General features: G+C 72.1%; 51 protein-coding genes and 1 tRNA gene (2 of these 52 running past the window's edge). 18 read left to right on the top strand and 34 right to left on the bottom strand.

Annotated features, from left to right (window positions below):
- The 3 genes from ACQ5BE_RS16210 to ACQ5BE_RS16220 all read left to right on the top strand — a co-directional run.
- Window positions 1-500: the 3' portion of an Lrp/AsnC family transcriptional regulator gene (locus ACQ5BE_RS16210; RefSeq protein ID WP_430298025.1), read on the top strand. Its footprint begins 16 nt before the window's first position; the window shows 500 of its 516 coding nt (coding positions 17-516); its start codon lies off the left edge, out of view; it ends in the stop codon at window positions 498-500.
- Between the two features lie 21 nt (window positions 501-521).
- Window positions 522-1,520 carry a magnesium/cobalt transporter CorA gene (gene corA / locus ACQ5BE_RS16215; protein ID WP_430298026.1) on the top strand — a complete coding sequence of 333 codons (999 nt, stop codon included), beginning with the start codon at window positions 522-524 and terminating at the stop codon, window positions 1,518-1,520.
- Window positions 1,521-1,615: 95 nt separating this feature from the next.
- Window positions 1,616-2,617 (top strand): malate dehydrogenase, encoded by a 1,002-nt coding sequence (locus tag ACQ5BE_RS16220; RefSeq protein ID WP_430298027.1) that lies wholly within the window; start codon window positions 1,616-1,618, stop codon window positions 2,615-2,617.
- 95 nt (window positions 2,618-2,712) lie between these two features.
- On the opposite strand, the gene ACQ5BE_RS16225 is transcribed toward ACQ5BE_RS16220, so the two are convergent.
- From ACQ5BE_RS16225 to galU, 5 genes are all read right to left on the bottom strand, one after another.
- Window positions 2,713-2,785, bottom strand: a tRNA-Ala gene (locus tag ACQ5BE_RS16225).
- A gap of 81 nt (window positions 2,786-2,866) precedes the next feature.
- Window positions 2,867-3,670: an SDR family oxidoreductase gene (locus ACQ5BE_RS16230; protein ID WP_430298028.1), complete on the bottom strand. Its 804-nt coding sequence runs from the start codon at window positions 3,668-3,670 to the stop codon at window positions 2,867-2,869.
- 105 nt (window positions 3,671-3,775) lie between these two features.
- On the bottom strand, window positions 3,776-4,732 hold the full coding sequence (locus tag ACQ5BE_RS16235; protein ID WP_430298029.1) for a hypothetical protein: 957 nt from the start codon (window positions 4,730-4,732) through the stop codon (window positions 3,776-3,778).
- A 140-nt stretch (window positions 4,733-4,872) separates the two neighbouring features.
- Window positions 4,873-5,493: a GNAT family N-acetyltransferase gene (locus ACQ5BE_RS16240; protein ID WP_430298030.1), complete on the bottom strand. Its 621-nt coding sequence runs from the start codon at window positions 5,491-5,493 to the stop codon at window positions 4,873-4,875.
- Between the two features lie 7 nt (window positions 5,494-5,500).
- On the bottom strand, window positions 5,501-6,421 hold the full coding sequence (gene galU / locus ACQ5BE_RS16245) for a UTP--glucose-1-phosphate uridylyltransferase GalU (RefSeq protein ID WP_430298031.1): 921 nt from the start codon (window positions 6,419-6,421) through the stop codon (window positions 5,501-5,503).
- A 40-nt stretch (window positions 6,422-6,461) separates the two neighbouring features.
- Here galU and ACQ5BE_RS16250 point away from each other — a divergent pair, with 40 nt between their 5' ends.
- The 3 genes from ACQ5BE_RS16250 to cpaB all read left to right on the top strand — a co-directional run bounded on the left by ACQ5BE_RS16250 (window position 6,462) and on the right by cpaB (window position 8,360).
- The gene (locus tag ACQ5BE_RS16250; RefSeq protein WP_430298032.1) at window positions 6,462-7,097 is read left to right on the top strand and encodes a 5-formyltetrahydrofolate cyclo-ligase; all 636 of its coding nucleotides are present in this window, start codon (window positions 6,462-6,464) and stop codon (window positions 7,095-7,097) included.
- A gap of 139 nt (window positions 7,098-7,236) precedes the next feature.
- A complete protein-coding gene (locus ACQ5BE_RS16255) occupies window positions 7,237-7,500 on the top strand; it encodes an FmdB family zinc ribbon protein (RefSeq protein ID WP_430298033.1) in 264 nt (87 codons plus the stop codon).
- Window positions 7,501-7,595: 95 nt separating this feature from the next.
- Window positions 7,596-8,360, top strand: coding sequence for a Flp pilus assembly protein CpaB (gene cpaB / locus ACQ5BE_RS16260; RefSeq protein WP_430298034.1), 765 nt, complete (start codon window positions 7,596-7,598; stop codon window positions 8,358-8,360).
- Window positions 8,361-8,404: 44 nt separating this feature from the next.
- Here cpaB and ACQ5BE_RS16265 read toward each other — a convergent pair whose 3' ends face one another.
- The 7 genes from ACQ5BE_RS16265 to ACQ5BE_RS16295 form a co-directional block, all read right to left on the bottom strand.
- A complete protein-coding gene (locus ACQ5BE_RS16265; RefSeq protein WP_430298035.1) occupies window positions 8,405-12,763 on the bottom strand; it encodes a DUF4011 domain-containing protein in 4,359 nt (1,452 codons plus the stop codon).
- A 162-nt stretch (window positions 12,764-12,925) separates the two neighbouring features.
- Window positions 12,926-14,476, bottom strand: coding sequence for a glutamine-hydrolyzing GMP synthase (gene guaA / locus ACQ5BE_RS16270; RefSeq protein ID WP_413251018.1), 1,551 nt, complete (start codon window positions 14,474-14,476; stop codon window positions 12,926-12,928).
- Between the two features lie 148 nt (window positions 14,477-14,624).
- The gene (locus tag ACQ5BE_RS16275; protein ID WP_430298036.1) at window positions 14,625-15,110 is read right to left on the bottom strand and encodes a DUF3817 domain-containing protein; all 486 of its coding nucleotides are present in this window, start codon (window positions 15,108-15,110) and stop codon (window positions 14,625-14,627) included.
- On the bottom strand, window positions 15,107-15,937 hold the full coding sequence (locus tag ACQ5BE_RS16280; protein ID WP_430298037.1) for an SURF1 family protein: 831 nt from the start codon (window positions 15,935-15,937) through the stop codon (window positions 15,107-15,109). The genes ACQ5BE_RS16275 and ACQ5BE_RS16280 overlap by 4 nt, the downstream gene beginning before the upstream one ends.
- Window positions 15,938-15,997: 60 nt before the next feature.
- A complete protein-coding gene (locus ACQ5BE_RS16285) occupies window positions 15,998-16,489 on the bottom strand; it encodes a PTS sugar transporter subunit IIA (protein ID WP_430298038.1) in 492 nt (163 codons plus the stop codon).
- A gap of 4 nt (window positions 16,490-16,493) precedes the next feature.
- Complete coding sequence (locus ACQ5BE_RS16290; RefSeq protein WP_208709661.1) at window positions 16,494-18,215, bottom strand: glycerol-3-phosphate dehydrogenase/oxidase; 1,722 nt, start codon at window positions 18,213-18,215, stop codon at window positions 16,494-16,496.
- 34 nt (window positions 18,216-18,249) lie between these two features.
- The gene (locus ACQ5BE_RS16295) at window positions 18,250-19,386 is read right to left on the bottom strand and encodes a GuaB3 family IMP dehydrogenase-related protein (protein WP_413248248.1); all 1,137 of its coding nucleotides are present in this window, start codon (window positions 19,384-19,386) and stop codon (window positions 18,250-18,252) included.
- Window positions 19,387-19,553: 167 nt separating this feature from the next.
- Between ACQ5BE_RS16295 and ACQ5BE_RS16300 the strand changes: the two genes are divergently transcribed.
- Window positions 19,554-21,770 carry a S8 family serine peptidase gene (locus ACQ5BE_RS16300; protein ID WP_430298039.1) on the top strand — a complete coding sequence of 739 codons (2,217 nt, stop codon included), beginning with the start codon at window positions 19,554-19,556 and terminating at the stop codon, window positions 21,768-21,770.
- Between the two features lie 81 nt (window positions 21,771-21,851).
- Here the strand turns inward: ACQ5BE_RS16300 and guaB are convergent, their stop codons facing one another.
- Entirely contained in the window at window positions 21,852-23,363 is a 1,512-nt protein-coding gene (gene guaB, locus ACQ5BE_RS16305) for an IMP dehydrogenase (protein ID WP_430298040.1), read from the bottom strand.
- Window positions 23,364-23,535: 172 nt separating this feature from the next.
- On the bottom strand, window positions 23,536-25,632 hold the full coding sequence (locus ACQ5BE_RS16310) for an acyltransferase family protein (protein WP_430298041.1): 2,097 nt from the start codon (window positions 25,630-25,632) through the stop codon (window positions 23,536-23,538).
- Between the two features lie 170 nt (window positions 25,633-25,802).
- Between ACQ5BE_RS16310 and ACQ5BE_RS16315 the strand changes: the two genes are divergently transcribed.
- Entirely contained in the window at window positions 25,803-26,786 is a 984-nt protein-coding gene (locus tag ACQ5BE_RS16315) for a DUF389 domain-containing protein (protein WP_430298042.1), read from the top strand.
- Window positions 26,787-26,881: 95 nt separating this feature from the next.
- Here the strand turns inward: ACQ5BE_RS16315 and groL are convergent, their stop codons facing one another.
- The 3 genes from groL to ACQ5BE_RS16330 form a co-directional block, all read right to left on the bottom strand.
- Window positions 26,882-28,495 carry a chaperonin GroEL gene (gene groL, locus ACQ5BE_RS16320; RefSeq protein ID WP_430298043.1) on the bottom strand — a complete coding sequence of 538 codons (1,614 nt, stop codon included), beginning with the start codon at window positions 28,493-28,495 and terminating at the stop codon, window positions 26,882-26,884.
- A gap of 78 nt (window positions 28,496-28,573) precedes the next feature.
- A complete protein-coding gene (gene groES / locus ACQ5BE_RS16325) occupies window positions 28,574-28,870 on the bottom strand; it encodes a co-chaperone GroES (RefSeq protein WP_208709675.1) in 297 nt (98 codons plus the stop codon).
- 205 nt (window positions 28,871-29,075) lie between these two features.
- Window positions 29,076-29,462, bottom strand: coding sequence for a hypothetical protein (locus ACQ5BE_RS16330; RefSeq protein ID WP_430298044.1), 387 nt, complete (start codon window positions 29,460-29,462; stop codon window positions 29,076-29,078).
- A gap of 54 nt (window positions 29,463-29,516) precedes the next feature.
- Here ACQ5BE_RS16330 and ACQ5BE_RS16335 point away from each other — a divergent pair, with 54 nt between their 5' ends.
- Window positions 29,517-30,740, top strand: coding sequence for a class I SAM-dependent methyltransferase (locus ACQ5BE_RS16335; RefSeq protein ID WP_430298045.1), 1,224 nt, complete (start codon window positions 29,517-29,519; stop codon window positions 30,738-30,740).
- A 45-nt stretch (window positions 30,741-30,785) separates the two neighbouring features.
- On the opposite strand, the gene ACQ5BE_RS16340 is transcribed toward ACQ5BE_RS16335, so the two are convergent.
- Both ACQ5BE_RS16340 and ykgO read right to left on the bottom strand, forming a co-directional pair.
- Window positions 30,786-31,631, bottom strand: a complete 846-nt coding sequence (locus tag ACQ5BE_RS16340; protein WP_430298046.1) for a shikimate 5-dehydrogenase — start codon at window positions 31,629-31,631, stop codon at window positions 30,786-30,788.
- Window positions 31,632-31,666: 35 nt separating this feature from the next.
- Window positions 31,667-31,789 carry a type B 50S ribosomal protein L36 gene (gene ykgO, locus ACQ5BE_RS16345; protein WP_208709681.1) on the bottom strand — a complete coding sequence of 41 codons (123 nt, stop codon included), beginning with the start codon at window positions 31,787-31,789 and terminating at the stop codon, window positions 31,667-31,669.
- 116 nt (window positions 31,790-31,905) lie between these two features.
- On the opposite strand from ykgO, the gene ACQ5BE_RS16350 reads away from it, so the two are divergent.
- The 3 genes from ACQ5BE_RS16350 (at window position 31,906) to ACQ5BE_RS16360 (ending at window position 35,089) form a co-directional block, all read left to right on the top strand.
- Entirely contained in the window at window positions 31,906-33,660 is a 1,755-nt protein-coding gene (locus ACQ5BE_RS16350; protein WP_430298047.1) for an acyl-CoA dehydrogenase family protein, read from the top strand.
- A gap of 95 nt (window positions 33,661-33,755) precedes the next feature.
- A complete protein-coding gene (locus ACQ5BE_RS16355; RefSeq protein WP_344299058.1) occupies window positions 33,756-34,904 on the top strand; it encodes a glutamate--cysteine ligase in 1,149 nt (382 codons plus the stop codon).
- Complete coding sequence (locus ACQ5BE_RS16360; protein WP_344298708.1) at window positions 34,901-35,089, top strand: hypothetical protein; 189 nt, start codon at window positions 34,901-34,903, stop codon at window positions 35,087-35,089. The genes ACQ5BE_RS16355 and ACQ5BE_RS16360 overlap by 4 nt, the downstream gene beginning before the upstream one ends.
- Window positions 35,090-35,107: 18 nt before the next feature.
- On the opposite strand, the gene ACQ5BE_RS16365 is transcribed toward ACQ5BE_RS16360, so the two are convergent.
- The 7 genes from ACQ5BE_RS16365 to ACQ5BE_RS16395 form a co-directional block, all read right to left on the bottom strand.
- The gene (locus tag ACQ5BE_RS16365; protein WP_430298048.1) at window positions 35,108-35,647 is read right to left on the bottom strand and encodes a hypothetical protein; all 540 of its coding nucleotides are present in this window, start codon (window positions 35,645-35,647) and stop codon (window positions 35,108-35,110) included.
- Window positions 35,648-36,186: 539 nt separating this feature from the next.
- Window positions 36,187-37,266 carry a tRNA (adenosine(37)-N6)-threonylcarbamoyltransferase complex transferase subunit TsaD gene (gene tsaD, locus ACQ5BE_RS16370; RefSeq protein ID WP_430298049.1) on the bottom strand — a complete coding sequence of 360 codons (1,080 nt, stop codon included), beginning with the start codon at window positions 37,264-37,266 and terminating at the stop codon, window positions 36,187-36,189.
- Window positions 37,263-37,718, bottom strand: coding sequence for a ribosomal protein S18-alanine N-acetyltransferase (gene rimI, locus ACQ5BE_RS16375; RefSeq protein ID WP_430298084.1), 456 nt, complete (start codon window positions 37,716-37,718; stop codon window positions 37,263-37,265). Before rimI ends, tsaD begins: the two co-directional genes overlap by 4 nt.
- A gap of 41 nt (window positions 37,719-37,759) precedes the next feature.
- Window positions 37,760-38,443, bottom strand: a complete 684-nt coding sequence (tsaB, locus tag ACQ5BE_RS16380; protein WP_430298050.1) for a tRNA (adenosine(37)-N6)-threonylcarbamoyltransferase complex dimerization subunit type 1 TsaB — start codon at window positions 38,441-38,443, stop codon at window positions 37,760-37,762.
- Complete coding sequence (gene tsaE / locus ACQ5BE_RS16385; RefSeq protein ID WP_430298051.1) at window positions 38,443-39,144, bottom strand: tRNA (adenosine(37)-N6)-threonylcarbamoyltransferase complex ATPase subunit type 1 TsaE; 702 nt, start codon at window positions 39,142-39,144, stop codon at window positions 38,443-38,445. The genes tsaB and tsaE overlap by 1 nt, the downstream gene beginning before the upstream one ends.
- Window positions 39,141-40,319 carry an alanine racemase gene (gene alr, locus ACQ5BE_RS16390; protein WP_430298052.1) on the bottom strand — a complete coding sequence of 393 codons (1,179 nt, stop codon included), beginning with the start codon at window positions 40,317-40,319 and terminating at the stop codon, window positions 39,141-39,143. Before alr ends, tsaE begins: the two co-directional genes overlap by 4 nt.
- Before the next feature lie 20 nt (window positions 40,320-40,339).
- Entirely contained in the window at window positions 40,340-41,095 is a 756-nt protein-coding gene (locus tag ACQ5BE_RS16395; RefSeq protein WP_430298053.1) for a nuclear transport factor 2 family protein, read from the bottom strand.
- 87 nt (window positions 41,096-41,182) lie between these two features.
- Between ACQ5BE_RS16395 and mshA the strand changes: the two genes are divergently transcribed.
- The 3 genes from mshA (at window position 41,183) to ACQ5BE_RS16410 (ending at window position 45,221) form a co-directional block, all read left to right on the top strand.
- A complete protein-coding gene (mshA, locus tag ACQ5BE_RS16400) occupies window positions 41,183-42,451 on the top strand; it encodes a D-inositol-3-phosphate glycosyltransferase (RefSeq protein WP_430298054.1) in 1,269 nt (422 codons plus the stop codon).
- 159 nt (window positions 42,452-42,610) lie between these two features.
- On the top strand, window positions 42,611-44,338 hold the full coding sequence (locus ACQ5BE_RS16405) for a formate--tetrahydrofolate ligase (RefSeq protein ID WP_430298055.1): 1,728 nt from the start codon (window positions 42,611-42,613) through the stop codon (window positions 44,336-44,338).
- Window positions 44,339-44,570: 232 nt separating this feature from the next.
- Entirely contained in the window at window positions 44,571-45,221 is a 651-nt protein-coding gene (locus tag ACQ5BE_RS16410; protein ID WP_430298056.1) for a MerR family transcriptional regulator, read from the top strand.
- Between the two features lie 58 nt (window positions 45,222-45,279).
- Here the strand turns inward: ACQ5BE_RS16410 and ACQ5BE_RS16415 are convergent, their stop codons facing one another.
- Entirely contained in the window at window positions 45,280-46,701 is a 1,422-nt protein-coding gene (locus tag ACQ5BE_RS16415) for an FAD-binding oxidoreductase (RefSeq protein WP_430298057.1), read from the bottom strand.
- A 160-nt stretch (window positions 46,702-46,861) separates the two neighbouring features.
- The gene (locus ACQ5BE_RS16420; RefSeq protein WP_344298720.1) at window positions 46,862-47,947 is read right to left on the bottom strand and encodes an inositol-3-phosphate synthase; all 1,086 of its coding nucleotides are present in this window, start codon (window positions 47,945-47,947) and stop codon (window positions 46,862-46,864) included.
- Window positions 47,948-48,060: 113 nt separating this feature from the next.
- Between ACQ5BE_RS16420 and ACQ5BE_RS16425 the strand changes: the two genes are divergently transcribed.
- Entirely contained in the window at window positions 48,061-48,372 is a 312-nt protein-coding gene (locus tag ACQ5BE_RS16425) for a PLD nuclease N-terminal domain-containing protein (RefSeq protein WP_430298058.1), read from the top strand.
- Between the two features lie 120 nt (window positions 48,373-48,492).
- Here ACQ5BE_RS16425 and mgrA read toward each other — a convergent pair whose 3' ends face one another.
- Window positions 48,493-49,503: an L-glyceraldehyde 3-phosphate reductase gene (mgrA, locus tag ACQ5BE_RS16430; RefSeq protein ID WP_430298059.1), complete on the bottom strand. Its 1,011-nt coding sequence runs from the start codon at window positions 49,501-49,503 to the stop codon at window positions 48,493-48,495.
- Window positions 49,504-49,539: 36 nt separating this feature from the next.
- Window positions 49,540-50,436 (bottom strand): diacylglycerol/lipid kinase family protein, encoded by an 897-nt coding sequence (locus ACQ5BE_RS16435; RefSeq protein WP_430298060.1) that lies wholly within the window; start codon window positions 50,434-50,436, stop codon window positions 49,540-49,542.
- Window positions 50,437-50,613: 177 nt separating this feature from the next.
- Here ACQ5BE_RS16435 and ACQ5BE_RS16440 point away from each other — a divergent pair, with 177 nt between their 5' ends.
- Window positions 50,614-50,877, top strand: coding sequence for a GlsB/YeaQ/YmgE family stress response membrane protein (locus tag ACQ5BE_RS16440; protein WP_430298061.1), 264 nt, complete (start codon window positions 50,614-50,616; stop codon window positions 50,875-50,877).
- Between the two features lie 215 nt (window positions 50,878-51,092).
- Entirely contained in the window at window positions 51,093-51,602 is a 510-nt protein-coding gene (locus ACQ5BE_RS16445; protein WP_430298062.1) for an Hsp20/alpha crystallin family protein, read from the top strand.
- A gap of 78 nt (window positions 51,603-51,680) precedes the next feature.
- On the opposite strand, the gene treZ is transcribed toward ACQ5BE_RS16445, so the two are convergent.
- The 4 genes from treZ to glgX all read right to left on the bottom strand — a co-directional run.
- On the bottom strand, window positions 51,681-53,567 hold the full coding sequence (gene treZ, locus ACQ5BE_RS16450) for a malto-oligosyltrehalose trehalohydrolase (protein WP_430298063.1): 1,887 nt from the start codon (window positions 53,565-53,567) through the stop codon (window positions 51,681-51,683).
- Window positions 53,568-53,652: 85 nt separating this feature from the next.
- On the bottom strand, window positions 53,653-53,811 hold the full coding sequence (locus ACQ5BE_RS16455; protein WP_430298064.1) for a hypothetical protein: 159 nt from the start codon (window positions 53,809-53,811) through the stop codon (window positions 53,653-53,655).
- A complete protein-coding gene (locus ACQ5BE_RS16460) occupies window positions 53,804-56,317 on the bottom strand; it encodes a malto-oligosyltrehalose synthase (protein WP_430298065.1) in 2,514 nt (837 codons plus the stop codon). The genes ACQ5BE_RS16455 and ACQ5BE_RS16460 overlap by 8 nt, the downstream gene beginning before the upstream one ends.
- 19 nt (window positions 56,318-56,336) lie before the next feature.
- Window positions 56,337-56,486 carry the end of a glycogen debranching protein GlgX gene (glgX, locus tag ACQ5BE_RS16465; protein WP_430298066.1) on the bottom strand. It continues 2,061 nt past the right edge of the window, so 150 of the gene's 2,211 nt are visible here — the last part of the coding sequence; the start codon falls outside the window, past its right edge; its stop codon occupies window positions 56,337-56,339.

Raw genomic sequence — 56,486 nt, forward strand, 5'->3', positions numbered from 1 at the left:
CTTCCCGACCCCAGACCGCCGCGGCCCATGCGCCCGGCGGCGAACCGCTGGACGAGGTGGACCGGCGGATCCTGGCGGCACTGGTGGAGGACGCGCGCATCACGAACAAGCAGCTCGCCGAGCGGGTGGGGATCGCGCCGTCGACCGCGCTGATGCGCACCCGGGCCCTGTCCGAGCGCGGCATCATCACGGGCTTCGAGGCCAAGGTGGACCTGGCCGCCGTGGGACGCAGCGTGCAGGCGCTCATCTCCGTGCGGCTCCGGGCCCACGACCGCGACCAGATCGACTCCTTCACGTCCCGCGTGCCGCACCTGCCGGGCGTCCTCGCGACCTTCCACACCTCGGGCGCGGTGGACTACCTCCTGCACATCGCGGTGGGCAGCACGGAGGAGCTGCGCGACTGGGTCCTCGACAACCTCACGACCGATCCCGTGGTGGGCCACACCGAGACCACGCTCGTCTTCGAGCAGATCCCGGGTCGCGGGCCGCTGCCGGAGTAGGCCCGAGGACATAATGGCCCAGTGACGATCATCGACAACGCCGTCTACGTCGACGGTCGGCGGGCGGCCCACCCGGAGAACCTCGAGCAGACCTTCGAGACGCTCGAGGCCATTGGCGGGAGCATGGCGTGGATCGGGCTGTACCGGCCGTCCCAGGACGAGATGGCCCAGGTCGCCCACGAGTTCAACCTCCACGACCTGGCGGTCGAGGACGCGATCCATGCGCATCAGCGCCCCAAGATGGAGCGCTACGACGAGATGCTCTTCACGGTCCTGAGGCCAGCGCGGTACGTCGACGAGACGGAGACGGTCGAGTTCGGCGAGCTCCACGTCTTCACCGGCCCCAACTACGTCGTCACGATCCGCCACGCCGAGACCGCCGGCGTGGGGCTCGTGCGCAAGCGGCTCGAAGCCGAGCCCGACCTGCTGCGGTGCGGGCCCGAGGCCGTGCTCTACGCGCTCCTGGACCGGGTGGTCGACGACTACAAGCCCGTCGTCGCGGGGCTCGAGAACGACATCGACGAGATCGAGGACCAGCTCTTCGCCAACGATCCGACGGTCTCGCGGCGCATCTACGAGCTTGCCCGCGAGGTCCTCCAGTTCCAGCGGGCGATCCACCCCCTGCGCCCCCTCGTGCAGGGGCTCGAGCGCGGCTTCGACAAGTACGAGGTGGACGTCGAGCTGCGGCGCAGGCTCCGGGACGTCCACGACCACGTCGAGCAGCTCATCTCCCGCGCCGACGGCTTCCGCGAGATCCTCCAGAACGCCCTCGTACTCGACGGCACGCTCACCACCAACCGCCAGAACGAGGCCGCCGCCGAACAGAACGAGCAGGTCAAGAGGATCTCCTCGTGGGCCGCGATCTTCTTCGCCCCGAGCCTCGTGGCCGGCATCTACGGGATGAACTTCAAGAACATCCCCGAGCTCGAGTGGCCCGTGGGCTATCCTTACGCCCTCGCGCTCATGGTGGTGGCGGGCTTCGCCCTCTGGCTCATCTTCAAGCGGAAGAAGTGGCTGTGAGCGCCGTCGGCGTCCTCCCGGTGCCCGTCCGGGGCGGCTAGGCTGGCGGTGCGGCGCCGCACCGCGCCGCGTCTGCCCCGCGAGCGAGGAGGACCATGCCCGAGTCAGCCGCACCACCCCATGCCATGACGGTGACCGTCACCGGCGCCGCCGGCCAGATCGGCTACGCGCTGCTGTTCCGGATCGCGAGCGGCGCAATGCTCGGTCCCGACACCCGCATCCGGCTGAAGCTCCTGGAGGTCCCGGCCGCCGTGCGCGCGGCCGGGGGAACGGCGCTCGAGCTCGCCGACTGCGCGTTCCCGCTGCTCGATTCCGTCGATGTCACGGACAGTGCAGCGACGGCATTCGACGGCGCCCACGTGGCACTCCTGGTCGGTGCCCGGCCCCGCACGGGGGGAATGGAACGGGCAGACCTCCTCGCCGCCAACGGCGGCATCTTCGGCCCGCAGGGGCGCGCCATCAACGACCATGCGGCGGACTCCGTCCGCGTCCTCGTCGTGGGCAACCCGGCGAACACGAACGCGCTCATTGCCGCGGCCCATGCGCCCGATGTCCCCAGCGACCGTTTCACCGCGATGACGAGGCTGGACCACAACCGGGCCCTGGCCCAGCTCGCGGTCAAGCTCGGCTGCCGCACTGAGGAGATCGAGGGGGTGACTGTCTGGGGGAACCACTCGGCGAGCCAGTACCCGGACCTCACCCACGCCACCGCCGGTGGCCAGCCCGTGCCCTCGCTCGTCGATGAGGAATGGATCGAGGGCGACTTCATCCCGCGGGTCGCGAAGCGCGGTGCCGAGGTGATCGAGGTGCGGGGATCGTCGTCGGCAGCCTCTGCGGCGAGCGCCGCCATCGACCATGTCCGAGACTGGGTCCTCGGGACGCCGGACCGGTGGACGTCGGCGGGGGTCGTGTCGGACGGGTCGTACGGCGTTCGCGAAGGCCTCGTCAGCTCATTCCCCGTGCGCAGCAGCGGTGGGGCGTGGGAGATCGTCCAGGGCCTCGAGGTGCCGCCGTTCTCCCGGGAGCGGATCGACGCGTCCGTGGCCGAGCTCGAGGCCGAGCGCGATGCCGTCAGGGAGCTCGGCCTCCTGGGCTGAACACCGGCGCGGGCGCGGACGGACGTCCGGGCACGCGAAAGGGCCTCAGCCATACAGGCTGAGGCCCTTTCCTGTGCGCCTTCTGCGGGCAGCTGTGGAGCCTAGGGGATTTGAACCCCTGACCTCTTCGATGCGAACGAAGCGCTCTACCAACTGAGCTAAGACCCCTCGGTGCGGGAACTACGTTACTGGGCAGGGGGCCAAAATCCAAATCCTGCGGAAGCCACCCGAGGCCGTGAACTGGGCCCGTCAACCGGGCCAGTTGGCGGTCCCGACGGCTCTCCGCCGAAGCCACTGCTCGAAGGTCACGGTCCCGAACGCGGCCTCGGGCATGAGGTTGCGGCCCTCGGCCAGGGAGCGGCCGATCCGGCCCGGAACAGGCAGCGACAGGATCCTCGACGTGGATCCTGTCGCAGAGCGCCAGGCCTCGGCGAGGGAGCGCAGTGAGCGCACCTCGGGCCCGCATGCGGCGGTCAGGAGGAAGCCGCCGGCCGGAGCCTCGGCGGCGTCCACGAGCGCCCGGGCCACGTCCGAGAGGTCGATCGGCTGCAGCCGGGCCTGCCGGAGGCTGGGAACGAACCCGAAGCGGTCACCTGCCTCGAACACGGAGCCCAGAACATCGTGGAACTGGGCGCACCGCACCACAGTCGTGGGCAGCGGGTGCTCGGCATAGACACGCTCCTTGGCTGCCTTGGAGCGGTAGTAGCGGAAGGGGAACTGGTCGCAGGCGATGATCGAGATCGACACGGCACGGTCCGCGCCTGATCCTCTTGCGGCGTCGAGCAGCCTCCGGCCGGTGTGGGGATAGCCCCTGACCGCGCGTCCGCGGCGCGCCTCGAGCGCGTCGATGACGACCTCGACGCCGTCGAGGGCCGCCGCAAGGCCTGCACCCGAGGCGGCGTCCGCGCGCACATACTCGACGCCGTCGAGCGCCTTCGCCGGCGGAGGCGGGGTCCTGCTGAGCGACCTCACCTGCCATCCGCGTGCGAGTGCCTCCCGTGCCGCTGCACGCCCGGCGGCACCGGTTCCGCCGGCAACGAGGAGGAGAGCCATGTGTCGAAGCTACCCGCGCACCCGGCTCCGAACCAGTCCGCCCCGCGGCCCGGGTGCAGGACTCAGCCGGTCGGCTCAGACGCTGGACGGGCAGACGTAGGACAGTCAGGCGCGGCGTCGGCGCAGCACGTCGTCGAGGTTGCCCAGCGCGCCGGCCCGCCCGGTGGGGCGGGGCGCAAGCGCGGGGACGCCGGGCACGGAGCCGGGCTCCGGAATCTCGGGCTTGGGCTTCAGGACGGGACGGCCCTCGGGCTTCGGATCCTCCTGGGCAGGGAGCGGCTCCGGCTCGGGACGCTCCGCCTTGGCCGCGTCCATGTACGACGGCTTGGGCACGCCGACAGGCTCCCAGGTCTCCTCCGAGTCGGCACCGCTGGCCTTGGCCGCCGCATCGGCACTCGCCTGCGACGCACGGGCCACTTCGAGGGCGACGGCGCGCAGCTCCTCCCGGGTGAGGACCTTCGGAGCGGGCGCGGGGGTGTCCCCCCCGTCGAACACCTCGCTCGGAGCGGGCGGACGCTGGCGCTGGGCCGGTGCGGGTCCGGGCTCCCTCATGGCGGCACGGAACGCGGCGTCGACGCGCCGGCGCTGGTCGCGGACGGCGAGGGAGCGCAGCACGGTGGCTGAGGCCGCCGTCCCGGCAGCGAACACGAGCGGGAGCCAGAGCGGCACGCCGAGGACCAGGAGGCCCAGGCAGACGACCGACGCCAAAAGCATCGCCAGGCCGATGCCGGCGAGGACGACCCGTCCCCACCGGACCCGGAACGGGCGCGGAGCTGGCCTGCTCGCCGCGGCGGAGGCGGCGTGATCCCCGGCATCGTGGTCCTCGGGCTTACCGGTCCGCTCCGACCCTGCCGACCGGACAGCGGGGTCAAGGCTCAGGGAGGAAGCTGCGCCAGCCAGGCCTCCGTCCTGAGGGCCCCCCGGTGCGGCCTCGGACAGGAGGGCGGCCTCGGCGGCGGCGCGGGGCGGCCTGCGCCTCTTGAGGAGGTAGGGGGCAACCCACAGCAGCCACAGGAGCACGGCCGCGCCGAACACCATCGAACTGCTGAGGGCGAAATCCATATCTGAAACCGTAGGAGTATCCTCGGGGCCGGTGCCGGATTACCTTCGGTGTGTCGCGAGAACCCCCGCAGGCTGAGGGGGCACCCCGGGCGTGCCGCCGCGATCCGGCGTGACGGCGGGCACGCGGCGTCGTGCGTCGGTCAGCCGCGGGAGGCCAGCCACCGGCCGAGGAGGCCGCCCGGCGGGACTTCCTCGACCGTCAGGGCGAAGGATTCGTGGTCGGCCCAGGCACCGTTGATGTGGAGGAACCGCGGACGGAGTCCCTCGTAGCGGAACCCCAGCTTCTCCACGACGCGGAGGCTGGCCGCGTTCTCGGGCCGGATGTTGATCTCCATGCGGTGCAGCCCGAGCTCACCGAAGCAGTGGTCCGTGACGAGCGCGACGGAGGTCGGAGCGATTCCCCGCCCTGCGTGCCCCTTGTCGACCCAGTAGCCCAGCGTCGCAGTGAGCGCCGAGCCCCACACGATCGAGGACACGGTCAGCTGGCCGACGATGGGAGCTCGCCGGGCGCGCGGCTCGTCCAGTGTGATGACGAAGGGAAGGGCAGAACCCTCGCGGGCCTGGTGGGTCAGGGAGCGGACCATCTCACGGAAGGTCGGCAGGCCCCCCTCAGGCTGCGGATTCGACGCCTCCCACGGCGCGAGCCACTCCTTGTTGCGGCCCCGCAGCGCCATCCACTCCGACCTGTCCGCCTGACGCAGGGGCCTGAGCGCGAGGTCGCCGCTGCGGAGCGTCACGGGCCACAGGCCCGAACCCCACATCAGCCGGTCAGGACGTCGCGGTGGGCTGGTCCGCCCCGTCCGCCACGAATCCCTCGAGCCACGAGCGCAGTTCCGAGCCGAATTCGTCCCGCCCGCACGCCAGGGTCACCACGGCCTTGAGGTAGGAGAGCTTGTCTCCGGTGTCGTACCGCCGCCCGCGGAACACCACGCCGTACACGCCACCGCCGTCGCCCTCGCGCCGGGCGAGGGTCTGGAGTGCGTCCGTGAGCTGGATCTCCCCGCCGCGCCCGGGCTCGGTGTGGTGGAGCACCTCGAAGACGGCGGGGTGCAGCACGTAGCGGCCGATGATTGCGAGATTGCTCGGAGCGTCCTCCGGCGCGGGCTTCTCGACGAGGCCGTGCACGCGGACGTAGTCTTCGCCCTCGACCTGCTCGACGTCGGCGCACCCGTACGCCGAGACCTGGTCCTGGGGAACCTCCATGAGAGCCACGACAGACCCGCCGGTGGCCTGCTGGACGCGGATCATCTCTGCGAGGAGTTCGTCGCGCTCGTCGATGAGGTCGTCGCCGAGCAGCACCGCGAAGGGCTCCTTGCCGACGTGGCGTTCGGCGCACAGCACCGCGTGGCCGAGTCCCTTCGGGTCGCCCTGGCGGACGTAGTGGATGTCGCCGAGGTTGTTCGACTGCTGGATCGCCGCGAGCTTCTTGCTGTCGCCCTTGGCCTCGAGTGTCGCCTCGAGCGAGGGCACACGGTCGAAGTGGTCCTCGAGGGCGCGCTTGTTGCGCCCCGTGATCATCAGGATGTCCTCGATGCCGACTCCGACGGCCTCCTCGACCACGTACTGGATCGCGGGCTTGTCGACGACAGGCAGCATCTCCTTCGGCATCGCCTTCGTCACCGGCAGGAAGCGGGTGCCGAGGCCGGCCACGGGGATGACGGCTTTCTTCACGGCAGAGCTTGTAGACACGCTGACACTCTATACGACGACTCTCGATTAGAGTCGGGGCATGCAGGCCGCAGAGGAGAAGTCCGCCCTGCGCTCAGCCATCTGGGCCGAGCGCCGCGCAGCGGATCCGGAACGCCGTGCCGCCGCTGGCGAATCGCTCGCGGCGCACGGGCTCGAATGGGCTCTCGCCCACGTCCCCGAGGGGGGAACGCTGACGGCGTACCTCGGGGTTGGGGCGGAGCCGCCCACCGCGCCGCTCCTGGAGCGGCTCCACAGCGCGGGGCTGCGCGTCTTCCTGCCCGTGTGCCTGCCGGAACGGCAGCTCGCATGGGTCCAGTGGCAGCCGGGCATCCTGTTCGCACGGAGCCGGTTCGCGCCCGTGCAGGAGCCTGTGGGGCCGGTGCTCACGACCGAGGAACTCGCCGCGGGCGACGGCGCGCGCTCGCCGCTCGCCGCCGTGCTCCTCCCGGCGACGGCCCTCGATACCGAAGGCCGGCGCCTCGGGCAGGGCGGCGGGTACTACGACCGGTTTCTCGCGCGGCTCGAGGGGCTCGGCCTGCGCCCGCCGACCGCGGCCGTGGTGTTCGACAGCGAGGTGCTCCCGGCCGAGGCGGTGCCCGTCGAGGCGCTCGACCGCCGGGTCGGCGCTGCGGTGACGCCCTCGGCGCTGCGGGCGCTGTGGCCGAAGCCCTCCTGAGCCGCGGGGCCCGGGATAGCCGGAATAGAGCAAGCTCCCCGGCTGTTAGAATTGGCAGTCGAGGCCTATGACTGCCAATGAGCGCGACGACGCCGCAGCGGTGGTCCATGGCCTCCGCCGTGCCCATGAAGGAGTTCTAGTGCCTACGTACGCCTACGCCTGCAAAGACTGCAACCACGCATTCGAGACGGTCCAGTCGTTCAGCGATGCCTCGCTGACTGTCTGCCCCGAGTGTGGCGGCACGCTCCGCAAGAAGTTCAACAGTGTGGGTGTCGTCTTCAAGGGCGGCGGCTTCTACCGCACGGATTCCCGCAGCGGGAGCAGCAGCGTTCCGGCCTCCTCCGGCTCCTCGGAGAAGTCCGCGGGCTCGTCGGACAAGGCACCGGCCGCGGCCGCCAGCTGACGCACATCTCCTCCACAGGTTCCGCGGCCGGCGTGTCGTCCACATACGACGGCGGGCAGTCGCCTCGGGCAGCGCTGCGCTCCTAGCGTCGGTGCATGAACCCACCCGCCCCCTCCCGTAGCGGCCGCGCTCCGCACTCACACGCTCCCCGGGCCCACGCGCCTGTCCGCGGCTCGGCCAGGACACGACCCACGCTGTGGGCCGCTGCTGACCGTGGTCCGCTGCGACGCTTCGTCGACCGGCGGCGGCGGACCCTCGCCGCGGCGTTCCTGTGCCTTGCGGCTGGCGCCGCCGTCTACCAGCTGACCCCTGCCTCCGCCGCGATGGTCCCCGTGGCGGTCGCAGCGCGCGACCTGGCCTCGGGCGCGACCCTCTCCCCCGCTGACCTCACGCTCTCGCGCGTCCCGGCCGATTCTGTGCCCCAAGGCGCCGAGCCGGACCCTTCGCGGCTTTCGGGGCAGCGGATGGCTGGCCCGGTGCGGCGCGGCGAGCCGATCACCGACGCCTCGCTCGTGGGCCCGGGGCTGCTGACGGGAACTCCACCGGGCACCGCGGCAGTGCCCGTTCGCATCGCAGATCCCGCGTCCATAGGCCTCCTGAGCCCCGGCCAGCTTGTCGACCTCGTGCTGAGCCCTGACACCGGTGGGCAGGCGGGCGCGGGGACGACTCTCGCCGCGCGCGTCCCGGTACTGTCCACGGGGGCCGGAGCCCAGGGAAGCGCGGCCGGGGCGTGGCTGGGACAACGGGAGGCGGAGGGCCTCCTGGTCGTCGCGGCCTCGCCCGAGCAGGCCGTCCGCATCGCGGGGGCGTCGACGCGCGGAAAGGTCTTCTTCGTGCTCGTCGAGGCTGGCCCGAGGTGACAGGCCCGGCGGCAGCCGGAGGTTTCCTCAGTCCCGGCGCGAGTTCACCCCCAGTGAGGGGGCCGCTGTTCCTTGAGCCACCTGTCGCGGTCGCGTTCACGGGACGCAGACCAGTCGGCGCGTCGTCGGCCGGACTCGGCCGGTGTCTCGTCCTCGTCCGCGGAGGTCGGGCCCGTCCCGGGAACACTGACCCGGCGCTGGCCGCGGGGCCTGCGCAGCGGCGCCTCGGCGTCGTCGGGCATCCCGTCCTCGGACGGCGCACCGCCCTCGGGCGCCGCTCCGGAGTCGGCCGAGTCGGCCTCGGCGGCTTCGGGGGCTGCGTCGGCGGAGGCGTCGGGTTCCTCCGGCCCCCCGGGCTCCCCAGGAGCCTCGCGCTCGTCCGGCCTCGGCTCGCTGGCTTCAGCGTCCATGCCGCTGGCCTCCTCTCCCTGGGCCCCGTGCTGGGCCGCGTGCAGCGGCGCGGCCTGGTCGGTGTCGACGGCGGCGTGGCCGCCTCGCGTGTGCGCCTCGGACGGGGTGGACTCCCCTTCGCGAGGCCCATAGGGGTCGCTGCCGGTGCGCGCCTCGATGGCACTGTCGACGCGCGAGGCGATGTCGGCGGGCGTCCCGAGGAGGAAACCGGCGGAACCGCCCTCGTCGGCGTGGGTCTCGAGGCCGAGGTCCGCCGCGATCATGTCCGCACAGCTGCTCGGGTCCGTGAACACCTCGATCGTCCACAGCGTCATGTGCTTCCAGCCGAGCCGCTCGAACAGTTCCGGCCTCTGCCGGGTGCGCTCGCGCACGCTCATGCGCCGGTAGCGCTCTGTCCCGTCGGACTCCACGGCCACGGGGATGCTCGCCTCGTGGTCGTCGCGGCCCATGGTCAGGAGCGGGTCTATGGCCGCCGCCATGTCGACCGCACCGTCGTAGTGGTGCCAGACCCGGGCCCCGCGGGAGGCAAGCCGGTCACCGAGGTCGGTCACGAGGGGGTCGGCACCGAGCGCCTCAGCGCTCGCTGCGGCACGGGTTGCCCTCGTCCCGAGATCCGTGGTGCCCGCGATCTCACGGTCGAGCAACTCGTAGAAGTCCACGGCGCCCTCGCTGAGGCGGGTGACATCCAGTTCGGAGGGCTGGAAGCAGCTCAGCACGTGCATGCTGTGCCGCGCACGGCTCATGGCGAGGGCGAAGCGGCGGCGGCCTCCCGGCTCGCTGAGGGGACCGAAGTGGTGCATCGCCCGGCCATGGGGCGTCCGGCCGAACCCGAGCGAGAAGATGACGTGGTCCCGGACGAGCCCCCCGGCACGGTCGACGTGCACGACCCGGAACGGCTCGTCTCCCCCACTGAAGAAGTCCCCCAGATCGGGGTGGTTGGCCATCTGGAGGCGAATTGCCTCCCCGATCCGGGCAGCATGGTGGGCGCTCGCCGTGACCACGCCCAACGAGACTCCCGGGCGGTGGTACGCGTGCTCGAAGACGAGGTCGACGACCCTGTTCACTTCCGCCGCCACGGACTCGACGCCGCCGTCCTCCCCGCTGGGCAGACCCGTGCCGTCGGGAAGGTACTCGAGCACGAACGGACGGTCGAGGCCCGTCACGCTGGGCCCGTCCGGGAGCGCGCGGAGGGCGCCGTTGTAGAAGCGGTGGCTGAGCTGGAGCCCGAGGTCCTCGTCGACGCCGCGGTACACCGTGCGCAGGGCCCCCCGCGGAAGCACGCGCTTGAGCGCTCCGAGGGCGCTCTCGACCGGGGCCGTCGGCGCCTGGCCCGGCTGCTGCTCGACGCCCACGGAGAACGGACGGGGATTGGCCACCTGCGCGTCGCCGAAGGCCACGACCTGGGTGGCCCGGCCCACGGCCGGGAGGGCCGCCCTGAGTGGCATGGAGTCCGCGTCGAGGATCACGACGGCGTCGAACCGGTGGTCGGCCGGCAGCGCGGCCGAGAGGGCATAGGGGCTGCAGGTCCAGACCGGGACCAGCGGACGCAGGAGCCGGGGCGACTGGCGCTCGAGTGCGGCAAGGCTGATGCGCCCGTCCTTGAGCAGGGACCTCAGTGCGTCGGCCTCCCGCGGGTGCCGCTCGATCGCATCCGCCCACTCGCGGGCGAGCCTCCACCTGAGCTTGGCGCTCCCGCTGGCGATGTGGGCGCGGTCGGCGCGCCGGAACTCGGACTCGGCCCTGCGGAGCTGCTCGCCGTCGGACATGGCCAGATAGTCGTCGCCGCTGATCATGGCCTCGAGGACGGACTGCCACCACGCGAGCTCGAGCTCGGCGGCGACGACGGATGCCGGCGCCTCACGTTCGGACAGGTCGGCGAGCAGGTCTCCGAGCCCGCGTTCGCGGAGCTGGTCCTCGAGCAGGGTCCGCTCCGGGAGCGACTGGAGGGTCGGCGAGTCCTCGGCCAGGGCGGTGAGCCGGGACTTCAGCTGCTCGACCGGGGCCTCGAGGAGGCGTCCACCGCGCGCCGTGGGGCGGAGCACGGCGCCGAGCCGGTCGAGGCCCTTGGCAGCGGCGACGTACGCCTCCCGGAGCTCCGCGAGGCCGGAGGGCACCGAGGGGTGCCGCTGCGAGGTCGCGTATGCGGCCCAGCGCTCCCGCTGGGCCTGCACGAGGATGAGCGAGCTGTGGAGGTCGGCCAGATGGACGCCCGGGCGGACGTACTCCTTCGCCACCCGGCGGAGGCGCGAGCGCTGCATCGCGGTCACCTCGATGCCGCGTTCCCTGCGCCAGGCGGAGGGTGCCGTGGCGGCGATCAGGTCGTTGACCGGCCTGTCGAAGATGTCCGGGGTGAACTTGTCCAGACTCTCCCGGACCGCGACCAGGAGCTCGAGCTGCTCGCCCCAGCCGCCGACCGTCGTCTCGAGCCGGATCGACGCATGCTCCGCCACGGCAGCCATGCGCTCTCCCAGGGCGGGAACGTCCTCCGCCAGGCGGCTGGCGAGCCCGCGCGCGTCGTCCGTCTCACGCCGGGTCAGCAGCCGGGCGCCGTGCCAGGGGCTCTCCGCAGCCTCGGGGCTGAAGCTTCCGAGCTCGGCGGCCCTGCGGAGCCTTTCGCTGAGCTCGGCCCGGTCCCTGATGCTGTCCAGCACGCTGCGCTTGAGCCGCACGGTCGTGGCGGGAGCCGGATGGAGGGACGTGAGGGCTGCGAGGGACTGCATGGCCTGGTAGGGCGAGCAGCCCCAGCGCTCGCGCACGTTGTGGAGGGACGCGACGTGGTCGACCAGCTGGTGCCGGCGCTCGCGCAGCACGCGGTGGATGTTCTCGAGCCGCGGCTTCTCCGACTTCTCGTTGCGCACGATCGCGCGGACGATCTGCTGGCGCAGCTGGCCTGCCGTGATCGTTGCCCCGAGCTGCAGCACGAGGGAGCCGAGCCCGAGGGATTCGCACGCGCGGTGCAGCTCGGCGAGGCTTGCGCGCCGTTCGGCCACCACCAGCACGGACCGGCCGGCATCGACCAGGGCCGCGAGGGCGTTCACGGCGGTCTGGGTCTGTCCCGTCCCGGGCGGTGCCTCCACCACGAGCGACTGCCCGTCCCTGACCGCGTCGACGACGAGCTGCTGGTCCTCGTCGGCGTCGAGGACGAGGAACTCGTCCGCCGGGTCCCGCTCGTCCAGTCCCGGGAAGCCGTCCACATCGAGCGGCTCCGGGGCAGGATGGAGCGAGCCATCCGTGGAGGCGAGCGCAGCCAGGACGGGGTGTGCCGAGGTGATCGACGGGTCTTCGAGGGACTCCTCGAGGTCGGCGAACGTCGAGACGAGGAGCCGCGGGTCGACCTGGGCGCCGGCGATCGGGTGGAGGAGCGCGCGGACGCGCTCGATGACAGGCTGCGGGTCGAGACGTGCGGTGCTGTAGGCCGAGCGCTCGATCGCCGCGACGTCGACCTCCATCCGGTGCACCGAGCGGAGGTGGCGCACGAGGGCGGGGTTGAGGCGTGCCTGCTCGGTGAGCTTGAGCTCGAAGTCGTCCTGCTCTGGCCGGACGGTGAGCGCGACGGCGGCGAGCAGCAAGGGTGCGCTGACCCGGCGGGGGCGCCCGCCGACCGCAGACGTCCAGCTCGCGAGGCCGGCGGCGAGGTGGCCGGCGTCCACTCCGCGCTCGTTGGCGAGTTCGTACGATTTCGCCCGCAGGTTCCGGGCCGCGCGGGCGGCACGGGTGTACTCCTGCCGGTCTCGCAGCAGCGTGGAGAGGCGGGTCCGGCGGCCGGCCAGGAGCTGCGCGAGCCCCGAGGCGTGTGCGTGCGTCAGGTCGATGCTTCCGTCGGCGCCCGGGTAGTAGGAGAGCATCGTGTCCGGGCCCGTGACGCCGGGCAGCGCGGACAGCCACGTCTCGAGGCGGGCGTCGGCCTCCGGATTCGTCGTCTCGGACACGTCTGGGCTCTCCTCCGCGCCAGCGAGGGCGCTGGCTCGCTTGCCTGTGGACCATCTCGGCATAGCTTCGAGGTTAGCCTGTCAAGACCCGCTCCCGGGCCGTGCAACGCTGTGGGTTGCGGAAACAGGTCCGCGGCCGCAGTCGGAAACGGGCGGACGGCCAGCGCACAGAGCGACGGCCGGCACCCCAGAGGCGGTGTGCCGGCCGTCCGGGCCCCGAGGGGCCTACTCCCATTCGATGGTTCCCGGGGGCTTGCTCGTGACGTCCAGCACGACCCGGTTGACCCCGTCGACCTCGTTGGTGATGCGGTTCGAGATCCGCGCGAGAAGGTCGAAGGGGAGCCGGGACCAGTCGGCCGTCATGGCGTCCTCGCTCGAGACGGGGCGCAGCACGATCGGGTGGCCGTAGGTGCGGCCATCGCCCTGGACGCCCACGCTGCGGACGTCGGCAAGGAGGACCACGGGCATCTGCCAGACCTCATTGTCGAGGCCGGCGGCCGTGAGCTCGGCGCGGCCGATCGCGTCGGCCTTGCGGAGGAGTTCGAGCCGCTCCGCCGTGACCTCTCCGACGATGCGGATGCCGAGGCCCGGCCCCGGGAACGGCTGGCGGCCGACGATCTCCTCGGGCAGGCCCAGCTGGCGCCCCACGGCGCGGACCTCGTCCTTGAAGAGGGTCCGCAGCGGCTCGACGAGCTCGAAGCGGAGGTCCTCGGGGAGCCCGCCGACGTTGTGGTGGCTCTTGATGTTGGCCGCGCCCTCGCCCCCTCCGGACTCGACGACGTCGGGGTAGAGCGTGCCCTGGACGAGGAACTTGATCTGCTCGCCGGAGGCCTTGGCCTCGGCGATGATGGCACGCTCGGCCTCCTCGAAGGCACGGATGAACTCGCGCCCGATGATCTTGCGCTTCTGCTCCGGGTCCGTGACGCCCGCGAGAGCGGACAGGAAGCGCTCCTGCTCGTTCGCGACATACAGGTTGACGCCCGTAGCGGCGACGAAGTCGCGCTCGACCTGCTCCGCCTCGCCCTCGCGCAGGAGGCCGTGGTCGACGAAGACGCAGGTGAGCTGGTCGCCGACGGCGCGCTGGACGAGCGCGGCGGCGACGGCAGAGTCGACGCCGCCGGACAGGCCGCAGATGACACGCGCGTCGCCGACCTGCTGGCGGATGCGCTCGACCTGCTCCTCGACGATGTTGCCCGTGGTCCAGTTGGGCTCGAGCCCGGCCACCTCGAAGAGGAAGTTCTCGAGGACCTTCTGCCCGAACTCGGAGTGCTTGACCTCGGGGTGCCACTGGACACCGCCGAGGGACTTCTCGGGGTTCACGAACGCGGCGACGGGGGCCCCGGCGGTGGTGGCGAGGATCTCGAAGCCCTCAGGCGCGGTGTGCACCGAGTCTCCGTGGCTCATCCACGTGTTCTGGACCGCCGGGATGCCGGCCAGGAGGGAATGCGGGTCGCCGACGGCGGTCGCGACGGTCGAGCCGTATTCGCGCAGACCCGTCTGCGCCACGGTGCCGCCGAGGGCATTGGCCATGGCCTGGAACCCGTAGCAGATGCCGAAGACCGGCACGCCGCCCTCGAAGAGGTCTGCCCCGACGCGCGGGGCGCCCTCGGCGTAGACGCTCGAGGGTCCCCCGGAGAGGATGATGGCGGCGGGATTCTTGGCCAGGATCTGCTCGGTGGTCAGCGTGTGCGGGACGATCTCCGAATACACGTTGGCCTCGCGCACGCGGCGCGCGATGAGCTGCGCGTACTGGGCCCCGTAGTCCACCACCAGCACCGGCCTGTGGGCGGTCTGCACCGGGTGCGATTCCGCCGAGGTCTGGGAAGCTGTAGTCACCCTATCTAGGGTAGCGGAACAGCCGCGCCCGCCCGTGGCCCCGGTGGCCTGCGTCTCATCCCCGCAGGGGTCTGGCGGACCGGGATCGTCAGTAGCGCTGGCCGGCGTCCGGGTGCGCCTCGAGCTCGCGCTCGGCCTCGGCGTGCATGCGCTTCTCGACGAAGAAGCTCAGGAACGGCACGACGCCGCCGAGCGCCATGAGCACGAAGCGGCCGAACGGCCAGCGCATGAGCGACCAGAGGCGGAAGTCCGAGATGATGTACACGACGTACATCCAGCCGTGGACGATGAGGATCGCGAGGGACACGTTCAGCCCGCCGAGGACCCCGGCCGGCTCGGCGTCCGCGAATCCGAAGCCGAAGGGCGCGCCGGTGAACGCGTCGGTGCCGCCGGCGTAGAGGAACTTCCCGAAGCCGTAGCGGGCGATCATCTCGGCGCACAGCAGGAGCAGCATCGTGCCCGTCGCGTAGGCGAGCACGCGGTAGAACTTCAGGGCCGAGCGGATCTGGGCGACGGTTCCGCCGAAGCGGCGCTGCCCCGTGGTGCCGCCGGTCGCGGGCTTGGGTTCGATCACGGTGTTCCTCCGGTCTCGGTCGGCTGGGGGCTTCCCGCCGACTCTGCGTCTGCCCGCGCATCGGCGAGGGCGTCCTGGGTCCGCTCGTAGTCGTCCCGCACGAGGCGCCACCACAGGAAGAGGGCGAAGCCTGCGAACACGACCCACTCGACGGCGTAGAAGATGTTGAGCCAGTTCACCGGCTGCTCGACCGGCTGGGCGGCCACCGAGAGCGGCTCGAGGCTGCCCTGCGCGGGCAGGGGGTGCCCGTCGGACGCCGCAACGGTCTCGGTGGCGGTCACGAAGCCCGGGTAGCTGGGCACGTCCCACAGGTTGATGAGCTGGGCCACCGAGAGGGCGCCGACCTCGCGGTCGAACGCGTCCTGGACCGGTTTGGGTGCCTCCGAGGGCAGGAGCCTCCCGGTGAGGCGCACCGCGCCCGACGGCGGCGGGCCCGCCTGCTCGGGGGAGGCAATCCAGCCGCGGGCCACCGGGATGACGGTGCCGCCCTCGCCCCCGACCTGAGGCGCGCCGTCGACCGTGAATGCGCTGACGACCCACCATCCCTTGCGGCCGTCCTGCAGCCGGTCCCGGACGAGGACCTGGCGGGACGCGTCGAACGATCCGGTCGCGGTGACCATCTGGTCCGCGGCGGTGGCGGGGAAGAACTGCCCGGGGTCGAGGACGCTGGTGAGCGGGCGCGTCTCCTCGGTCGTCGACACGGCCGGCGGCGCCTCCGACACGGAGCGGGAGAACTGCCACTGGCTCAGGGCCACAAAAACCCACGAGACGAGGAGCGCTCCCACAAGGGCCGCGATCCACTTGGGCTTGAGGGCGGTACGGAGCACCCATTAACGGTACTCCGACAAGCTGTAGAAAACCCAAATGGCCCCGCCCCGGGGGATCCCCTAGTGGTCGGCGAAGACGAGCGAGGAGTTGATCAGCTCGGAGATGATGTCCGCGTCGTTCGCCCGCCGGAGGGACTCGCGGTAGCCCTCCTTCGACAGCGAGCGGGCGAGGTCCGCGAGGACCTCCAGGTGCGCGGAGAAGGACGCCGCGGGCGTCGCGATGAGGAGGACCACATTGGCGGGGCCGTCGAGGGCCCCGAAGTCGATGGCGTGCCCGTACTTCGTCACCCCGACCGCGATGGAGGGCATGGTGACGTGCTGGCTCCGGGCATGGGGCAGCCCGATCCCTCCCGGGAGGCCGGTGGCGAGCTGGTGCTCGCGCGCGCTGACGTCGGCCAGGAACGCGTCGAGGTCGTCGATCCGCCCTTCGGCGTGCAGCCTCGCTGCCAGCTGGCGGGCCGCATCCACCCGGTCCTCCGCGACCATTTCGAGGATGACCAGGCCAGGCGTGGTGAGCTGGGCGTCATAGCGGTCGAACGGTCCTTGGGGCATGGGCCTACTTTACCGGGAGGATGTCGTCGACCCCCATCCGGGCGGCGTCGGCGGACTCGTCGTCCGGCTGCTGCTGGCTCAGGCGCTCGGCGCGGACTCGCGCGAGGTAGTGGGCCACCTCGTTGTCCCGCTGGACCTGGCTCCAGCCGAGCAGCGGCGCCATGAGGTCGGCGACCACCGGGACGGCGGAGACGCCCCGGTCCCAGGCCTCGATGGAGATCCGCGTGCGGCGGGTCAGGACATCGTGGACGTGCCGGGCGCCCTCGTGGGTGGTGGCGTACACGACCTCGGCGCCGAGGTAGTCGTCGGCCCCCGGAAGCGGCTCGGCGAGCTCGGGCCTGGCCTTGATGAGGTCCAGGACCTCCCCCGCGAGCGACCCGTATCGGTTGAGGAGGTGCTCGACCCTCGCGACGTGGACGCCGGCCCGGTCGGCGAGCCGCTGGCGGCGGTTCCAGACTGCGCGGAAGCCGTCCGCGCCGAGGAGCGGGATGCGGTCGGTGCAGCTGGCGGGGACGCGCTCGTCCATGGCCCGGGTGGCCTCGTCCACGGCGTCCCGGGCCATCACCCGGTAGGTGGTGAACTTGCCCCCGGCGACGACGACGAGGCCCGGCACGGGATGGGCGACGACGTGCTCGCGGGAGAGCTTTGCGGTGGAGTCGTTCTCGCCCGCGAGGAGCGGCCGGAGTCCCGCGTACACGCCCTCGACGTCCTCACGGGTGAGCGGCCGCTTGAGGACCTTGTTGACCCGCTCGAGGACGTAGTCGATGTCTTTGCTCGACGCCGCCGGGTGCGCCTTGTCGAGCCTCCAGTCGGTGTCGGTGGTGCCGATGATCCAATGGCGGCCCCACGGGATGACGAACAGCACCGACTTCTCGGTGCGCAGGATGAGCCCGACGGTGGACTGGAAGCGGTCGCGCGGGACGACGAGGTGGATGCCCTTGGACGCCCGGACCTTGAGCTGGCCGCGGTCGGTCACGAGGGCCTGCGTCTCGTCGGTCCACACCCCGGTGGCGTTGATGACCTGCTTGGCCCGGATGTCGAACTCCGTGCCGTCCTCCTGATTCTTCACGCGGGCCCCGACCACGTGCTCGCCCTCGTGGAGGAAGTCGACGACGGCGAGCCGGTTCACGGCGTGGGCGCCGTAGTGCGCCGCGGTGCGCACGACGTTCACGACCATGCGGGCGTCGTCGACCTGCGCGTCGTAGTAGCGCACGGAGCCGACCATCACGTCGTCGCGCAGGCTCGGAGCCGCGCGCAGGGTGCCGCGCCTGAACAGGTGCTTGTGGACCGGGACGCCGTTCGAGCGCCCGCCCGTGAGGCCGAGCGTGTCGTAGAGGAGCATCCCCATGCCGACGTAGGGGCGCTCCCAGAAGCGGTGCGTGAGCGGGTACAGGAACGGCACCGGGCGGACCAGGTGCGGCGCGATGCGGGTCAGCAGCAGGCTGCGCTCCTGGAGGGCCTCCTGCACGAGCCCGAAGTCGAGCATCTCGAGGTAGCGCAGGCCGCCATGGATGAGCTTCGACGAGCGCGACGACGTCCCCGAGGACCAGTCGCGCTGCTCGACGATCCCGACCTCGAGCCCGCGCGTCGCGGCGTCGAGGGCGGCGCCGGCACCGACGATCCCGCCGCCGACGATCAGGACATCGAGTTCCTTGCCGGGCTCGACGCTCTCCCGCAGACGGGCGAGCGAGGCGTCGCGGTATTCCGGGCTGAGCTGTCCTGTCATGGTCGGTGCCCCCTGGTTCGCGTGGTCGGGTCCGTCAGCTCCCGGAGTGCGGCGAGACGACGACGTCGACCCGCTGGAACTCCTTGAGGTCCGAGTACCCCGTGGTGGCCATGGCGCGGCGGAGCATCCCGATGAGGTTGCTCGTGCCGTCGGTGTGGTGGCCGGGACCGAAGAGGACTTCCTCCATGGGCCCGACCGTGCCGACGTTGACGCGCTCTCCGCGCGGCGTCTCGAGGTGGTGCGCCTCCGCACCCCAGTGCCATCCGCGGCCGGGCGCCTCCTCGGCGCGGGCGAGCGCGGAGCCGAGCATGACGGCGTCCGCCCCCATCGCGATCGCCTTGACGATGTCGCCCGAGGTGCCCATCCCGCCGTCGGCGATCACGTGCACGTAGCGGCCGCCGGACTCGTCCATGTAGTCGCGCCGCGCGGCGGCGGCATCGCTGATCGCGGAGGCGAGCGGCGAGTGGATGCCGAGCGCGCGGCGGGTCGTCGTCGTCGCGCCTCCCCCGAAGCCGACCAGGACGCCCGCGGCGCCGGTGCGCATGAGGTGCAGGGCCGGGGTGTAGCCGGCGGCGCCGCCGACGATCACGGGGACGTCGAGCTCGTAGATGAACTTCTTGAGGTTCAGCGGCTCCTGGTTCTTGGAGACGTGCTCGGCCGAGACGGTGGTGCCGCGGATCACGAAGAGGTCGACGCCGGCGGCGAGGACGGTCTTGTAGTGCTGGACGGTGCCCGACGGCGTGAGGGCGCCTGCGACCGTGACGCCGGAGGCGCGGATCTCTGCCAGCCGCGCCGTGATGAGCTCCGGGTTCACGGGCTGCGTGTAGATCTCCTGGAGGCGGCGCGTGACGGCCGAGCCCGCGGGCTCTCCCCTCAGGCCCGAGATCTCCTCGAGCACAGGCTGCGGGTCCTCGTAGCGGGTCCACAGCCCCTCGAGGTCGAGCACGCCGAGGCCGCCGAGCTTGCCCATGGTGATGGCCGAGGCCGGCGACATGACGGAGTCCATCGGAGCGGCGATCACCGGCATCTCGAAGCGGTACGCGTCGATCTGCCACGAGACGGACACGTCCTGGGGGTCGCGGGTCCGGCGGTTCGCGACGATCGCAATGTCGTCGAGGGAATAGGCGCGGCGCCCGCGCTTGCCGCGGCCGATCTCGATCTCGTAAGTCACGGCCCTAGCTTACGTGAGCGGCCCGCCCAGCCCCGGTCCCAGCCGGCTCCTCGCCGCGTCGAGGCATCCGGCCGCGCAAGATGACAGAAGGCGAAGAGCCATTTACAGAATATGACAGGGTGCGTAGTGTGGTCTGCTGTTCCGAGGCCACCACCACGAGGAGAGCCATGGGGAACATCGCACGTCGTGTCCAGGTCGCGATCGCGGCCGCAGCACTCGCCGCAGGCAGCGCCGTCTCGGCCACCCCGGCGACGGCCGCGCCGGACGCGGGAGGCACGCCCCCGCCGTCGTCCGCGCCGGCGGCCAGCGTCCAGAACGCCCTCCCGGGGCAGCGCTACTCGCAGTTCATCGCCCAGTACAGGCCCGGCCCGCCGAGTGCCAGCGCGAGCGAGCGGGCCAAGGCCTGGGGCCGCGCTGCCCAGCGGCTCGGGATCAGCCCGCGCGAGATCCGCACGCTCGCCACTGGCGCCACCCTCATCGCGACCGACAGAACCCTCGACGAAGTCGAAGCGACCACCTTCATGAACGACCTCGCCGCCTCGGGAGCCATCGACTATGTCGAGCCGGACGCCCGCATGACGGCGAGCCTCACCCCGAACGACCCCGGATACCCCCAGCAGTGGGAGTTCACCGGGACCAACGGGATGCGCATCCCCGGCGCCTGGGACGTCTCCACTGGGAGCGGCGCCGTGGTGGCTGTCCTCGACACGGGCATCACCTCCCACCCCGACCTCGACGCCAACGTCCTGCCGGGCTACGACTTCATCTCCGATCCCACGACCTCCCGCGACGGCGACGGCCGCGACCCCTTCCCCCGCGACGAGGGCGACTGGTACGCGGCCGGGGAATGCGGTGGGACGGCGGCCGCGAACTCGTCGTGGCATGGCACCCACGTGGCGGGAACGGTGGCGGCCGTGACGGGCAACGGCGCGGGAGTCGCCGGGGTCGCACCCAACGCCCGGGTGGAGCCGGTCCGCGTGCTCGGCAAGTGCGGGGGAATGCTCTCGGACATCGCCGATGCAATCGTGTGGGCTGCCGGAGGGGACGTGACCGGCCTGCCGCCGAACCCCTTCCCTGCCGACGTGGTCAACATGAGCCTCGGCGGCGCGGGCACCTGCGGGGCCACCTATCAGAATGCGATCGACGCTGCCGTGAACCGGGGCACGACGGTCGTCGTCGCTGCGGGGAACGAAGCCCAGGACGCCTCCAACGTGCGCCCGGCCAACTGCTCCAACGTCGTCGCCGTCGCGGCCAGCAACCCGAGCGGAGGCCTCGCCTACTACTCGAACTACGGCGCGACCGTGGACCTCACGGCACCCGGCGGCGACGTGCGCGTCTCGGGAGGCGGCATCCTCTCGACCCTCAACACAGGCAAGACGGTCCCCGCGGACCCGGCCTACGCGTTCTACCAGGGCACCTCGATGGCGGCACCGCACGTCGCCGGCCTCGCCGCGCTCCTGAGGTCAGCGAACCCCTCCCTCACGCCCGCCCAGGTGAAGGCGACCCTGAAGCAGGGGACCCGTCCCCTGCCGGCCGGCTGCTCGCTGGGCTGCGGGGCCGGGCTCTCCGACGCGACGGCGACCATGGCCCTGATCAATGCGCCGGTCCCCGCGCCGAATGTGCCCGCGGTGGTTCCGTGGAAGGACTACACCAAGGACGGCAAGAACGACGTCGTGGCGATCGACTCCAGCGCCAACGGCTACATCTACCCCGGCAACGGCACCGGCGGCTGGCTCACCCGCATCAGCTCCGGAACCTGGACCGGCCTGTCCCTGACCACCGCCACCCGCGACCTCGACGGCGACGGCATCAGCGACCTCGTCGCCCGCGACACCAACGGCACCCTCTGGCTCTACCCCGGCAACGGCACCGGCGGCTGGAAGGCCCGCGTTCAGATCGGCACCGGCTGGAACGTCATGGACGCCATCACCGGCGTGGGAGACTTCGACGGCGACGGCAAGAGCGACCTCCTGGCCCGCGACTCCACCGGCGCCCTCTGGCTCTACCCCGGCAACGGCACCGGCGGCTTCGGCGCCCGCACCCAGGTCGGCTGGGGCTGGGACACCATGAACGCCATCACCAGCACCGGGGACTTCAACGGCGACGGCAAGACCGACCTCCTCGCCCGCGACGCCAACGGCGCCCTCTGGCTCTACCCCGGCACCGGCACCGGCGGCTTCGGCACCCGCACCCAGGTCGGCTCCGGCTGGGGCGTCATGAACGCCATCCTCGGCATCGGCGACTTCAACGGCGACGGCAAGAACGACATCCTCGCCCGCGACACCGCCTCCGGAGGCCTCTACCTCTACCCCGGCAACGGCACCGGCGGCTGGCTCACCCGCACCCAGGTCGGCTGGGGCTGGAACGGCCTCACCCTCCCCTGACCCGGCCCGACCCGACCAGGCCCCACGCACGACGGCACCCCCTCCCACCCAGGAGGGGGCGCCGTCGTGCGTCTGGTGCGGCTACCGGCGGTAGTTGGGTGCCTCGACAGTCATCATGATGTCGTGCGGGTGGCTCTCCTTGAGGCCAGCCGCCGTGATGCGCACGAACTTGCCCTTGGCCTTGAGCTCGTCGACGGTGTGGGCGCCCACGTAGAACATGGTCTGCCGCAGGCCGCCGATGAGCTGGTGGGCGACCGCGGAGAGCGGGCCGCGGTACGGCACCTGGCCCTCGATGCCCTCGGGGATGAGCTTCTCGTCGCTGGGGACGTCGGCCTGGAAGTAGCGGTCCTTCGAGTAGGACGTGTTCTTGCCGCGGGTCTGCATCGCGCCGAGCGAGCCCATGCCGCGGTAGGACTTGAACTGCTTGCCGTTCATGAACACGAGGTCGCCGGGGGCCTCGGCGGTGCCGGCCAGGAGCGAGCCGAGCATCACAGAGTCCGCGCCGGCCACGATGGCCTTGCCGATGTCGCCCGAGTGCTGGAGGCCGCCGTCGGCGATGAGGGGCACGCCCGCCGGGATCGCGGCCTTGGACGACTCGTAGATCGCGGTGATCTGCGGGACGCCGACGCCGGCGACGACGCGCGTGGTGCAGATCGAGCCGGGGCCCACGCCGACCTTGATGGCGTCCGCGCCGGCATCGATGAGCGCCTGGGCGCCCTCGCGGGTCGCGGCCTGGCCGCCGATCACGTCGACGTGGGCGGCCGCTGGGTCCTTCTTGAGGCGCGCGATCATGTCCAGCACGCCCTGTGAGTGGCCGTTGGCGGTGTCGACGACGAGCACGTCCACACCCGCCTCGACGAGCGCCATGGCGCGCTCGTAGCCGTCGCCGAAGAAGCCGACCGCCGCGCCGACGCGGAGGCGGCCGGAGTCGTCCTTCGTGGCGTTCGGGTACTGGTCTGCCTTCTCGAAGTCCTTCACGGTGATGAGGCCCTGGAGGATGCCCATCTCGTCCACGAGCGGCAGCTTCTCGATCCGGTGCTTGCCGAGGAGCCCGATGACCTCCTCGCGGGCCACGCCGACCTTGGCCGTGATCAGCGGCATCGGCGTCATGACCTCGTGCACCTTGCGGGTCGCGAACTGGTCGCCGGGAATGAACCGCGTGTCGCGGTTGGTGATGATGCCCAGCAGCTTTCGGTTCTCGTCGACGACGGGCAGCCCGGAGACGCGGTAGTGGGCGCAGAGGTCGTCGAGTTCCTTGAGCGTCGCCTCGGGGCCCACGGTGACCGGCTTCGTGATCATGCCGGACTCGCTGCGCTTGACCTGGTCCACCTGGTCCGCCTGGTCCTGGATGGAGAGGTTCCGGTGCAGGATGCCGATCCCGCCCTGGCGGGCGAGGCTGATCGCCATGCGGGCCTCGGTGACGGTGTCCATGGCGGCGGAGAGGATCGGGATGCCGAGGCGGATGCGCCGGGTGAGGCGCGTGGAGGTGTCGGCCTCGGACGGGATGACGTCCGTGGGGCCGGGCAGCAGCAGGACGTCGTCGTAGGTCAGTCCGAGGAAGCCGAAGGGATCGTGCTCGGGGGACGTGGTCATGAGTGCTCCTTGGCCGTGTGCCGGGTGGGCATGGTGAGACGGGATGCGCTGATGACCAGCCAGTGCTTACGGGTCTGGTCTGCTGCGGGTAGCTTCTATCCTAAACTTCCGCCGGGCCCCGAGGTATTCCGTCCCGGGGCGCCGGTGACCAAGCCCACACCGGTCGCGGCCGTCACCATCCGGTGGCTTCGAGCAGCCGCTGCTCGAGCATGGGCGACATGGACGCCGTGTACGTGTTGGTCAGGTGGTTGTCGTCCAAATACACGAAGACGTTCCCGATAGCGCCGCGGCAGTCGCCCGCCGGGCACAGGTAGTCGGTCATGTCGATCGGGAAGAAGCCCTCCTGGAACATCTGGGCGAACGGCACGAGCGGGTCCTGCTCCGCGAGCACCGCCGAGGCCAGCGGCCGGCAGGCGAGGGCATCGGCGCCGTGCTGGGAGACGCAGTCGGCCATGTTGAACGTGAAGCGCGGGTTGTCCCGCATCGCGACGACCTGGATGCCGCGGGCGAGGAAGCCCTCGACGAGCCGCTCGAGGCCGGGGGTGAGCGTCTCCTCCGGCGACGACGGCGCCGCCACCGTGCCGACCAGCACCACCGCGTCCGGCGGGTTCGCCGCGAGGTGCTCGGCGACGACCTTGTTGTAGTCGTTGCACTCGTCCCACTCCACGACGGCCTCCGGATCGTAGAAGCAGCCGCCCTTGGCCAGCTGGTAGAGCCGCCAGCTGTGCTGCACCGCGATGGGCTCGAACGCCGCGAGCCACTGCTGGGAGTGGGAGTTCCCCAGCACCAGCACGTTCTTGGTGATCGCCGCCGGGTCGGCGGGGCTCGACTGCGTGCACACCGCCGCGAGCTCGGACGGCAGGCCGAGGTCCGCCGAGCACTCCTCGGGCAGGCGGGCCCAGTCCTCGCTCACGGTCGAGGCCAGGGGCAGGAGGCTCGCGCTAGGGTCGGGGCGCCCCGAGTAGCCCGGGACGAGGGCGGCCGCGCCCGGGTTGTCCCGGGAGGCGTTGGCAAGTGCCTTGTAGTTGGCCGCCTGGAGCGACACCTGCACGCTTGCGACGGGCAGCGCGACGACGGCGGCGCACGCCGCGACCGCGACGAGGCCTCGGCGGCGGCTCGACTCGGGCCACGACCAGGCGCGCCACGGCCGGTCCACGAACCGGGTGGTGAGGTAGCCGAGCACGAACGCGGCAAGCACCACCGCGCTGCCTGACAGCCAGCCCATGCGCTCCTTGCCCGACACCGCCAGGGCCATGACCAGCAGTGGCCAGTGCCACAGGTACAGCCCGTAGGAGATGTCGCCGAGCCGCTGCAGCGGGCGCAGCGTGAGGATCCGGTGGACGCCGGCGGGCCCGCCGTCGACCCCCGCGAGGATGACCGCACCCGCGGCGAGCGTGGGCCACAGCGCCGCGAAGCCGGGGAACGCGCCGTCGACCTGCAGGACGAGCCCGCACGCCACGATCGACGCGAGGCCCGCCCAGCCGGCGACGGCGGCCGCGCGCCGCGGGAGGGTGATCCGGCGGGACACGAGGGCCAGGAGCGCGCCGAGGGCGAACTCCCACAGCCGCGCGAGGGTGTCGAAGTAGGCCTCGGACTGGGAGACGGCGGTGAAGTACACCGAGTAGCCCAGGGAGACGAGGAAAACCGCGGCGAAGAGCCAGAAGAGGACGCGCTCGTAGTGGAGGCGGAGGCGCCGGCACACTGCGGCCATCCCGACGAAGAGGAGCGGGAACAGCAGGAAGACCTGGCCCTGGATGGACAGCGACCAGAAGTGCTGGAAGGGGCTCGCGGCAGCGTGGTTGCCGGCGTAGTAGTCCACGGCGTCGCGCTGGAGGACGAAGTTCTCCACGTACGCGAGCGACGCCCACGCCTGCTCGAGGACCGACGCCCAGCGCGTCCCGGGCAGGAACACGAGCGCGGCGAACACGGTGCCGGCGATCGTGACGGCCGCGGCGGGGAGGAGCCGGCGGAAGGTGTGGATCCAGTGCCGGCCCAGGTGCACCCGCACGCCGCGGCGGTAGCGGTCCGCGAACTGGCCGGTCATGAGGAAGGCCGAGATGAGGAGGAAGACGTCGACGCCGCCCGAGACCCTGCCGAGCCAGACGTGGTAGGCGACCACGAGGCCGAGGGCCACGGCCCGCAGGCCCTGGATCTCGGGGCGGAACTTCCGCTGCGCGGGCCCTTGGGCAGAACCGTGCGCGGGTCCCCCGGGGGCCGCCATGTGCCGGGGCTGGTACGTGGCGGTGACGGACTCAGGACGCGCGGACATCACGGTCGAGGGCCTCCTCGGGGCTTTGGGCAGAACGTTCATGCTATCGCGGCCGGAGAGCAGCTCGGGCCGCTTCCAGCGTCCATTCATTCCGGGGAAGCTGTGTGTACGTTGTGAAGGTCATTGCTCCCCGTTGTGAGGGCTGTCCACTGGCGGGAAGGGTCTCGGCCATGATGATGATCCGGGTGCAGGTCCCCACGGGGATGACAGAGGCCGTGGTCGGCGTCGCCCGGGACCACCGCGGCGTGGCCGAGGTCGTCGTGGTCTCGGAGGCCTCCCTCGAGCCGCCGGGCGACCTGATCGAGCTCCAGGTGGCCCGGGAGTCGGTCGAGCAGCTCCTCGAGGGCTTCGACGCCCTCGGGGTCCGCGACGCCGGCTCGGTGGCACTGTTCACCCCGGACGCCGTCCTCGGCGCCCGCGCCGATGAGGCGGTCGCGGAGGCCCCCGGCGAGGGGTCGGACGCCGTGATCTGGGAGGAGCTCAAGCAGCGCACCGGCTCGGACTCGCGGCTCACGTGGCAGTTCCTCGTGTTCCTCGTCGCCGCGACGAACCTCGCCGGGATCGGCATCGTGACCGATTCGACGATCGCGATCGTCGGGGCGATGGTGGTCGGGCCCGAATTCGGCCCCCTTGCCGCGGTGGCGGTGGCCCTGGTCGAGCGGCGGTGGGTGCTCGCACGGCAGGCCGCGCTCGCGCTCCTGGTCGGCTTCCCGGCCGCGATGCTGACGGTGGCGGCCGCGGCGGCCGTCTCGGTGCCGCTCCGGCTCTTCGATCCGGCGGTCGTGGCGGCGCCCGACTCCGCCGTCGAGTTCATCTACAAGCCCGGCCCGTACTCGTTCATCGTCGCCGTCATCGCGGGGGCGGTGGGCATGGTCTCCCTCGTCGGGAACAAGTCCTCGGCGCTGGTGGGCGTGTTCATCTCGGTCACCACCGTCCCCGCTGCCGGGTACGTCGCCGTCGCGCTCGTCCTGGGCCAGCCGGAGAAGGCGCTGGGCTCGGCGCTCCAGCTCGCGCTGAACCTGACCGGGATCGTGGTCGCCGCCGTCGTGGTCCTCGTCGTCTACCGCACACTCACCCCGGAGATGCCCCCGCAGGCGCTGGCGCGGCTGAGGGACCGCACGCACTGGTCGGCCGGCAGGCGCCGCCGCCGGTAGGCCCGCGCGGACGACGGCGGCGGGCCCCCTTCCGCTGGAAGGAGGCCCGCCGCCGTGGTCACCGCGCGCCGTCGTGCGCGCGGCGGGAACGAGCGTCAGTGGCTGTGGCCGGCGTGCTCGTCGTCCTCTTCGGCCGGCTTCTCGGCCACGAGGGTCTCCGTGGTCAGGACGAGGGCCGCGATGGACGCCGCGTTGCGCAGCGCCGAGCGGGTCACCTTGACCGGGTCGATGACGCCGGCCGCGATGAGGTCCTCGTACTCGCCCGTCTTGGCGTTGAAGCCGTGGTTGACCTCCGCCTCCTGGACGCGGGCGGCGACGACGAAGCCGTCGAACCCGGCGTTCTGGGCGATCCAGCGCAGCGGCTGGACGAGCGCGCGGCGCACGATGTTGACGCCCGCCGCGGCGTCGCCCGTGAGGGCCGTGACGGCCTCGTCCTCGTCGAGGGCGCGGACGGCGTGGACGAGCGCGGAGCCGCCACCGGCCACGATGCCCTCCTCGAGGGCCGCGCGGGTCGAGGACACGGCGTCCTCGATGCGGTGCTTCTTCTCCTTGAGCTCGACCTCGGTGGCCGCGCCGACCTTGATCACGCCGATGCCGCCCGCGAGCTTCGCGAGGCGCTCCTGGAGCTTCTCGCGGTCCCAGTCGGAGTCGGTGCGGGCCAGCTCGGCGCGCAGCTGCGCGACGCGGGCCTCGACGTCGGACGCCGAGCCGGCGCCGTCGACGATCGTCGTGTTGTCCTTGGTCACCGTGATGCGGCGGGCGGTGCCCAGCTGCTCGAGGCCCACCTGGTCCAGGCTGAGGCCGACCTCCGGGGAGACCACCTGGGCGCCCGTGAGGGTCGCGATGTCCTGGAGCATGGCCTTGCGGCGGTCGCCGAAGCCCGGCGCCTTCACGGCCACGACGCTCACGGTGCCGCGGATGCGGTTGACGATGAGGGTCGAGAGGGCCTCGCCCTCCACGTCCTCCGCGATGACGAACAGCGGCTTCGAGGCGGCCAGGACCTTCTCGAGCACCGGGAGGAACTCGGTGAGCGAGGAGATCTTGCCCTGGTGGATGAGGATGAGCGCGTCCTCGAGGACGGCCTCCTGGCGCTCCGCGTCGGTGACGAAGTACGGCGAGAGGTAGCCCTTGTCGAACTGCATGCCCTCCGTGAGCACGAGCTCGGTCTGGGTGGTCGAGGACTCCTCGATCGTGATGACGCCGTCCTGGCCGACCTTCTCGAAGGCCTCGGCGAGCAGCTCGCCGATCTCCTCCGACTGGGCCGAGATGGCCGCGACGTTCGCGACGTGGCGGCCCGAGACCTCGCGGGCGTTGTCGACGAGGCGTCCTGCCACGGCCTCGACCGCTGCCTCGATGCCGCGCTTGATCTCGCCCGGGGCGGCGCCGGCGGCCACGTTGCGCAGGCCTTCCTTGACCAGGGCCTGGGCGAGGACGGTCGCCGTCGTCGTGCCGTCGCCGGCGACGTCGTTGGTCTTGGTCGCGACCTCCTTGGCGAGCTGGGCGCCGAGGTTCTCGTACGGGTCGTCGAGCTCGACCTCGCGGGCGATCGTGACGCCGTCGTTCGTGATGGTGGGCGCGCCCCACTTCTTGTCGAGGACGACGTTGCGGCCGCGCGGGCCGAGCGTCACCTTGACGGTGTTGGCGAGCTTGTCGACGCCGGCCTCGAGGGCCTTGCGGGCGTCGTCGTTGAATGCGAGCTGCTTAGCCATGCAGTACTCCTGTGATTCCTGAGTGGGCCAAACACGGCACCCCGGCCGCCTGGGGCGGCCGGGGCGCAGCGCAGAGCGTTACTTGACGACGATCGCCAGGACGTCGCGGGCGGAGAGCACGAGGTACTCGGCGCCGCCGGTCTTGACCTCGGTGCCGCCGTACTTCGAGTAGAGGACGACATCGCCGACGGCGACATCGACCGGGACGCGGTTGCCGTTGTCGTCAACGCGGCCGGGGCCGACAGCGACGACCTCGCCCTCCTGCGGCTTCTCCTTGGCGGTGTCCGGGATGACAAGACCGGAAGCCGTGGTCTGCTCGGCCTCGAGCGGCTTGACGACGATGCGATCCTCGAGGGGCTTGATGGAGACCGACACGGATCTCTCCTTTTCATGAACGGGTCACGGGTTGGGGAGCCGGGCAAGCAACCGTCGTCGCGGGTGCCGGGAGCGTGCCTGACATGGTTAGCACTCGACGCTGCCGAGTGCTACCGCCGACTCTAGTGAGCAGGTTGGCACTCGGTCAAGGCGAGTGCCAGCGTGGCGCTCCTGCGAGGGCCGGCCGGGCCTGGCCTCGCCGGCCCTACTCCCCCGCGAGCTCGTCGAAGCTCAGGTCCTCGCCGTCGTCGCCGTTCTGCGGGCGCGAGAGGTAGAGGACGACGAGCGAGCCGATCAGGAGGACGAGGCCCACGATGACCCCCACGATGGACGCGGCCTTCACGCCCGCGTACTGGTCCCGCAGGGCCTGCGCCTCGGCGGTGGCGTCGTTGATGTTCTTGTCCCCGCCCATGGAGTACACGGCGGCGTTGAAGGCGTCGAGGCCGAGGACGACGGCGAGCAGCACCCCGGCGACGAGGGCGACGGCGATGCCTGCGATCAGGAGGGTGCGGGCCGCGGGGCGGAGCCGCATGAGGCTGCGCCCCCGATCCGGGCGCGCGGGCGACGGGTCAGCGGCTGGGGTGGACTCCATACGTCAACCCTATCCAATGAGCACCTCCGGACGGCGCCCATTTAGGCTGGAAGGATGCCCCATGACAAGCACACCCCGGAGCAGCTGGCGCCCCTGCTGACGCCGGAGGGCTGGGCCCTCCTCAATTCCCTCGGCCCCTACAGGGAGGACGACGCGCTCGCGCTGTCCTCCCGGCTGCGCAAGGAGGGTCACTCCCCCGAGCTCGTCTCGGCCGTCCTGTCCCAGGCACGGCTGCGCGCCAAGGCGCAGGCCAAGTTCGGGGAGTTCTCCGCCCACATGCTCTTCACGCGGGCCGGCCTGGAGCAGGCGACGCGCCTGTCGGTGGCCGCCCGGCACGCGCGGCGGTTCGTCGACGCCGGCGTGTCGCATGTCGCGGACCTCGGCTGCGGGCTGGGCGCCGACGCGCTCGCGATGGCCTCGCTCGACCTGGAGGTGACCGCCGTCGAGCTCGACGAGACGACCGCCGCCTGCGCGACCATGAACCTCATGCCGTTCCCCAAGGCGCGCGTGGTGCACGCGGACGCCCAGTCCGTGCCGCTCGAGGCGTTCGACGGCGTGTGGCTGGACCCGGCGCGGCGCGAGACGTCGTCGTCGGGCACCACGCGGATCTGGGACCCGGAGGAGTTCTCGCCGCCGCTGTCCTTCGTGGAGTCCCTCGCCGCGCGCGGCCTGCCCGTGGGCGTCAAGCTCGGCCCGGGGGTGCCGCACGAGTCCATCCCGGACGGCTGCGAGGCGCAGTGGGCGTCGGTCGACGGCGACGTGGCCGAGGTGGCGCTGTACTTCAACGCCCTCCGGCGCCCGACCGTGCGGCGCGCCGCCCTCGTGCTCTCCGCGGCGGGCGCGTCCGAGCTCGTCGCCGAGACCGACTTCGACGAGGGCACCGAGCCGCGCATCGGGCCGCTCGAAGGCTACCTCTACGAGCCCGACGGCGCCGTCATCCGCGCGGGCCTCGTCGCGGAGCTGGCCGAACGGCTCGGCGGCCACCTCGTCGACGAGCACATCGCGTACATCTGCGCGCCGGACCTCGTCGCGACCCCGTTCGCGCGCGCCTACCGCGTGCTCGAGGTGCGGCCGTACAGCGTCAAGGCCCTGCGCGCCTGGGTGCGCGAGGAAGGCATCGGCGTCCTGGACATCAAGAAGCGCGGCACCTCCGTCACGCCCGAGGAGCTGAGGAAGATGCTCCTGGTCGGGCAGAAGAAGGGCGCCTCGAAGAAGGCGACCCTGGTGCTGACGCGCATCGGCGAGCAGCGGGTGGCGGCGGTCGTCGAACCCGCCTGAGCTCCCCCCCACCCGTTGCGGGGTCCGACGTCACTGGGCCAGACGTCACTGGGCCCGCATGAACTCCTCGGCCGCGGCGACCTGCTCGGGCGACGGCGTGATCCCGGTGTAGAGGACGAACTGCTCGAGGGCCTGGATCGTCATGACTTCCGCGCCGGAGATGACGGTCTTCCCCGCGGCGCGGCCCGCGCGGGTGAGCGGGGTCTCGGGCGGGAGCGCGACGACGTCGAACACCACGCGCGCGGCGTCGATCGCCTCCTGGGGGAACGCGAGCGAGTCCGCGTCGGGGCCGCCCGCCATGCCGATGGGCGTGACGTTGACGAGGATGTCCGCCGCGGCGCAGCCGGGGGCTGTGTCCTGGAGCGCCGCCTCCACCGAGGGCTTCCACCCGAAGCCGTAGAGGTCCGCGAGCGCGCGCCCGGCTGCCTCATTGCGCGCCACGACCGTCACGTTCCGGAATCCGGCGTCGCGGAACGCCGCGGCGGTGGCCTTGGCCATGCCGCCCGACCCGCGCAGCATGACGCTCCACTCCGGGTCGAGCGCGTTGCGCTCGATCAGCTGGGCGATCGCCGTGTAGTCCGTGTTGTAGGCGGTGAGGACGCCGGAGTCGTTGACGATCGTGTTCACGGAGTCGATCGCGGCCGCCGAGGCGTCCATCCGGTCCACGAGCGCGATCACGTCCTCCTTGTACGGCATCGACACGGCGCACCCGCGGATCCCGAGCCCACGCACCCCGGCGATCGCCTGGGCGAGGTCCGTGGGCGCGAAGGCCTTGTAGATCCAGTTCAGGCCCAGGGCCTCGTAGAGGTAGTTGTGGAAGCGCGTCCCGTTGTTGCTCGGCCTGGCCGAGAGCGAGATGCACAGCGTCATGTCTTTGTTCAGGATCGGCACGGCACAAGGCTAGTGCCGCGCCGGTCCCGGTGTCGTCAGCCCTGGCGCGCCTTGACGCGGGGGTTCTTCTTGTTGATCACGAACGTCCTGCCGCGGCGGCGCACCACCTGCGCGCCCGGGATCTTCTTCAGCGCGTGGAGGGAGTTGCGGACCTTCATCGTGGTTCCTTTCGTCGGTCTGTGAGGTTCGTGGGCCTCGCACCCCTCAACAGTGAGAACTGTTCTCATATTCCGCGTCTCTGGTCCCCGCGGGGGCCGGGGTGTGCAATGGGACCATGGAGCCCACTCCCGCGAGCGCCAACCAGCCGCCGCCGCGCACGGACGTCGACGAGTTCTCCTCCAACGCCGCGCTCGTGGACGCGGTCCGCCGCCACGGCGCCGGGTGGGCCTCCGCCGAGCTCGCGGGGATCGGCCGGCTGACCGGCTCCGCGGAGTTCGCCGAGCATGCGCGCCTCGCCAACGTCCACCCGCCCGTGCTCCGGTCCCTGGACCGCTACGGCGAGCGCACGGACGAGGTCGACTACCACCCGGCCTACCACCACGTCCTCGGTGCGGCGGTCGCCCACGGCGCGCACACGTCGTCGTGGGCGGACCCGCGCCCGGGCGCCCACGCGGCGAGGGCGGCGGCGTTCATGCTCTTCGCCCAGGCTGAGCCCGGGCACGCGTGCCCTGTCTCCATGACGCACGCCGCGGTGCCCGCGGTGGTGGGCGAACCCGCCGTCGGGCGCGAGTGGCTGCCCCGGCTCCTCGGCGACGTCTACGACCCCCGGCTCGTCCCGCCCGCGGCAAAGCCCGGGGTGCTCATGGGCATGGCGATGACGGAGCGGCAGGGCGGCTCGGACGTGCGGGCCAACACCACCCGAGCGGTCGACGCCGGCGACGGCACCGCCCGCATCACGGGCGCCAAGTGGTTCTGCTCTGCGCCCATGAGCGACGCGTTCCTGGTCCTCGCCCAGGAGGACGCCGGGCTCTCGTGCTTCCTGGTGCCGCGCGTGCTCGAGGACGGGTCGCGGAACCCGTTCCGGCTCGTGCGGCTCAAGGACAAGCTGGGGAACCGCTCGAACGCCTCCGCGGAGGTCGAGTTCGACGACACACTCGGGTGGCGGCTCGGCGAGCCGGGCCGGGGCGTGCGGGCGATCATCCCGATGGTCCACGAGACCCGTCTGGACTGCGTCCTCGGGACCGCCGCGGGCATGCGGCAGGCCGTCGCGGAGGCGGTGTGGCACGCCCGGCACCGGCGCGCGTTCGGGCGGCTCCTCGCCGGCCAGCCGGCCATGGCAGCCGTGCTCGCCGACCTCGCGCTCGAGTACGAGGGCGCGGTGGCTCTCGGCATGCGGCTCGCCGCCGCGGACGACGCCGTGTGGCCGCGTCCGGGGGGTGACCTCGGCGCCACAGGGGGTGACCTCGGCGCCACAGGGGGTGACCTCGGCGCCACAGGGGGTGACCTCGGCGCCACACGGGGTGACCTCGGCGCCACACGGGGTGACCTCGGCCGGGAGAGGGCCTTCGCGCGGATCGCGACCGCGGTCGCGAAGTACTGGGTATGCAAGCGCGGCCCGGGCCACGCGGCGGAGGCCCTCGAGTGCCTCGGGGGCAACGGGTACACGGAGGATTTCCCACTGGCGCTGCGCTACCGGGAGCAGCCCGTCATGGCCATCTGGGAAGGGTCGGGTAACGTCGTGGCGCTCGACGTCCTGCGGGCGCTCGCGCGCGAACCCGAAACCGCCGAGGCCCTGGCCGAGGAGCTCGAACGGCCGCGCGGGGCAGACCCGGAGCTCGACGCCCACCTCGAACGCGCCCTCGCACTCATGGCGGACGCGGCACGGGAGCCCGAGGAGGCCCAGCGGTGGGCGCGGGCCCTGGCCGAGACCCTCGCCCTGGCTCTGGAGGCCGTCCTGCTCGTGGAGGGCGCGCCGTCGTGCGTCGCCGAGGCGTTCATCGCCTCCCGGCTGGGGCGCGAGCGCCGCCTCGGCTATGGCTGCCTCTCCGATACGGCGCGCGCCGAGGAGATCCTGGCCCGCGTGATGTGACTCAGCGACGCCGGCCGGTGCCCGCCCGACCCGTAGACTGGGGAGGACTTGTACGGCCCGCCGGCGGACCGCCGGCATGACCCGGGAGTAGACACCTGAAGATCGACTTCGCGCAGTCCGAGCAGTCCACCATCGGGCTGGAATGGGAGCTCGCCCTCGTCGACAAGCACGGCGGCGAGCTCGTCTCGGTCGCCCCGCAGGTCCTCGACCGTCTGGGCCACGAGCACGCCGAGCTGTTCTCCGACGATTGCCCCCGCATCCACCAGGAGCTGCTGCTCAACACGGTGGAGGTCGTCACGGGCGTCCACCACACCGTCGCCGACGCCACAGCGGACCTCGCCGAGTCCATCGCCGCGGTGCGGACGGTGACGGACCGCATCGGGGTCGAGCTCTTCTCCGCCGGAAGCCATCCCTTCAGCCCCCCGCGCCTCCAGCCGGTGACCGACAAGGAGCGGTACGCCAAGCTCATCGACCGGACGCAGTGGTGGGGCCGCCAGATGGTGATCTACGGGGTGCACGTCCATGTGGGCCTGGACCGGCGGGACAAGGCCATGCCCGTGCTGGACGCGCTCGTGAACTACTTCCCCCACTTCCAGGCCCTCTCGGCCTCGAGCCCCTTCTGGGGCGGCGAGGACACGGGCTACGCCTCCCAGCGCGCGCTCATGTTCCAGCAGCTTCCCACCGCCGGCCTGCCGTTCCAGTTCACCGACTGGGCCGGGTTCGAGGGCTACGTCCAGGACATGCTCACCACCGGGGTCATCGACACGATCAGCGAGATCCGCTGGGACATCCGTCCCGTCCCCCGGCTGGGCACCATCGAGATGCGGGTCTGCGACGGGCTCTCGACGCTCGAGGAGGTCGGCGCGATCGCGGCGCTGACCCAGTGCCTCGTCGAGGAGGCCTCGAGGGCCCTCGACGCCGGCGGAACCATCCCCACCATGCCGCCGTGGCACGTGCAGGAGAACAAGTGGCGCGCCGCCCGCTACGGCATGGACGCCATCATCATCCTCGATGCCGCCGGTAACGAGAAGCTCGTCACCGAGCACCTCACCGAAACCATGGAGCGGCTGGCCCCCATCGCGCGGGATCTCGGGTGCGAAGCCGAGCTGCGCGACATCGAGGGGATCATCCGGCGCGGTGCCGGGTACCAGCGCCAGCGCCGGGTCGCCGCGGACCACGGGGGCGACCTGCGGGCGGTGGTGCTCGAGGAGGCGCGGCTCATGCGCGAGGGCTACGGGGCGTGAACCCCGCCAGCCGGGGCGGCCGGAGTGGCCGCCGCCGCTCGCCCCTGCGGATCGTGCTGGTGCTCGCGCTGGCAGCCCTCGTGCTCGCCCTGACCTCCCACCCGCAGCCTGCCCTCTGGGTCGCCGGCGCCGCTGGCGTCTATGCGGCGGTGGAGGGTGTGCTGAGGTGGCGGCGACGGGCCTGAGGTGTGAAACTACACAAGTCAGGCCGCAGAAGGCACGATCTCGCCTGTCTTGTACTCCGACTTGTGCAGTTTCAGACGCCTGTCGACCGCTGATACGACCTCGCCGATCCATGCCCGCTCGAACATCACGTGCTCCCAGCTGAAACGCAGGACGGTGCAGCCTTCACGGACGAGCTCGTTGTAGCGGGTGCAGTCCCGGTGCAGGCTTTCACGTCCGCCGTGCCACTCGAAGCTGTCTGCTTCGGCGACGAGCAGCTTCAGTTTGGCGAGGTCCACCCGATACTCGCCGCCTTCCGTTGCGATCTTCACCTGAGGTTCCATCACCACGCCTGCTTCGAGGCACGCGGCCCTGAGCCCTGACTCGAAGGCGTTCGCCGCCCGTCCGTCCATCGCAGCGAGGACCATCTGCTGAGCCCTCCGGTTCCTGCCCACCCAGTCGCGTGCTGCATCCCGCAGCTGGCTTGGTGTGGCTCTGCCCAGACGAAGTGCGGAATCGGCGATGGCGAGTCCCTCGGCGAATGGGAGGCCTGCAGCGCAGTCGAGCACGGTACGGACCACGGATGTAGCCTGGACAGCACCCCTTGCGACCAGCTCACGCGGGGGCAGGAGCCGAGTGACGACCCTTGTGCCTGGGACCACCCGGGCCCGGCGTCCCCGAGGAACCGCCACCTCGACGAGCTCAGGTCGATGCAGGACTCCGAGCCCGTGGGCGAGCGCGGCCGACCTGCCGAAGAGAACGCCCCTGGCCTTAAGGGCCAACTGCTCTGCCGCTGCAACGGAAGCGAGCGCATAGAGCCCTTGCCCTACCCGGAGGACGTCTCCAGTCGCGACGGCCGCAGCCACACTGCGTGCGGGGAAATGCTGCAGCAGCTGGGCCGCCCGGGCACTCCCGCCGACAGCAGCCAGGTACTCAGCGACATGTTCCACCCTCACATCCTCCCGGTGGTCCAAGGCGGGAGCAGGCCCCGTTGGCCATCTGTGGACAACTCGGGAGGGGTCAGTGTCAGGAACTGCACAACCCGGACGGCCAGAAGGCGTCCAAGGTGCGCGGGCGCCCACGAGTTGTGCACTTTGAAACCAGCACCCCGCGGAAGCCGCTATACGGTCACGGAGGTCACCGGCAGTGAGGACTCGGGCGCGAAATCGAGGTCGCTCGGCTGGCCGCCGTCCATGATGACCCGGGCCGCGAGGGCAGCCACCATCGCGCCGTTGTCGGTGCACAGGGAGAATTCGGGGACCGCCAGGGAGATCCCCGCGGCCGCGCACCGCTCAGCCGTGAGCTCCCGCAGTCGCGTGTTGGCCGCCACGCCGCCCCCGAGCAGCAGGTTCTCGATGCCCTGCTCGCGGCACGCGAGGATGGCCTTGGACGTGACGACGTCCACGACGGCCTCCTGGAAGGACGCCGCGATGTCCGCGACCGGGACCGGCTCGCCCGCCGCCTCGAACTGCTCGACGCACCGCGCCACCGCGGTCTTCAGGCCGGAGAAGGACCAGTCGTAGCGGCGCGCCGCGGGGTCCTCGGCGGTCCCCATGTACTTGGGCTGCGTGAGCCCGCGGGGGAACCGGATGGCCTTGGGGTTGCCTTCGCGCGCGATCCTGTCGATCGCCGGCCCGCCGGGGTAGCCGAGCCCGAGCAGTCGGGCCACCTTGTCGTAGGCCTCGCCGGCGGCGTCGTCGATCGTCGAGCCGAGCAGCTCCACATCCCCCGCGATGTTCCGCACCCGCAGCACCTCGGTGTGCCCGCCGGAGACCAGCAGCGCGCCGAGGTCCGGCGGCAGCGCTCCCCCGTACACGCCTCCGTCAAGCAGTCCCACCCCCACGTGTGCCACGAGGTGGTTGACGGCGAAGAGCGGCTTGCCGGTCGCGACGGCGAGCGCCTTCGCGCCGCACACCCCCACCATGAGCGCGCCCGCGAGTCCCGGTCCCGACGTGACGGCCAGGGCATCGACCTCGTCGAGCGTGACGCCGGCGGTCTCCAGCGCCTCGCGCAGCGTCGGCACGAGCGCGTCGAGGTGCGCGCGAGACGCAATCTCGGGGATCACGCCGCCGAACCGCACATGCTCGTCCATCGAGGAGGAGACGGTGTTGGCCAGCAGGCGCGTCCCCCGCACAATGCCCACGCCGGTCTCGTCGCACGAAGACTCGATGCCGAGGACCAGCGGCTCGTCGCGGTTCATTCGCGTTCCCCTTCCGCCCCGACGGGTGCGAGTGCCAGCTGCATGATGAGTGCGTCGACGCCGTCGCGGTAGTACCGCCGGCGCACGTGGATCTGCCGGAAGCCGAAGCGCCGGTACAGCGCCTGGGCCCGCGGGTTGTCGGCGCGGACCTCGAGCAGGACGTCGGCGGCGCCCCGCCGTCGTGCCTCCGCGATGAGCTCGGTCAGGAGCGCAGAGCCGATCCCCCGCCCCTCGAACTCGGGCACGACGGCGATCGTCTGCACGTCCGCGATCGGCTCGACGCACATGAGCCCCGCATACGCCACGATCTCTCCCGCGGGCCCCTGCGCGACGTAGTACCGCCGCGTCTCGGGCTGCGCGAGCTCGTCGCGGAACATCTGCTTGGGCCACGCGTCGATGGGGAACAGCGCCGTCTCGAGGGCGTGGACCGCGGGCACGTCCGCCTCGGTCATGTCGCGGAGCACGACGCCGGCGGGCAGCTCGCGCGCGCCGCTCACAGGGCGCGCTTCCGGGGGCCGGGGACCTGCGCGTCGGACTCGCGGAGGTACAGGGGGGTCGTGTCGGCGAGCTGGGAGCCTGCCGCGAGCCGGGCCACGGCGACGAGGCCGAGCGAGGCGGCGGTCGGCTGCGCGGCGTCGAACGCTGCCACGGGCCGGGCGCCGGCGGAGGCGAGCTGCTCCGGGTAGATCCCGGCCCCGGCCCCGTAGACCGGGAGTGCGGGCAGCTCGCCGGGCGAGGTCACGTGAGGGCCGTCGAGGAGCGTGCCGTCCGCGGCGTACCGGGCCCAGTAGAGCTCCTTGCGGCGCGCGTCGGTCGCGACGAGGAACTCGCCCGACGGCGCGCCCTCCGCGACGGCGTCCCACGCGAGGGCGTCGAGGCTCATGAGGCCCTCGAGCGGCGTGTCCCAGGCGAAGGCGAGGGCTCTGGCGGTGGCGATCCCGGAGCGGAGGCCGGTGAAGGGGCCGGGCCCGACGCCGACGACGATCCGGGCGATGTCCGCCCCGCCCACGGACTGCTCGTCGAGGAGGGCGCGGATGCCCGGCGCGAGGACCTCGGCGTGGGACTTGGTGTCCTCGGTGGCAAACGATGCGAGGACGGCAGCGTCACTGAAGGACTCGTGGCAGCGGATGAGCGCCGCCGATGCGATGGCTGACGTGTCGATGGCGAGGACGATCATCAGCCTGCCTCCCGCTGGGAAGGGGTGACCTCGGCGCCACCAGGGGTGACCTCGGCGGCAGACGGGGTGACCTCGGCGCCACCAGGGGTGACCTCGGCGCCAGACGGGGTGACCTCGGCGGAGGCGGGGCGGTCGACGGCAGGCCACGCCACCTGCGGGTGCTCGGCCCACCGCGGGCCGAAGGCGCGGATCCTCAGCAGGCGCGGCTCGTCGTCGTCCTCGGTGTCGAAGTCGAGGACGGGCGCGGCGTGGTCGGCCCCGGGCGCCGGCGCCCCCGCCCGTACCAGCTCGATGTCCAGCCACGAGTCGACGAGGTGCTCGACGCGCCCGCGGCCCCACTCGACGACCGTGACGGCGGTGTCCGCCCAGTTCTCGAGGTCGAGGTCGTCGATCTCGCCCTCCCCCTCGAGGCGGTACGCGTCGACGTGGACGAGGTCCGGGCCGCCGGGGCGGGGCCCGTCGGGCAGGTTGGGGTGGATCCGCACGAGCACGAACGTCGGCGAGATGATGCCGGACCGCACTCCGAGCCCCTCGCCGAGGCCCTGGGTGAACGTGGTCTTGCCGGCGCCGAGCTCACCCGTGAGGACGATGAGGTCACCGGGTGCGAGCGCGCCGGCGAGCGCCGCGCCGAGCGCCTGCGTCTCCTCGGCGGAGGCGGGCGCGAAGGCGAGCTCCCACGCCGGGGCGCCGGCAGCGCTCACGCACCCTCCCCGACGTAGACGCGCGGCACGCGCGGGCTGATGCGCGTGACGATCTCGTAGTTGATGGTGCCGGCGGCACGGGCCCAGTCGTCGGCGGTGGGGCCGCCGTTGTCGCCGGTGCCGAACAGCACGGCCTCGGCGCCGGCGAGCGCTGCGGGTTCGGGGTCCGGGCCGAGGTCGACCACGACCTGGTCCATCGCGACCCGCCCGGCGACGCGGTGCGTCTCCCCCGCGATCTGCACGGGGCCGCCGGAGGAGGTCCGGGGCACGCCGTCGGCGTAGCCGAGCGGGACGAGGGCGAGCGTCGCGGCGTCGCGCGTGCGGTAGAGCAGGCCGTAGGAGACGCCCTGGTCGGCGCGCACGCGCTTGGCCTGGGAGAGGGTCGCGCGGAGGGTCATGGCCGGGCGGAGGCCGAGGTCCGCGGAGCTCTGGTCCGGGAACGGCGAGAGCCCGTACACGGAGATCCCCACCCGGACCAGGTCGAAGTGGGCGTCCGGGCGGGAGAACACGGCCGGGGAGTTCGCGATGTGGCGCACCTCGAGGTCGCAGCCGGCGTCCTCGGCCACGGCGACAGCCTCGCGGAACGCGTCGAGCTGGGTGTCCGTCTCGGGGCGGTGGGGCTCGTCGGCCACGGCCAGGTGGCTGAACACGCCGACGACGCGCAGGAGCCCCTCGTCCTGGTACTCGACGGCCTCGCCGACGAGGGAGTCCCAGCGCTCGGCGGTGGCTCCGTTGCGGCCGAGGCCCGTGTCGATCTTGAGGTGCACCCGCGCGGGCCGCTGCTGCTCGCGGGCCGCCGCGACGATCCGGTCGAGCTCCCAGCCGGAGCAGCCGAGGTCGATCCCGGCGGCGACGGCGGCGGAGAAGTTCGAGTCGGGCGTGTGCAGCCAGGCGAGGATGGGCGCGTCGATGCCGGCGGCGCGCAGGGCGAGGGCCTCGGAGATGTGGGCGACGCCGAGCCACGCCGCCCCGGCCGCGAGCGCGGCGCGGGCCACCTGGACGGCGCCGTGCCCGTAGGCGTCCGCCTTCACGACCGCCATGACCCGGGCGGGGTCCGCCACCTGCCGCAGGACGCCGACGTTGTGGCGGATCGCATCGAGGTCGACGACGGCGGCGCGCTCGGGCACGCGGGCGGTGGGCAGACTGGAGGGGGCTGGGGTGGGCTCGGAAGTCACGCCAGCAGTCTACTCGGGGCTCAGAACACGCCGTTTCCGTGGGGCGTGGCCTCCGGGATGGGCTGGATCGCGTCCCAGTGCTCGACGATCTTCCCGTCCTTGAGCCGCCACAGGTCCCAGTAGGCGACGGGCACGCCGAACTCCCCCTCGGAGACTGTCAGCACGAAGTTGCCCTGGCCCACGAGGTGGTGGACCGTGCGGTAGACGAGTTCCTTGCCCTCCGAGGCCCACTTCGCGACCGCAGCACCGAACCCGTCGAGGCCGTCGGCGGCCTCGGGGTTGTGCTGGTGGTACTCCTCGGAGGAGATGTAGTCGGCGAGGGCGGAGTAGTCGCGGCCGATGAGGACCTTCTCCGCGAACTCCGCCACGAGCGCCTTGTTGGCTCCGGTCCGGTCGAGGTCCTCGACGTCCGCGGGCCCGTCGGTCTGCGAACGGCCGCTCGCGGTCGGCTCGACGACCGGGACGAGGATGTCCCAGTGCTCGGCGTTCTTCCCGTCCTCCATGCGCATGAGGTCGAACGCGACGAGCGGCGCGGGGCCGAACCCCGCGTAGGTCCCGTGGAGCACGGCGTAGTCGCCGTCCTCGAACGCGCGCGCCGGGGTGTACGCGAAATCGGCGGGAAGCGTGCGGAGGGCTTCCTTGAACCCCTCCCGGCCCGCTGGCGCGTACAGCGAATGCTGGATGTAGTCCTCGGCCCAGTAGTCGTCCACGGCATCGATGTCCCGGTCGACGAAGGCCGCCTTGGCTGCTGCCCGCAGGCGCTCGAGGTTGCTCATGCCGCCATGGTGCGCCCGCCCCCGGCGGCGCACAAGGGACGCACGACGCCGCCGGGCCGGCTTCCGCGGCAACGTAGCCTTGGGAGCGTGCAGCACCTCCACCGCGTGGCGATGATCTCCCTCCACACGTCTCCGCTCGAGCAGCCGGGTGCCGGGGACGCCGGCGGCATGAACGTCTACGTCTCGCACCTGGCCCGCGCCCTCGCGGCAGCGGGCCTGGCGGTGGACATCTACACGCGCGCCACCGATCCGGCCCAGCCGGACGTCGTGGCGCTGGCGGAGGGCGCGCTGGTCCACCACATCGAGGCCGGCCCCCGCCGCCGGCTCGCGAAGGAGCAGATGCCTCCGCTGGCCGAGGAGTTCGCGGCCGGGGTGCTGCGCCGGATGCGCGCCGGCCTCGCAGCGGGAGGCGAGCGGACCGGCGTCGTGCATTCGCACTACTGGGTGTCCGGGATCGCGGGGCTGCGGGTTTCGGACGAGCTGGGCATCCCGCTGGTCCACACGATGCACACCATGGCGCGGGTGAAGAACCTGCACCTCGCCGCGGGCGACACGCCCGAGCCGAGCAACCGCGAGCGCGGCGAGCAGAGGATCGCCGACGCCGCGGCCCGGCTGACGGCGAACACGCCGGCCGAGCGGGACGAGCTCGAGCGGCACTACGGGGTGGACGAGGACCGGATCGACGTGGTCTCCCCCGGTGTGGACCTCTCCGTGTTCCGGCCGGCGTTCCGCACGGGCTCCCGCGCCGGGCGAGGGATCGCGCCCGGGACGTTCCATGTGCTGTTCGCGGGTCGGATCCAGCGGCTGAAGGGGCCGCAGGTGCTCGTGGCCGCGGCGGGGGTGCTTCGGAGGCGGCGCCCGGACATCCCGCTGCGCGTGTCGATCGTGGGGGCGCCGAGCGGCTCGGCCGGGCTGGACCTCGACGTGCTCGTGGGCGAGGAGGGGCTCGACGGCGTCGTGCGCCGCCTCCCGCCCGCGCCCGCGGCGGAGCTCGCGGACTGGTTCCGCTCCGCCGACGTCGTGGCGATGCCGAGCTTCTCGGAGTCGTTCGGGCTCGTGGCGCTCGAGGCGCAGGCGTGCGGGACCCCCGTGGTGGCGGCCCGGGTCGGCGGGCTCACGCGCGCGGTGTGCGACGGCCGCACCGGATTCCTCGTCGACGGGCACGAGCCCGAGGCGTGGGCCGCCGTGCTCGAGCAGCTCCACGACGACCCGGAGACGCGCACCGACCTGGGGCGAGCGGCGTCGATCTATGCCGAGCGGTTCGGCTGGGAGCAGACCGCCGAGGCCACCCGTCAGGCGTACCGCGCGGCGCTGCGCGAGCGCGCGATGGCGGCGGAGCACGCCGTCGTCCCCTGACCCGCCGAGGTCACCCCCTCTGCCGCCGACGTCACCCCCTCTGCCGCCGACGTCACCCCCTCTGACCCCGAGATCACCCCCAACACAGCACGTGACCCCCAGAAGGTGACCCCCAGAAGGTTCGCGCTGAATGGGCGGGGCGCGGGGTAGGGTGACGCCATGACCGCCTTGGCATCGTCGCCGGGCGCCCGGGATTCCGGGAGCTCCGCGTCCACCGCAGCCCCCACAGACCTCGAGATCGCACGCGCGGCGACCCTCCGCCCCATCGAGGAGATCGCCGAGCGGGCCGGGATCCCCGCTGACGCGCTGGAGCTGTACGGGCGGTACAAGGCGAAGATCGACGTCGCCCGCCTCCCCCGGCAGGACCGCCGCGGCCACGTCGTGCTCGTCTCGGCGATCTCCCCGACCCCGGCCGGGGAGGGCAAGTCCACGCTCACCGTCGGGCTCGCCGACGCCCTGTCCCGCGCCGGGAAGAGGACCATGATCGCGATCCGCGAGCCGAGCCTCGGCCCGATCCTGGGCATGAAGGGCGGCGCGACCGGGGGCGGCCGGTCCCAGGTGCTGCCGATGGAGGACATCAACCTCCACTTCACGGGGGACTTCCACGCCATCACGGCAGCGAACAATGCACTGTGCGCCCTGATCGACAACCACGTCTTCCAGGGCAACGCCCTGCAGATCGACCCGCGGCGTGTGACCTTCAAGCGGGTCATGGACATGAACGACCGCTCCCTCCGCGACATCGTCATCGGCCTCGGCGGCCCCACCCAGGGCGTCCCGCGCGAGGCGGGCTTCGACATCACCGTGGCCTCGGAGGTCATGGCGGTGTTCTGCCTCGCATCCTCGGTCGAGGACCTCAAGGAGCGCCTGGGCCGCATCACCTTCGGCTACACCTACGACCGCAGGCCGCTCACCGTCGCGGACCTCGGCGCGGCCGGCGTCATGGCGATGCTCCTGAAGGACGCGATCAAGCCGAACCTCGTCCAGACCATCGCCGGCACGCCGGCGCTCGTGCACGGCGGACCGTTCGCGAACATCGCGCACGGCTGCAACTCGGCGCTGGCCACGACGACGGCGCGGCGCCTCGCCGACATCGTGGTCACCGAGGCGGGGTTCGGCGCGGACCTTGGCGCCGAGAAGTTCATGGACATCAAGGCCCGGTACGCGGACGTGGCGCCGTCCGCCGTCGTGCTCGTGGCGACCGTGCGGGCGCTCAAGATGCACGGCGGCGTGCCCAAGGGCGGGCTCGCCGTGCCGGACGCGGCCGCGGTCGAGCGCGGCTTCGCGAACCTCGCCCGGCATCTGGAGAACGTGCGCAAGTTCGGGCTCGAGCCCGTGGTGGCGGTCAACCGGTTCGGGACCGACACGCCCGAGGAGCTCGACGCCGTCGTGCGCCTGTGCGGCGCGGCGGGCGCCCGCGTGGCGGTGGCGGACGTGTGGGGCCGCGGCGGCGGGGGCGACGGCGGCGACGACCTCGCGCGCGAGGTGCTCGCGGCGCTCGAGGAGCCCGGGACGTGCCGGCCCCTGTACCCGCTCGAGCTGAGCGTGGAGGAGAAGATCGCCACGGTGGTGCGGGAGGTCTACCGCGGTGCCGGCGTCGAGTTCTCGGAGCAGGCGCGGCGGACTCTGGCGCAGATCCACGAGAACGGCTGGGACGGGCTGCCGGTGTGCATGGCGAAGACGCAGTACTCGTTCTCGGACAATCCGGCGCTGCTCGGCGCCCCCGAGGGGTTCACGGTGCACGTGCGGGAGCTGTGGCCGCGCACGGGCGCGGGGTTCATCGTGGCCGTGACCGGGACCCTCATGACGATGCCCGGCCTGCCGAAGGTGCCAGCCGCGATGCGCATGGACCTCGACGACGATGGCGAGGTCGTCGGACTGTTCTGACGCGAGTGTGACGCGCGCCGCTTCTTGACGCGCGCCGGCGAAGCACCTAGCCGAGGGAGCGCCCCCCAAATCAGCCCATCAACGCTCCCTCGGCGTCCGCGCGGACGCAAGATCCAAGATAGTGTTGCTATCCACGGAGGCGCCATAGGGATAGAAACATGCGCCGTCACTATCCAATGACGTGTGGCTCCTCCACCGACTCATCGGCACCGAGGGAGCCGCGGGAGGGACCGTGAAGCTCAGCGAACTCAGCGACCGGTCGGGGACGCCTGTCCCCACCATCAAGTTCTACCTGCGGGAGGGACTTCTGCGCCCCGGGAAGCCCGTCACCGCCACCCTCGCGGACTACGGCCCGGCCCATCTCACGCGGCTGGGCACGATCAGCACGCTGCGCAGGGCCGTCGGACTCAGCGTGGCCCAGGTGCGCGCCGTCGTGGGCCTGATCGACGAGGGCGCGGACCGCATCGAGGTCATGAAGGCGCTCCAGGCCGTGATCCAGCGCCTCGACGCGCCCCGGCCCGGGCGCACCGCGGCGGGGAACCAAGTCGTGGCGGCCGTGGGGTGGCCGGACGTCCCGACCGGGGCCCGCGCCGCGCTGGATGCGCACCTCGAGGCGATGGCGGCGCTCGGGGTCATGCCCACCGACGCCCAGCTCACCGCGTACGCGCGCGCCGTCGACGACATCGCTGCCGCCGACGTCGCGAACGCGGTCGAGGCCGAGGACCTCGAGGAGCTCGTGGTCCGCGCCGCGGTCGGCATGCACATGAACGCCGAGCTGGTCCAGCGCCTGCTCGCGCTCGCGCAGACGAGCCGGTCGATCATGAGCTACGGCCGGGCGGCCCCCGGCCCGAGCCGCCTGAGCCCCCCGGCGCCGGGCCCGTGACGCACGACGGCGCGTGTCCTGCCCCCGCGGGCCGGGCACGCGCCGTCGTGGGCGGCTGTCAGGCCGGCGCCGGCTCGCTCGGTGCCGCCTCCGCGCCCTCGCTCGCGTGCGCGGGCTTGATGTTCTGGTTGACGTGGAAGAAGTTGTCCGGGTCGTAGACGGACTTGACCTGCGCCAGCCGGGCGAAGCTGGGGCCGTAGTTCGTCTCGATGCGCGCCTGGTCGTCGGCGTCCTGGAAGTTGATGTACCCGGCGGGCTCGGTGAACTCGTGCAGGGCGCTCCAGTAGCGGCGCACCCAGTCGATGTTGGCCTCGTTGTCCGCCGGGTCCTCCCACGCCCCCGCGATGACGGGCGCGAAGTTCACGTCCCGGTACGGGAACGCGGTGGCGCCGGCCGGCACGCGCTGCACCGCGCCGTCGATCGGGTAGAAGTGGTTGGCGGTGGAGAGGCTCGGCACTGTCGATCCGAACTGCTGGGCCACGCGCAGGATGTCGTCGCTGAGCTCGCGGGCGAAGTCCGCCTTCCAGTAGCCCTGCAGGCCCGGCGGGTTGGCGGCGTCGAATGCGGCGTTGAGGAACGGGTACGGCATCGGGGCCACGAGGGACCCGACCGTCGGCGCCGCCTTGAGCACAGGGGCCCACCGCGACTCCCCCTCGGCGAGGTCCCCGGTCCACATCCCCACGATCAGCGCCACCTGCCGGCCGTGCCACTCCTCGGGGATGAACGGGACGGGCGGCGCCTGGTGGTAGGCGAAGAACGCGCCGAACTCCTCGGGCTGGGACGCGATCCAGTCGCGGTAGAACTCCCCGACGGCGATGCCCTCGGCCGCGGGGAACGCGACGATGCCCACGTGGACGGTGTCGACGTCGTGCAGCGCGAACTCGAACGAGGTCACCACGCCGAAGTTGCCGCCGCCGCCGCGCAGGGCCCAGAACAGGTCCGGCTCGGACTCGGCGCTGGCGCGGACGAACCGGCCGTCGGCGAGGACCACGTCCGCGGAGAGGAGGTTGTCGCACGCGAGGCCGTGCTTGCGCGCCAGGTAGCCGATCCCGCCGCCGAGCGTGAGCCCGGCGACCCCGGTCGTGCTGAGGATGCCGCCGGTGCTCGCGAGCCCGAACGCGTGCGTGGCGTGGTTGTAGTCGCCCCACGTCGCGCCGGCCTCTGCCCGGGCGCGCTTCTCCTGCGGGTCGACCCAGACGCCGCGGTGCGCGGAGAAGTCCAGGACGAGTCCGTCGTCGACCGTTCCGAAGCCGGGTGCGCTGTGGCCGCCGCCGCGGATGGCGAGGTCGAGCCCCGCGTCGCGCGCGAACCGCACCGCGGTGATCACGTCGGCGGTCTGCGCGACGCGCAGCACCGCGGCGGGATGTTTGTCGACCATGCCGTTGTAGACGCGCCGGGCGGCCTCGTAGCCCTCGTCATCGGGCTCGATCACGGGGCCGCGGACGCTCTCGCGGAGCGCGTTGAAGGCTGGGGTGGACATGGAATCCTCCTGATGAGGATCTCGCGAGACTCACTCTCCGACGCACACCGCGCCTCGCACGCCCCCAGATCGGCCGCGCCGCTGACACCTCCGGTCTACGCCGGCGGTCAGCGGCGCGGCGACGGCAGGACTGCCCATCCGGCGGATTGGGCAGAAATGCCTAGCGCTCGAGCTCGCCCCGGATGAAGGCCTCGACGTCGGCGCGGGCCGCGTCGTCGTTCTTCTGCACGGGCGGGGACTTCATGAAGTAGGCGCTCGGGGACGTGAGCGGCCCGCCGATCCCGCGGTCGAGGCCGATCTTGGCCGCGCGGACCGCGTCGATGATGACGCCGGCGGAGTTGGGCGAGTCCCAGACCTCGAGCTTGTACTCGAGCGAGACGGGCGCGTCGCCGAAGTTGCGGCCCTCGAGGCGCACGAACGCCCACTTGCGGTCGTCGAGCCACTGGACGTAGTCCGAGGGGCCGATGTGCACGTCGCGGGCCGCGAGCTCGGCCTCGACATTGGAGGTCACGGCCTGGGTCTTGGAGACCTTCTTCGACTCTAGGCGGTCACGCTCGAGCATGTTCTTGAAGTCCATGTTGCCGCCGACGTTGAGCTGGTACGTGCGGTCCACGGTCACGCCGCGGTCCTCGAACAGCTTCGCGAGGACGCGGTGGGTGATGGTCGCGCCGATCTGGCTCTTGATGTCGTCGCCCACGATGGGCACCCCGGCCGCGCGGAACTTCTCGGCCCATTCCGGCGTGCCGGCGATGAACACGGGCAGCGCGTTGACGAACGCGACGTGCGCGTCGATGGCGCACTGCGCGTAGAACTTCGCGGCCTGCTCCGAGCCGACGGGCAGGTAGCAGACCATGACGTCCACGCGGGCCTCGCGCAGGGCCGCGACGACGTCGACGGGCTCCTCCGCGGACTCCTCGATGGTCTCGCGGTAGTAGCGGCCCAGTCCGTCGAGGGTGTGGCCGCGCTGGACGGTCACGCCCGTGGGGGGGACGTCCGCGATCTTGATCGTGTTGTTCTCGCTCGAGACGATCGCGTCGGCCAGGTCGAAGCCGACCTTCTTGCCGTCCACGTCGAACGCGGCGACGAATTCGAGGTCGCCCACGTGGTAATCGCCGAACTCGACGTGCATGAGGCCGGGGACGGTGCCCGCCGGGTCGGCGTCCCGGTAGTAGTGCACGCCCTGCACGAGGGAGGCGGCGCAGTTCCCCACGCCCACGATGGCAACACGGATCTTCTTCTCTGACACGTCACTCCTTGCGTTCACTGGGCCCAGCGGCGCTGCTGCGACGCCAGAGCACAGCCATCCTAACGGCGCGGCGCCCTTCCCCAGCCCGTGTGTCACCTGCCTACACTGGCCGCATGGCACGCAAGAAGAAGTGGAGTGAGCTTTCCGGCGGACAGCGCTTCGGGGTGGTGGTCGGCGCGGTCATCCAGATCGCGCTCCAGGCCGCAGCCCTGCGGGACCTCAAGAAGCGCCCGGCGGACCAGGTCAACGGGCCCAAGATCGCGTGGGTGCTCGGGTCCTTCGTGAACACGATCGGCCCGATCGCGTACTTCCTGTTCGGCCGGAAGTACGGCCAGTCGGCCGCGTCGCGCGGCACCGGGGACAGCGCGTCCTCGGCAGGCCTCAAGACGTCGATGGGCGTCAACATCGGCAAGCGCATCGGCTGACCCGCCTTCGGGCTCAGGACGGCACGGCGACGGGGAGGGGCGCACGACGGCGAGTGGTCGCCGTCGTGCGCCCCTCCCCCTTCCGTCTGGGGGTCACCTCCTGGGAGTCACCTCCGGAGGTCAGTCCGCCAGGATCGCGTCGATGCGGTCCAGCTCCTCGGTGCTGAACGAGAGGGTGCGCAGGGCGCCGAGGCTGTCCTCGAGCTGCTGGACTGACGATGCCCCGATGAGCGCGGACGTGACCGGCGGCGCGCCGTTGGGGCGCGGGCGCAGGACCCACGAGATGGCCATCTGCGCGAGCGTCTGCCCGCGCTCGGCCGCGAGGTCGTTGAGCTTCCGGGCGGTGCCGAGGCTCTCCTCGGTCTGGGCCGTCGTCAGGAAGTGCTCCTGGGAGGCGCGGGATCCCTCGGGGATGCCCGCGAAGTAGCGGTCGGTGAGCCGGCCCTGAGCGAGCGGGCTGTAGACGATGGACCCGGCGCCGGCCTGGTCGAGGGCCTGGTACAGGTCGGGGCTCCCCTGCTCGGTCCAGCGGTCCAGCATCGAGTAGCGCGGCTGGTGGATGAGCAGGGGCGTGCCGAGGTCCTTCAGGATCGCCGCGGCCTCGAGCGTCTTCTCCGGCGAGTAGGACGAGATGCCGGCATACAGGGCCCGCCCCGAGCGCACGGCGTAGTCGAGGGCGCCCATCGTCTCCTCGAGGGGCGTCTCGGGGTCGAAGCGATGGCTGTAGAAGATGTCCACGTACTCGAGGCCCATCCGGGCGAGCGACGCGTCGAGGCTCGAGATGAGGTACTTGCGCGAGCCCCACTCGCCGTAGGGACCGTCCCACATGAGGTAGCCGGCCTTGGTCGAGATGACGAGCTCGTCCCGGTACGGCCGGAAGTCCTCGCGGAGGTGCCGGCCGAAGTTCCGCTCGGCGCTTCCCGGGGGCGGGCCGTAGTTGTTGGCGAGGTCGAAGTGGGTCACGCCGAGGTCGAAGGCCCGCCGGAGGATGTCGCGCTGGACCTCGAAGGGCTTGTCGTCCCCGAAGTTGTGCCACAGGCCCAGGGAGATGGCCGGAAGCTTGAGGCCGCTGCGGCCCACGCGCCGGTACTGCATGGAGGGGTAGCGGTCAGCCGCTGCGGTGTACGTCACAGTCCACGATCCTAGCCGCAGCGGCCAGCGGGCGTCCTAGGCCGGAATCCGCATCGTGAGCGCCCGGGGGTCCACCCGCACGGCGAGCGTCCGCCCGGTGCCGAGGTGGTCGCCGTCGATCTGGATGTCGTGGGGACGGGACGCGGCGACGTGGATGGCGTTGCCGGTGTAGTGCCCGAGGTCCGGGGGCGTGTGGCGCCGCCAGCGGGACAGGAGGGAGCCGGCCATCCGGAACCAGCCGACCACTCCGCTCGGCGCGACGGCGAGGACGTCGAGGATCCCGTCGTCCACGGTGGCACCGGGGAAGACCTCGACATCCCCCTGGATCTTCCCGCAGTTGCCGATCATGACGCCGCGCTGGCGCCGCTGGAGCTTGAGCTTGCCGTCCACGTAGACCTTGATGAGGTACGAGTCCCCGACGATCGTCTGCGCCGCCGCGACGATGTAGGCGAACCAGCCCGCCTTGGCCTTCAGGTCGTCGTTCGTGTTCGCCATGATGGTCGCGTCGAGGCCCATCCCGGCCATCACCGCGAAGGCGAGCTCGTCGCCGTCGTCCACCCGCGCCCAGGCCACGTCCACGTCCCGGGTCGCCGTCCCGAAGGCGGCGTCGAGCGCCGTGCTCCGGTCGTCCACGGGGATCCCGAGGTTGCGGCAGAGCAGGTTGCCGGTCCCCAGGGGCACGACGGCGAGCGGGACACCGCTGCCGGCGAGCTCGCCGGCCGCCGCGCGCACCGTCCCGTCCCCGCCGCCCACGACGACGAGCCCCGCCCCGCGCTCGAGGGCCTCGCGGGCCATGCCCCCGCCCGGGTCTTCGACCGTCGTCTCGAGGACGAGCGGCTCGTAGCCCTCGGCCTCGCACCGGCTGCGGAAGTCCGCCGCCAGCGGTTCCGCTCCGGCCTTGCTCGGGTTCACGATGAGTGCGCAGCGTTCCACGCGGTCTTCCCCTCCCGGTCGGCGCCAATGACCGCTACGTTACCGAACCGAAGCCGGGTAAAGATGTGGTGACGGCGCGCTCCCGGGTCGTGACGGCGTCCTGCATCGGTGTTAGTAATGAGGAAGCTTGGGCACCATGCAAGCACCGGACATGATCGCACCACACAAGGAGTTGACATGAGCTTCATCGGTTTCCTCATCCTCGGCCTCATCGCCGGCGCTATCGCCAAGGCGATCCTGCCGGGCAAGCAGGGCGGCGGCTGGCTTGCCACCCTCGTCCTCGGAGTCGTCGGAGCGCTGCTCGGCGGCTGGATCGGCGGCATGATCTTCAAGCAGGACCTCATGAACTCCTTCTGGAGCCTGAGCGCCTGGATCACCGCGATCATCGGTTCCCTCGTGGTCCTGCTCATCTGGGGCCTCGTCACCCGGCGCCGCGCCTAGTCCCCCATCCCGACGAGAGGGGCCGCACCCGCCGGGTGCGGCCCCTCTTCGCGTGCCCGCGCGTCGGCCGCCCGGACCCGGAAAAAACGCGGCCTGAAAGGTCTTGGCACTCGCCGGCGGAGAGTGCTAATTAAGTGTGTGTCGGGAGCGTGCCCGACACCCGAAGACAAGGAGAGACAACACGCCCGTTGGGGCAGACCTGAGGAGTGATTCCCATGGCTGACTTCGACCCGATCCGCGAGCTCGACCGCTTCGCCACCGCCCTGCTCGGCCAGCGCAGCGGCATGAGGCTCATGCCGATCGACCTCTTCCGCGAGGGCGACCACTACATCGTACACGCCGACCTCCCCGGCATCGACCCGGGGTCCGTCGACATCGACGTCGACGGCCAACTCCTCACGATCCGCGCGGAACGGACAGTCCGCGGGCGCGAGGGCGTGGCCTGGATCGCGCGGGAACGCGAGGGCGGCACTTTTTTGCGCCAGCTGACCCTCGGCCAGGGCATCGACACGGAGAACATCACCGCGAACTACAGCAACGGCGTCCTCGCGGTGACCATCCCCGTCTCCGAACGAGCCCGACCGCGCCGTATCCCCGTCGCGACCGACCAGGGCGGCGACATGAAGGTGATGGGCCACAGGAATGGCGACGCCGCCCCGCAGGACCTCGGCGAGCGCCAAGGGGACCAGGGCGCAGCCGGCGGCCAGAAGTCGGTCTCGGCCTGATCCGGACCCGCAGGAGGTGACCTTCAGGAGGAGACCTTCAGGAGGTGACCTTCAGGAGCTGACCTTCAGGAAGTGACCCTAGACCGAAGGAGGGAGGGCGAGCACGACGGCGGCGAGGCCGGCCAGGCGGACGGCCTCGCCGCCGTCGTGCGTCGCCTCGACGGAGCAGTCCTCGCTGGTCGCCACGGCAATCTGCGCCTGCGCGCCTGCGGGCAGCGGGACCTCGACCGGCCCGGGCCCGAAGCCGACGCACACCATGGCACCCGGCCGCCGCCACGCGACCCACCGTGCCCCGCCGTCCACGTCGCCTGCGCCAGTATCTCCCCCGCCGGAGGTCACCTCGGTCTCGTCGAGCCGCCCCTGCCACAGCCCGGGCAGCTCCGCGCGCACCGCGATCAGCCGGCGGTAGAGCTCCAGCATGCGGGCACCGTCGGGCGTCTCGGCCTCGGACCAGTCCAGGACGGACCGCTCCCGCGTGGCAGGGTCCTGCGGGTCGGGCACGAGCGCCGGGTCCCAGCCCATGCGCGCGAACTCCTCGATGCGGCCCTTGCGAGTGGCCTCGGCGAGCTCGGGCTCGGGGTGGGAGGTGAAGAACTGCCACGGGGTCGTGGCCCCGTACTCCTCCCCCATGAACAGCATGGGCGTGAACGGCGAGGCGAGCGTCAGCACGGCCGCGACGGCGAGCCCGTCGCGGGACAGGGTCGCGCTGGGGCGGTCGCCGGTGGCGCGGTTGCCCACCTGGTCGTGGTTCTGGCTGCAGACCACGAGCTGCGCGGCGTCCACGAGCGAGGGGTCGACGGGGCGCCCGTGCACTCTGCCGCGGAAGCTGGAGTAGGTCCCGTCGTGGTAGAAGCCGCCCCGCAGCACCTTCGGCAGCGCGTCGGGGTCGGCGAAGTCCTCGTAGTAGCCGGACGTCTCGCCGGTCAGGGCGACGTGCAGGGCGTGGTGGTAGTCGTCGCTCCACTGGGCGCCGAGCCCGTAGCCCGCGGGCCGGGCCTCGAGCAGGCGCGGGTTGTTCATGTCGGACTCGGCGATGAGCACCTTGCGCCGCCCGGTCCGCGCCTCGATGTCCTCGGCCAGCAGCTGCAGCTCCTCGAGCAGCGTCAGCGCGCGCCGGTCCACGAACGCGTGGACGGCGTCGAGCCTGAGGGCGTCCACCCGGTAGTCCTCGAGCCACATCCGGGCGTTGCCCAGGATGAAGGCGCGGACCTCGTCGGAGGCGGCCGAGTCGAGGTTCACCGCGTCGCCCCACCCGGTCGCCGCGCCGGGAACGAGGTAAGGCCCGTACTGGGGCAGGTAGTTCCCGCTCGGGCCGAGGTGGTTGTACACGACGTCCTGCACGACGGCGATCCCCGCCGCGTGCGCGGCGTCGACGAACCCCTGGTAGGCCGCTGGGCCCCCGTAGCCCTCGTGGACCGTGTACCAGAGGACTCCGTCGTAGCCCCAGTTGTAGGGGCCGTTGAACCCGTTCACGGGCAGGAGCTCCACGAAGCCGATCCCGAGCTCGGCCAGGTACGGCAGCCGGGCGGCCGCGGCGTCGAGCGTGCCCTCGGGGGTGAAGGTGCCTACGTGCAGCTCGTACACGACCGAGCCCGCGAGCTCGCGGCCGGCCCAGCCCTCGTCGGCCCACTCGTGCGCGTGGGGGTCGAAGCCCGCCGAGAGGGCGTGGACGCCCTCGGGCTGGCGCCGGGAGCGGGGGTCGGGGAAGGGGCCGGCCCCGTCGACGATGTAGCCGTACCGCTCCCCCGCCGCCAGAGCCCGGGCCACACGGTCGCGGTCCGCGGCCGGCGGGGCCCACCAGCCGGAGCCGGGTCCGCCCGTGGGGTCGGACTCCTTGGCCGGGCCGGTCGGGACGGGCTCGAGCTCGATCCGCTCGTCGCCGAGCACGAGCTCCAGGTCCTCCGGGACCGGAGCCCAGACGCTGCCAAGCGGGGGTTTCGACTCCGCTGCGCTCCGCTCAACCACCGTCGACTCCCCCTGCGCTCCGCTCAACCACCGTGGACTCCCCCTGCGCTCCGCTCAACCACCGTCGACTCCCCCTGCGCTCCGCTCAACCACCGTGGACTCCCCCTGCGCTCCGCTCAACCACCGTGGACTCCGCTGCGCTCCGCTCAACCACCGTCGACTCCCCTGCGCTCCGCTCAACCACCGTCGACTCCGCTGCGCTCCGCTCAACCACCGTGGACTCCGCTGCGCTCCGCTCAGTCATGGTGGGCCTCCTCGGGGACGAGCAGCGCGACCGGGAGCGCGCGCAGGATGTCTGCGACCGGCACCTCGCCGGCCTCGAAGAGCTCGCCGGTGAACGCGCACCGCGCGTCCCGGGCGAGCCGCACCGTCGTCGTGCCCCAGCCGCCCGCAGCGGCGAGCCCGGCGGGCAGGCGCGTGGCGAGGGCGACGACGCCGCGCTCCCCCCGCCGGAAGCCCAACAGGTGCGCTGCGGCGGGGCCGGACGCCTCGACGGGCGCGTAGCCGGAGAAGAGCTCGGGCCGGTCGCGGCGCAGCCGCAGGGTCCGGGACACGACGAGAAGCTTGGCCTCATCGGCGAGGGGCGAGATCACGGGCGCGCCGGCGTCGAGCGCGGCGAGGGCCTCGGCGCGGGCGGCGAAGTCGACCTCGCGGCGGTTGTCCGGGTCGCACAGGGACCGGTCCCAGAACTCGGTGCCCTGGTAGACGTCGGGGACCCCGGGCATGGCGAGCTGGACGAGCTTGGCGGAGAGGCCGTTGGAGGCGCCGAACAGGGCGATCCGGTCCGCGAACTCCGCGAGAAGGGTGTGCGCCTCGCCGGGCTCGGTGGCAGCGTCGACGAGCGCGCGCAGGCCGTCCTCGAACTCCTGGTTCGGGTCGGTCCAGAGCGTGTGTACCCCGGCCTCGCGCGCGGCCTTCTCGGCGTACTGCTGGAGCCGCTCGCGGTCCGCCGGCCATGCGCCGAGGACCGCCTGCCACAGCAGGTTCGCGAGGGGGCCGTCCACGGCGGCGGCGTCCGGGGTCGCCGCGATGAGCCGCGGCAGCAGCGCGGCCCACTCGTCGGCGAGCTCGGCGAGGACGGTGATGCGGGCGCGGGTGTCCTCGCTGCGCTTCGTGTCGTGGGTCGTGAGGGTGGTCATGGAGTGCGGCTGGCGGCGCTCGCGCTCGGCGGCGGCCGCATGGAACTCCGCTGGCGGGAGGGCGAACCGGGTCGGGTCCCCGCCCACCTCGGTGAGCGTGCCGAGACGGGAGTACCGGTAGAACGCGGTGTCCTCGACGGCCTTGGCCATGATCATGCCCGTGGTCTGCTGGAAGCGCCGGCACAGCTCCTCGCGCGGGTCGGCGAGCCGCGGCGCGAGCCCCTCGATCGTCGCGGCAAGGTCGGGGCGCACGACGGCGGCCTGCTCGCACGCGCGCGCCAGCATGGCGGCGTCGTGCTCGCCTCCGTCCCCGGCGCCGGTGCGCCCGGGGGCCAGGTAGGTCCGGTAGACGGGGAACTGAGCGGCGATCTCGGCGAGCGCGTCGGCGAGGGTGTCGATGCCGAGGGGTTTCGACTCCGCTTCGCTGCGCTCAACCGCCGCGGCCGTGTCGATGCCGAGGGGTTTCGACTCCGCTTCGCTGCGCTCAACCGCCGCCGCCGGGACCGCGGCGAGGGTGTCGATGCCGAGGGGTTTCGACTCCGCTTCGCTGCGCTCAACCGCCGCCGCCGGGACCGCGGCGAGGCGGGCGAGCCGGCGGATCTCGGCGTTGAGGAGGCCGTCCGCCATCCACCGCTTGGTCCCATGGGTCATGGCGGCGTAGTCGGCGGCCTCGCCGCGGAGCTTGGTGTCGAGGTCGGTCAGCGGCGCCTCCCCCGCCGGGTCCACGAAGACCCGGTCGATGAGGCCGAGGGCGTCGTAGCCGGTGGTGCCCTCGCATTCGAAGTCCTCGGGCAGTTCCTCGCCGTCCTCGAGGATCTTCTCCACGAGGGTGTACGCCCCGCCGGAGAGCTCCCGCAGGCGGACGAGGTACTCGGCGGGGTCGAAGAGCCCGTCCGGGTGGTCGATCCGCAGGCCGTCGACGAGCCCCTCCTCGATCCAGCGCCGCACCTCGGCGTGGCTCTGCTCGAACACCCACGGCACCTCGACCCGCACCCCAGCGAGGGTGTTCACCGCGAAGAAGCGCCGGTAGTTCAGCTTCGTGTCCGCCTCGCGCCACGGGATGAGCCGGTAGTGCTGGCGCGCGTGCACCTCCTGCGCGGAGTCGCCCTCGGTCCACGAGCCGGGCGCGAGCGGGTACAGGTGCTCGTAGTAGCGCAGCCTGTTGCCCTCGATCGCGAGCAGGTCCACGTCCTCGGCGCTGCCCAGCACGGGCAGGAGCACCTTCCCGCCCCCGGCGTCCCAGTCGACGTCGAACGCGTCGGCGTAGCGCGAGGAGCGTCCCTCCCGCAGGAGGGACCACCACCACGGGTTCTCCTCGGGAGACGCGACGCCGAAGTGGTTCGGCACGATGTCCACGAGGACGCCCAGGCCGGCGTCGTGCGCCGCCGCGGCGGCGGCCGCGAGGCCCTCGCGCCCGCCGCGTTCCCGGTCCACCCGGTAGGGGCCGGAGACGTCGTAGCCGTGCTCCGAGGAGCCCACGGACTCCAGCAGCGGGGACAGGTAGAGCCAGTCCACGCCGAGGGAGTGGAGGTAGGGCACCAGGTCCGCGGCGTCGTTGAGCGTGAAGCCGGGGCGGATCTGGAGGCGGTAGGTCGAGGCGGGGGTCTTCATGGCGCTCCTTGTCCCCGCCTCAGATGCCGCTGAGGCTCGTCGAGGGCTGGTTGGGCGACGACGATCCGGCCTGGGCTGCGAGGGACGCGGCCACGGAGTGGTCCACTTCCTCCACGACCGGCTCGTGGGCCCTCAGCACCGCGGTGCTCTTGGCGGGGACCCTGAGCTG

This window comes from Sinomonas sp. B1-1 (assembly GCF_050474465.1).
Classification (GTDB): Bacteria; Actinomycetota; Actinomycetes; order Actinomycetales; family Micrococcaceae; genus Sinomonas; species Sinomonas flava.

Excerpts from the sequence above, each read along its gene's own strand:
- ACQ5BE_RS16220 (WP_430298027.1), top strand. The coding sequence starts at position 1,616 with ATGCCCGAGTCAGCCGCACCACCCCATGCCATGACGGTGACCGTCACC.
- ACQ5BE_RS16230 (WP_430298028.1), bottom strand. The coding sequence starts at position 3,670 with ATGGCTCTCCTCCTCGTTGCCGGCGGAACCGGTGCCGCCGGGCGTGCA.
- ACQ5BE_RS16235 (WP_430298029.1), bottom strand. The coding sequence starts at position 4,732 with ATGGATTTCGCCCTCAGCAGTTCGATGGTGTTCGGCGCGGCCGTGCTC.
- ACQ5BE_RS16240 (WP_430298030.1), bottom strand. The coding sequence starts at position 5,493 with ATGTGGGGTTCGGGCCTGTGGCCCGTGACGCTCCGCAGCGGCGACCTC.
- ACQ5BE_RS16250 (WP_430298032.1), top strand. The coding sequence starts at position 6,462 with ATGCAGGCCGCAGAGGAGAAGTCCGCCCTGCGCTCAGCCATCTGGGCC.
- cpaB (WP_430298034.1), top strand. The coding sequence starts at position 7,596 with ATGAACCCACCCGCCCCCTCCCGTAGCGGCCGCGCTCCGCACTCACAC.
- ACQ5BE_RS16265 (WP_430298035.1), bottom strand. The coding sequence starts at position 12,763 with ATGCCGAGATGGTCCACAGGCAAGCGAGCCAGCGCCCTCGCTGGCGCG.
- ACQ5BE_RS16285 (WP_430298038.1), bottom strand. The coding sequence starts at position 16,489 with ATGCCCCAAGGACCGTTCGACCGCTATGACGCCCAGCTCACCACGCCT.
- ACQ5BE_RS16290 (WP_208709661.1), bottom strand. The coding sequence starts at position 18,215 with ATGACAGGACAGCTCAGCCCGGAATACCGCGACGCCTCGCTCGCCCGT.
- ACQ5BE_RS16300 (WP_430298039.1), top strand. The coding sequence starts at position 19,554 with ATGGGGAACATCGCACGTCGTGTCCAGGTCGCGATCGCGGCCGCAGCA.
- guaB (WP_430298040.1), bottom strand. The coding sequence starts at position 23,363 with ATGACCACGTCCCCCGAGCACGATCCCTTCGGCTTCCTCGGACTGACC.
- ACQ5BE_RS16310 (WP_430298041.1), bottom strand. The coding sequence starts at position 25,632 with ATGTCCGCGCGTCCTGAGTCCGTCACCGCCACGTACCAGCCCCGGCAC.
- ACQ5BE_RS16315 (WP_430298042.1), top strand. The coding sequence starts at position 25,803 with ATGATGATGATCCGGGTGCAGGTCCCCACGGGGATGACAGAGGCCGTG.
- groL (WP_430298043.1), bottom strand. The coding sequence starts at position 28,495 with ATGGCTAAGCAGCTCGCATTCAACGACGACGCCCGCAAGGCCCTCGAG.
- ACQ5BE_RS16330 (WP_430298044.1), bottom strand. The coding sequence starts at position 29,462 with ATGGAGTCCACCCCAGCCGCTGACCCGTCGCCCGCGCGCCCGGATCGG.
- ACQ5BE_RS16335 (WP_430298045.1), top strand. The coding sequence starts at position 29,517 with ATGCCCCATGACAAGCACACCCCGGAGCAGCTGGCGCCCCTGCTGACG.
- ykgO (WP_208709681.1), bottom strand. The coding sequence starts at position 31,789 with ATGAAGGTCCGCAACTCCCTCCACGCGCTGAAGAAGATCCCGGGCGCG.
- ACQ5BE_RS16350 (WP_430298047.1), top strand. The coding sequence starts at position 31,906 with ATGGAGCCCACTCCCGCGAGCGCCAACCAGCCGCCGCCGCGCACGGAC.
- tsaD (WP_430298049.1), bottom strand. The coding sequence starts at position 37,266 with ATGAACCGCGACGAGCCGCTGGTCCTCGGCATCGAGTCTTCGTGCGAC.
- rimI (WP_430298084.1), bottom strand. The coding sequence starts at position 37,718 with ATGACCGAGGCGGACGTGCCCGCGGTCCACGCCCTCGAGACGGCGCTG.
- tsaB (WP_430298050.1), bottom strand. The coding sequence starts at position 38,443 with ATGATCGTCCTCGCCATCGACACGTCAGCCATCGCATCGGCGGCGCTC.
- ACQ5BE_RS16395 (WP_430298053.1), bottom strand. The coding sequence starts at position 41,095 with ATGAGCAACCTCGAGCGCCTGCGGGCAGCAGCCAAGGCGGCCTTCGTC.
- ACQ5BE_RS16405 (WP_430298055.1), top strand. The coding sequence starts at position 42,611 with ATGACCGCCTTGGCATCGTCGCCGGGCGCCCGGGATTCCGGGAGCTCC.
- ACQ5BE_RS16415 (WP_430298057.1), bottom strand. The coding sequence starts at position 46,701 with ATGTCCACCCCAGCCTTCAACGCGCTCCGCGAGAGCGTCCGCGGCCCC.
- ACQ5BE_RS16425 (WP_430298058.1), top strand. The coding sequence starts at position 48,061 with ATGGCACGCAAGAAGAAGTGGAGTGAGCTTTCCGGCGGACAGCGCTTC.
- ACQ5BE_RS16440 (WP_430298061.1), top strand. The coding sequence starts at position 50,614 with ATGAGCTTCATCGGTTTCCTCATCCTCGGCCTCATCGCCGGCGCTATC.
- ACQ5BE_RS16445 (WP_430298062.1), top strand. The coding sequence starts at position 51,093 with ATGGCTGACTTCGACCCGATCCGCGAGCTCGACCGCTTCGCCACCGCC.
- ACQ5BE_RS16455 (WP_430298064.1), bottom strand. The coding sequence starts at position 53,811 with ATGACTGAGCGGAGCGCAGCGGAGTCCACGGTGGTTGAGCGGAGCGCA.
- ACQ5BE_RS16460 (WP_430298065.1), bottom strand. The coding sequence starts at position 56,317 with ATGAAGACCCCCGCCTCGACCTACCGCCTCCAGATCCGCCCCGGCTTC.